This window comes from Flavobacterium sp. 90, assembly GCF_004339525.1.
Lineage (GTDB): Bacteria > Bacteroidota > Bacteroidia > Flavobacteriales > Flavobacteriaceae > Flavobacterium.
In genome coordinates, this window is sequence record NZ_SMGE01000001.1 from 1,441,791 (window position 1) to 1,499,461 (window position 57,671).

The 57,671-nt window shown below is 33.7% G+C and carries 47 protein-coding genes (2 of these 47 cut by a window edge); 22 read left to right on the plus strand and 25 right to left on the minus strand.

Annotation, left to right across the window (positions count from 1 at the left end):
• From aat to C8C83_RS05770, 3 genes are all read right to left on the minus strand, one after another.
• Positions 1-298 carry the start of a leucyl/phenylalanyl-tRNA--protein transferase gene (aat, locus tag C8C83_RS05760; protein WP_121326917.1) on the minus strand. The gene continues 341 nt to the left of window position 1, outside the view, so only the first 298 of its 639 coding nucleotides appear in the window; it begins with the start codon at positions 296-298; its stop codon lies off the left edge, out of view.
• Between the two features lie 213 nt (positions 299-511).
• The gene (locus tag C8C83_RS05765) at positions 512-883 is read right to left on the minus strand and encodes a DUF3127 domain-containing protein (RefSeq protein WP_026983757.1); all 372 of its coding nucleotides are present in this window, start codon (positions 881-883) and stop codon (positions 512-514) included.
• A 30-nt stretch (positions 884-913) separates the two neighbouring features.
• Positions 914-1,789, minus strand: coding sequence for a flavin reductase family protein (locus tag C8C83_RS05770; RefSeq protein ID WP_121326919.1), 876 nt, complete (start codon positions 1,787-1,789; stop codon positions 914-916).
• A 164-nt stretch (positions 1,790-1,953) separates the two neighbouring features.
• Between C8C83_RS05770 and C8C83_RS05775 the strand changes: the two genes are divergently transcribed.
• Positions 1,954-3,111, plus strand: a complete 1,158-nt coding sequence (locus tag C8C83_RS05775; RefSeq protein ID WP_121326921.1) for a HAMP domain-containing sensor histidine kinase — start codon at positions 1,954-1,956, stop codon at positions 3,109-3,111.
• Between the two features lie 51 nt (positions 3,112-3,162).
• Here the strand turns inward: C8C83_RS05775 and C8C83_RS05780 are convergent, their stop codons facing one another.
• Positions 3,163-3,549: an HIT family protein gene (locus C8C83_RS05780; protein ID WP_121326923.1), complete on the minus strand. Its 387-nt coding sequence runs from the start codon at positions 3,547-3,549 to the stop codon at positions 3,163-3,165.
• A gap of 77 nt (positions 3,550-3,626) precedes the next feature.
• On the minus strand, positions 3,627-4,103 hold the full coding sequence (gene greA, locus C8C83_RS05785) for a transcription elongation factor GreA (protein WP_121326925.1): 477 nt from the start codon (positions 4,101-4,103) through the stop codon (positions 3,627-3,629).
• A gap of 155 nt (positions 4,104-4,258) precedes the next feature.
• On the opposite strand from greA, the gene C8C83_RS05790 reads away from it, so the two are divergent.
• Positions 4,259-4,672 carry a hypothetical protein gene (locus C8C83_RS05790; RefSeq protein ID WP_121326927.1) on the plus strand — a complete coding sequence of 138 codons (414 nt, stop codon included), beginning with the start codon at positions 4,259-4,261 and terminating at the stop codon, positions 4,670-4,672.
• Between the two features lie 56 nt (positions 4,673-4,728).
• Here the strand turns inward: C8C83_RS05790 and C8C83_RS05795 are convergent, their stop codons facing one another.
• The 5 genes from C8C83_RS05795 to C8C83_RS05815 form a co-directional block, all read right to left on the minus strand.
• A complete protein-coding gene (locus C8C83_RS05795; protein WP_121326929.1) occupies positions 4,729-6,918 on the minus strand; it encodes a TonB-dependent receptor in 2,190 nt (729 codons plus the stop codon).
• Between the two features lie 277 nt (positions 6,919-7,195).
• Complete coding sequence (gene arfB / locus C8C83_RS05800; RefSeq protein WP_121326930.1) at positions 7,196-7,600, minus strand: alternative ribosome rescue aminoacyl-tRNA hydrolase ArfB; 405 nt, start codon at positions 7,598-7,600, stop codon at positions 7,196-7,198.
• A complete protein-coding gene (locus tag C8C83_RS05805; protein WP_132011685.1) occupies positions 7,600-9,714 on the minus strand; it encodes a DUF4301 family protein in 2,115 nt (704 codons plus the stop codon). Before C8C83_RS05805 ends, arfB begins: the two co-directional genes overlap by 1 nt.
• Positions 9,675-10,298: a nicotinamide riboside transporter PnuC gene (gene pnuC, locus C8C83_RS05810; RefSeq protein WP_121329962.1), complete on the minus strand. Its 624-nt coding sequence runs from the start codon at positions 10,296-10,298 to the stop codon at positions 9,675-9,677. The genes C8C83_RS05805 and pnuC overlap by 40 nt, the downstream gene beginning before the upstream one ends.
• Positions 10,299-10,329: 31 nt before the next feature.
• Positions 10,330-11,061, minus strand: coding sequence for a geranylgeranylglyceryl/heptaprenylglyceryl phosphate synthase (locus tag C8C83_RS05815; RefSeq protein ID WP_121326933.1), 732 nt, complete (start codon positions 11,059-11,061; stop codon positions 10,330-10,332).
• 93 nt (positions 11,062-11,154) lie between these two features.
• On the opposite strand from C8C83_RS05815, the gene C8C83_RS05820 reads away from it, so the two are divergent.
• From C8C83_RS05820 to C8C83_RS05830, 3 genes are all read left to right on the plus strand, one after another.
• Complete coding sequence (locus C8C83_RS05820) at positions 11,155-11,751, plus strand: Crp/Fnr family transcriptional regulator (protein WP_121326936.1); 597 nt, start codon at positions 11,155-11,157, stop codon at positions 11,749-11,751.
• Between the two features lie 80 nt (positions 11,752-11,831).
• Positions 11,832-12,119 (plus strand): hypothetical protein, encoded by a 288-nt coding sequence (locus tag C8C83_RS05825; RefSeq protein WP_121326938.1) that lies wholly within the window; start codon positions 11,832-11,834, stop codon positions 12,117-12,119.
• On the plus strand, positions 12,116-12,523 hold the full coding sequence (locus tag C8C83_RS05830; RefSeq protein WP_121326940.1) for a group III truncated hemoglobin: 408 nt from the start codon (positions 12,116-12,118) through the stop codon (positions 12,521-12,523). The genes C8C83_RS05825 and C8C83_RS05830 overlap by 4 nt, the downstream gene beginning before the upstream one ends.
• 240 nt (positions 12,524-12,763) lie before the next feature.
• On the opposite strand, the gene C8C83_RS05835 is transcribed toward C8C83_RS05830, so the two are convergent.
• Positions 12,764-13,426 carry a 4'-phosphopantetheinyl transferase superfamily protein gene (locus tag C8C83_RS05835; protein WP_121326942.1) on the minus strand — a complete coding sequence of 221 codons (663 nt, stop codon included), beginning with the start codon at positions 13,424-13,426 and terminating at the stop codon, positions 12,764-12,766.
• A gap of 320 nt (positions 13,427-13,746) precedes the next feature.
• Here C8C83_RS05835 and ahcY point away from each other — a divergent pair, with 320 nt between their 5' ends.
• From ahcY to C8C83_RS05880, 9 genes are all read left to right on the plus strand, one after another.
• Positions 13,747-15,063 carry an adenosylhomocysteinase gene (gene ahcY / locus C8C83_RS05840; protein ID WP_041516432.1) on the plus strand — a complete coding sequence of 439 codons (1,317 nt, stop codon included), beginning with the start codon at positions 13,747-13,749 and terminating at the stop codon, positions 15,061-15,063.
• Between the two features lie 331 nt (positions 15,064-15,394).
• Positions 15,395-15,868 carry a hypothetical protein gene (locus tag C8C83_RS05845; protein WP_132011686.1) on the plus strand — a complete coding sequence of 158 codons (474 nt, stop codon included), beginning with the start codon at positions 15,395-15,397 and terminating at the stop codon, positions 15,866-15,868.
• Between the two features lie 176 nt (positions 15,869-16,044).
• Positions 16,045-18,363: a patatin-like phospholipase family protein gene (locus C8C83_RS05850; protein ID WP_121326947.1), complete on the plus strand. Its 2,319-nt coding sequence runs from the start codon at positions 16,045-16,047 to the stop codon at positions 18,361-18,363.
• Positions 18,364-18,677: 314 nt separating this feature from the next.
• A complete protein-coding gene (locus C8C83_RS05855; protein WP_121326950.1) occupies positions 18,678-19,010 on the plus strand; it encodes an SMR family transporter in 333 nt (110 codons plus the stop codon).
• Between the two features lie 3 nt (positions 19,011-19,013).
• On the plus strand, positions 19,014-19,484 hold the full coding sequence (locus C8C83_RS05860) for a GNAT family N-acetyltransferase (protein ID WP_121326953.1): 471 nt from the start codon (positions 19,014-19,016) through the stop codon (positions 19,482-19,484).
• Positions 19,485-19,697: 213 nt separating this feature from the next.
• Positions 19,698-20,540 carry a methylated-DNA--[protein]-cysteine S-methyltransferase gene (locus C8C83_RS05865; protein ID WP_121329963.1) on the plus strand — a complete coding sequence of 281 codons (843 nt, stop codon included), beginning with the start codon at positions 19,698-19,700 and terminating at the stop codon, positions 20,538-20,540.
• A gap of 207 nt (positions 20,541-20,747) precedes the next feature.
• On the plus strand, positions 20,748-21,461 hold the full coding sequence (locus C8C83_RS05870) for a 2OG-Fe(II) oxygenase (RefSeq protein ID WP_121326955.1): 714 nt from the start codon (positions 20,748-20,750) through the stop codon (positions 21,459-21,461).
• A 185-nt stretch (positions 21,462-21,646) separates the two neighbouring features.
• Positions 21,647-21,892: an Ada metal-binding domain-containing protein gene (locus C8C83_RS05875; protein ID WP_121326958.1), complete on the plus strand. Its 246-nt coding sequence runs from the start codon at positions 21,647-21,649 to the stop codon at positions 21,890-21,892.
• On the plus strand, positions 21,879-22,487 hold the full coding sequence (locus C8C83_RS05880) for an alpha-ketoglutarate-dependent dioxygenase AlkB (RefSeq protein WP_121326960.1): 609 nt from the start codon (positions 21,879-21,881) through the stop codon (positions 22,485-22,487). The genes C8C83_RS05875 and C8C83_RS05880 overlap by 14 nt, the downstream gene beginning before the upstream one ends.
• A 31-nt stretch (positions 22,488-22,518) precedes the next feature.
• Here the strand turns inward: C8C83_RS05880 and C8C83_RS05885 are convergent, their stop codons facing one another.
• Positions 22,519-22,839 carry an MmcQ/YjbR family DNA-binding protein gene (locus C8C83_RS05885; RefSeq protein WP_121326962.1) on the minus strand — a complete coding sequence of 107 codons (321 nt, stop codon included), beginning with the start codon at positions 22,837-22,839 and terminating at the stop codon, positions 22,519-22,521.
• A 73-nt stretch (positions 22,840-22,912) separates the two neighbouring features.
• Entirely contained in the window at positions 22,913-23,758 is an 846-nt protein-coding gene (locus C8C83_RS05890; RefSeq protein WP_347812778.1) for an NUDIX domain-containing protein, read from the minus strand.
• 302 nt (positions 23,759-24,060) lie between these two features.
• Here C8C83_RS05890 and C8C83_RS05895 point away from each other — a divergent pair, with 302 nt between their 5' ends.
• Positions 24,061-24,279: a hypothetical protein gene (locus tag C8C83_RS05895; RefSeq protein WP_233209723.1), complete on the plus strand. Its 219-nt coding sequence runs from the start codon at positions 24,061-24,063 to the stop codon at positions 24,277-24,279.
• Between the two features lie 280 nt (positions 24,280-24,559).
• Positions 24,560-26,581 (plus strand): DUF3857 domain-containing protein, encoded by a 2,022-nt coding sequence (locus C8C83_RS05900; RefSeq protein WP_121326965.1) that lies wholly within the window; start codon positions 24,560-24,562, stop codon positions 26,579-26,581.
• Between the two features lie 235 nt (positions 26,582-26,816).
• Here the strand turns inward: C8C83_RS05900 and C8C83_RS05905 are convergent, their stop codons facing one another.
• From C8C83_RS05905 to C8C83_RS05950, 10 genes are all read right to left on the minus strand, one after another.
• Complete coding sequence (locus C8C83_RS05905) at positions 26,817-29,042, minus strand: glycoside hydrolase family 3 N-terminal domain-containing protein (RefSeq protein WP_121326968.1); 2,226 nt, start codon at positions 29,040-29,042, stop codon at positions 26,817-26,819.
• A 16-nt stretch (positions 29,043-29,058) separates the two neighbouring features.
• Positions 29,059-30,483 carry a glycoside hydrolase family 30 beta sandwich domain-containing protein gene (locus tag C8C83_RS05910; protein WP_121326971.1) on the minus strand — a complete coding sequence of 475 codons (1,425 nt, stop codon included), beginning with the start codon at positions 30,481-30,483 and terminating at the stop codon, positions 29,059-29,061.
• 2 nt (positions 30,484-30,485) lie between these two features.
• A complete protein-coding gene (locus C8C83_RS05915; protein WP_121326974.1) occupies positions 30,486-31,325 on the minus strand; it encodes an endonuclease/exonuclease/phosphatase family protein in 840 nt (279 codons plus the stop codon).
• Positions 31,326-31,684: 359 nt separating this feature from the next.
• Positions 31,685-33,442, minus strand: coding sequence for a cellulase family glycosylhydrolase (locus tag C8C83_RS05920; RefSeq protein WP_121326977.1), 1,758 nt, complete (start codon positions 33,440-33,442; stop codon positions 31,685-31,687).
• Positions 33,443-33,480: 38 nt separating this feature from the next.
• Positions 33,481-34,947, minus strand: a complete 1,467-nt coding sequence (locus tag C8C83_RS05925) for a glycoside hydrolase family 30 beta sandwich domain-containing protein (protein ID WP_121326980.1) — start codon at positions 34,945-34,947, stop codon at positions 33,481-33,483.
• 28 nt (positions 34,948-34,975) lie between these two features.
• Positions 34,976-36,433, minus strand: a complete 1,458-nt coding sequence (locus tag C8C83_RS05930) for a glycoside hydrolase family 30 protein (RefSeq protein WP_121326983.1) — start codon at positions 36,431-36,433, stop codon at positions 34,976-34,978.
• A gap of 87 nt (positions 36,434-36,520) precedes the next feature.
• Entirely contained in the window at positions 36,521-37,975 is a 1,455-nt protein-coding gene (locus tag C8C83_RS05935; protein WP_121326986.1) for a glycoside hydrolase family 30 protein, read from the minus strand.
• A 153-nt stretch (positions 37,976-38,128) separates the two neighbouring features.
• A complete protein-coding gene (locus C8C83_RS05940; protein ID WP_132011687.1) occupies positions 38,129-39,010 on the minus strand; it encodes a hypothetical protein in 882 nt (293 codons plus the stop codon).
• A 26-nt stretch (positions 39,011-39,036) separates the two neighbouring features.
• Positions 39,037-40,548: a RagB/SusD family nutrient uptake outer membrane protein gene (locus C8C83_RS05945; RefSeq protein WP_121326992.1), complete on the minus strand. Its 1,512-nt coding sequence runs from the start codon at positions 40,546-40,548 to the stop codon at positions 39,037-39,039.
• A gap of 13 nt (positions 40,549-40,561) precedes the next feature.
• Positions 40,562-43,672, minus strand: a complete 3,111-nt coding sequence (locus C8C83_RS05950) for a TonB-dependent receptor (protein WP_121326995.1) — start codon at positions 43,670-43,672, stop codon at positions 40,562-40,564.
• Between the two features lie 345 nt (positions 43,673-44,017).
• Between C8C83_RS05950 and C8C83_RS05955 the strand changes: the two genes are divergently transcribed.
• Positions 44,018-46,888 (plus strand): triple tyrosine motif-containing protein, encoded by a 2,871-nt coding sequence (locus C8C83_RS05955; RefSeq protein ID WP_121326998.1) that lies wholly within the window; start codon positions 44,018-44,020, stop codon positions 46,886-46,888.
• Between the two features lie 41 nt (positions 46,889-46,929).
• Here the strand turns inward: C8C83_RS05955 and murF are convergent, their stop codons facing one another.
• Both murF and gldJ read right to left on the minus strand, forming a co-directional pair.
• Positions 46,930-48,213, minus strand: coding sequence for a UDP-N-acetylmuramoyl-tripeptide--D-alanyl-D-alanine ligase (gene murF, locus C8C83_RS05960; RefSeq protein ID WP_121327001.1), 1,284 nt, complete (start codon positions 48,211-48,213; stop codon positions 46,930-46,932).
• 116 nt (positions 48,214-48,329) lie between these two features.
• Positions 48,330-50,015: a gliding motility lipoprotein GldJ gene (gene gldJ, locus C8C83_RS05965; protein ID WP_121327004.1), complete on the minus strand. Its 1,686-nt coding sequence runs from the start codon at positions 50,013-50,015 to the stop codon at positions 48,330-48,332.
• Positions 50,016-50,327: 312 nt separating this feature from the next.
• On the opposite strand from gldJ, the gene porU reads away from it, so the two are divergent.
• From porU to C8C83_RS05990, 5 genes are all read left to right on the plus strand, one after another.
• Positions 50,328-54,065, plus strand: a complete 3,738-nt coding sequence (gene porU / locus C8C83_RS05970) for a type IX secretion system sortase PorU (RefSeq protein ID WP_347812779.1) — start codon at positions 50,328-50,330, stop codon at positions 54,063-54,065.
• A 39-nt stretch (positions 54,066-54,104) separates the two neighbouring features.
• A complete protein-coding gene (gene porV, locus C8C83_RS05975; protein WP_121327007.1) occupies positions 54,105-55,313 on the plus strand; it encodes a type IX secretion system outer membrane channel protein PorV in 1,209 nt (402 codons plus the stop codon).
• Positions 55,314-55,392: 79 nt separating this feature from the next.
• Positions 55,393-55,875 (plus strand): cytidine deaminase, encoded by a 483-nt coding sequence (cdd, locus tag C8C83_RS05980; RefSeq protein WP_121327010.1) that lies wholly within the window; start codon positions 55,393-55,395, stop codon positions 55,873-55,875.
• Positions 55,876-56,033: 158 nt separating this feature from the next.
• Positions 56,034-57,032, plus strand: a complete 999-nt coding sequence (gene pdhA / locus C8C83_RS05985) for a pyruvate dehydrogenase (acetyl-transferring) E1 component subunit alpha (protein ID WP_099710657.1) — start codon at positions 56,034-56,036, stop codon at positions 57,030-57,032.
• A 4-nt stretch (positions 57,033-57,036) separates the two neighbouring features.
• A protein-coding gene (locus C8C83_RS05990) for a pyruvate dehydrogenase complex dihydrolipoamide acetyltransferase (RefSeq protein ID WP_121327013.1) crosses the window boundary here: on the plus strand, positions 57,037-57,671 show its beginning. 1,015 nt of this gene lie beyond the right edge of the window; 635 of the gene's 1,650 nt are visible here — the first part of the coding sequence; it begins with the start codon at positions 57,037-57,039; its stop codon lies beyond the right edge, outside the window.

The following is a 57,671-nucleotide window of genomic DNA, read 5'->3' on the forward strand; positions in this document are numbered from 1 at the left end:
TTTTTTGGCAATTCAACATCACGTCTTTAAAACTTGCATTAAGAGTAACTTTAAACTGATTTCTATTCAATACATTTCTCATGCTTTTGGAAATAATTAATTCATCCAAAAACAAAACCATTCTGGGATCCGGTGACCACCAAAGAATTGGTTCGCCTTCATTAAACCAAGGAAAAATTCCGCTTTTGTAAGCCAACTCTAATCGTTCCGGATTTAAATCGCCACCAACTGCCAGAATTCCTTCTTCGTCAGCTTCTGAAACCGGAGGAAAAAATAGTTCTTCAAATATATAATGCATCTTTTAAATAAAATTCCAATTTTTAAATTCCAAATTCCAAGCGTCTCGTTAAAACCTTTGTCAAAGTTCAAAACTTTGACAAAGGTCTACATATAGTAAGTGTCTTCAATATTGTCATTTCAAACAAAAACTGAGAATAAAAAACAAAATTCCAAACCCCAATTACATATTTATGAATTGGAATTTGGAATTTATAACTTTAAAATTTACTTCTTAGAAAGGTAAATCGTCTGGTTCGTCTTCGTTTAAATTAGTTGCCGGAGCAAAAGCTTCTGCAGCAGGCATTGGAGCTGTTTGTGCAGGACCTTCTGGTGCTAATCTTTCGATTCTCCAACCTTGAATACTATTGAAATATCTGGTTTCTCCTTGTGGATTAACCCATTCTCTTCCTCTTAAATTGATAGAAACTTTTACTGCCTCTCCTTGTTTGTAGCTACTTAATAAATCGCATTTATCTTGTGTAAATTCGATCAAAATATGCTGTGGATACTGCTCATCTGTGGTAACAACCAACTCTCTTTTTTTGAATGCAGCACTAACTTGTTGCTCTGGGTTAACCACTTTTACTTTTCCTGTAACTTCCATCTTCTTCTATATTAATTATTGTTTCTTTCCTTATTTCTTAGCCAAAAGCACTTTCCATGCAGATGAAATATCATCTTTATTCAGGTATTTTTTAGCTTCTAAATGTACTTTTTCCTGATCGTCTGAGCTTAGAACTCCTTTGACAGAAAAATTTTCTTTCACAAATATACTAACTTCTTCCGTTGTAGGCAAGGCTTCTATATTCCCTAATTTTCCAAGATCATTTCCATCAAACACTTTGCTTTCCTTAATATAATTAGGAATCACGTCTACGCCTACTCCTAAAGTTGTAAGCGGTTTTGGCACTTCAAAAAGTCCTTGATTTGACCTTGAATACCAATTACTTCCCAATCTTGAAACCAAATCTATTTTATGCTGATCTATTGCTCCGTTTTCGTCTAAAATAGCTTCGTTAATATGCATTTTAACGACTTCGCAAAGAATCAAATTTCCTGCTCCGCCTTCTGTTCCTAACGGAATAATCTGCGTAATCTTGCATTCAAACTGCACCGGAGACTCTTTTACCCGATATGGTTTTACTAAATCTGACGGAATTTGTGTTAATCCTGCTTTTATAAATTCGTTTACACCTTCAGCATATTCGGTACTTGCCAATGATGTTTGTTGTACCAAATCATAATTCACGACATTAATTACTACTTCACCAGTTGCTTCAGCATTAATCAAAGTATGTTTTACGGTATTATCACGTACACGACGTGCCGGAGAAAAAACCAAAATTGGCGGATTAGCACTGAACACATTAAAGAAACTAAAAGGCGACAAATTCGGGATTCCTTTTGTACTAATTGTACTTGCAAATGCAATTGGTCTTGGACCGACAGCGCTTTGTAAATACCCATGCAATTTTGCCGTTGTAACTTCTTTTGGATCGATGCTAATCATAGTATTTCTCTTTTTAACCGAATCTCGTTTCGGAAGCTACAAAAGTAGAAAAATCGTTTCTGCCAAAGAAATACTTTTGGACTTAAAAGCAAAAAAAATCTTTAAAGAATCATAAAATATTAAATGTGTTTATTTCGTTATATTTATACCTCAAAAAATAATTTATGCTTTTTTCTGAAAGAAGAAATACAACCCGATGGATCATTGTTTCTATTTCCTTTTTAATCATCTCTTTGATTCTTTGGAATACTTATACTTTTTTCCAAATTTTCAAAAATGAGGAACGTCTTAAAATGAATCTTTGGGCAAATGCTCAAAAAACATTGGTTAATGCAGATGAAAATACGGACTTGGATCTTCCATTGGATATTTTGAACAACAATACCACTGTTCCGGTTATGTTGACGATGTATGATAAAGTTATCAGTTCTGTAAATGTTCCAGAAGAAATTCTGGCTGATGATAATAAATCAATGGCTTATTTAAAAAATTTAAAAAGCGAAAACGAACCTATTTTTATTGATTTTGCTCCCGGAAGACGTCAGGAAGTATATTATGGAAATTCGGCATTGCTAAATAAACTAAAATATTATCCAGTTGCTTTATTACTAATTATATTTTTGTTTGGTGCTTTGATTTATAACTTCTACCGAAGTACTAAAATGGCCACTCAAAACAAACTTTGGGCAGGAATGGCTAAGGAAACGGCACACCAAATCGGGACACCTTTATCTTCTTTAATTGGTTGGGTTGAAATCTTAAAAACAGAGGAAATTGACCAATCGATCACATTAGAAATAGAAAAAGATATTGACCGATTACAAACAATTACAGATCGTTTTTCTAAAATTGGATCTGTTCCTGTTTTAGAAGAGCATGATATTATTGCAGAAACCCTTCGTACTTATAAATACTTGCAATCTCGTTTTTCTAAGCAGGTTGCATTTTCTTATCACGCTCCCGAAGAACCTATTTTTACTATGCTTAACCCAACTTTATATAGCTGGACTATCGAAAACTTAGTAAAAAATGCTATTGATGCTATGAAAGGCAAAGGAACGCTGGATCTTCAGATTGAACAAGACACACATCATGTAAAAATAAACGTAAAAGATTCCGGAACGGGAATTTCTAAAAATCAGTTCAAGACTATTTTCGAACCTGGTTTCACCACCAAAAAACGCGGTTGGGGATTGGGACTTTCACTTACCAAAAGAATAGTCGAAGAATATCATTGTGGAAAAATAAAGGTCTTACATTCTGAAATTGGAAGAGGAACTACATTTCAGATTTCATTAAATAAAAAAAGTGCCGTAAAATAATTTACGGCACTTTTTTTGTCAGGTTGAGCGAAGTCGAAACCCTTATATACTTTACAAATTTGCTGCAATACTTTTAGCCAAAGCTTCAAATTCTTCTTTAGAAAGCTTTACTTTATTATGAAAACGCATTTCATCCATTTCGTTTAACGGAATCAAGTGAACGTGTGCGTGTGGCACTTCTAAACCAACAACTGCCATTCCAACTCTTTTGCATGGAACTGTTTTCTCTAAAGCTATTGCAACTTTCTTAGAAAATTTCATTAGTCCTAAATACAATTCATCATCCATCTCAAAAATCTTATCGATTTCTTGTTTCGGGATACAAAGCGTATGTCCTTTAGCATTTGGATTTACATCTAAAAAAGCCAAATAATTATCGTCTTCAGTAATTTTATATGCAGGAATTTCTCCGTTTACTATTTTGGTAAATATGCTCATCGTGTAATCTTTAATTTGGTAATTTGTTTAATCGATTAACCGATTAAATAAATAAACGGTTAAACTTTTAAATAAGTTTAGTCTCTTGAAATTTCAAGGATTTCGAATTTCAAAACTCCGTTTGGCACTGTGATTTCTGCAACTTCACCAACTGATTTCCCAAGTAAACCTTTTCCAATAGGAGAAGTTACTGAGATTTTTCCAGTTTTCAGATCCGCTTCACTTTCAGCAACAAGAGTATATTTCATTTCCATTCCGTTACTTTGATTCTTAATTTTCACATTAGAAAGAACCAATGCTTTTGAAACATCTAGTTGCGATTCGTCAATTAATCTTGCATTAGAATATACTTCTTCCAGTTTATTAATTCTCATTTCCAGTAATCCTTGTGCTTCTTTTGCTGCATCATACTCGGCGTTTTCAGATAAATCACCTTTGTCTCTTGCTTCTGCTATATCTTGAGATGCCTTAGGACGCATTACACTTTTTAAATGCTCCAACTCATCTTTTAATTTTTTTAATCCTTCTGCGGTATAATAAGATACTTTACTCATAACTTCATCGTTTATATAAATACAAAAAATCCCATCGGGACGGGATTTTGTATTACAAATATACTATTATTTTTAATAGTACATAATTATATGTTAATCATATAAATTTCAAATCTAAATAATTTATTTTTGTTTCACCAATTCTTATTAAAATAATGAAAAAAATCTGTCTTATAATCGTCTTTGTTTCTGTACTCTTCTCTTGTAGTGATAATAACAAAAGCAATAAAAACCCTAATATCCCTAATTATTCTGTTAATCTGTCGATAGATATGAATCTCCCGTCTTACTCCAATCTTAAATTTCCGAGTAATGGTGTTATCATTCCTAACTACGGAGCAAAAGGAATTATTGTTTTTAATGCCGGAAGCGGTTATAATGCATTTGATGCTGCATGTCCAAATCAAGCCATAACTGCGTGTACCGCGATGACAATTGATGGCATTAATGCCGTTTGTTCTTGCGATAAATCTTCTTACAGTTTATTTACCGGACTTGGAGGCAAAGAATATCCTTTGAAACAATATCGTGTTGAAGTTTCCGGAACTGTAATTCACGTTTACAACTAAAAATAAAAAAGCCTGAAAGTTTTAAATTTTCAGGCTTTTTTATTTTCCGAAATCCTTTAGAATTTCAAAGTCAATCCTGCAAGGAAATTAATTCCTGCCTGAGGATAATAATACGGATAAACATCCCACATATAACCGTTTGAAACATATTTCTTATCCAGAATATTATTCACCAATCCTGTAATCATAATTGATTTAAAAACAGATTTAGGTTTAATTTCGTAAGAAACATTCAAATCGTTTACAAAGTAATCAGCCAATTTTGCTGCCGGTAATTCGATATTGTTCATATATTGTTCGCCAACATATTTTTGCAATAATGAAATATGCAAACTCTGAATCGGGCTATAAACAATTATATTTCCTGCAATAACATTTGGCGAATAAGCAATATTTGTTGTTCCGTAATATTGTCCTTCAACCGCTAAATCAACATTTTTATTACTGCTTAAAGTAAAGTTTGGTCTAAGAAGAAATTTCTCAGAAAGTTTAATTGTCGCATCTACTTCAAAACCTAAACGGTAACTTTTTTCAGTATTTGCACGAATTGGCGCTCCAACATCATCCAATCTACCGGTTAAAATCAATTGATCTTTATAGGCCATATAATAGAAATTAGAGTTCAATTGAAATTTCTCTGAATTAAATCTCCAACCTAATTCAAAATCATTTAATTTTTCCGGTTTTGCATTTCCGCCTTCATAATCTGTTCTGTTTGGTTCACGATTTGCTCTTGCATATGAAAAATAAAGCGTACTTTTTTGATTGATTTCATAGTTTAAACCTGCCTTTGGATTAAAGAAATTGAAGTTATCATCAACAACTCCTGTTTCTTTTGAATTCGCTTTATACTTTACATTTCGGTATTGTAGATCGCCATAGAAACTAAATTTTTCAGTAAACTGATAATTTGCTTTTGCGAAAATATTTCCATCTGTTTTTGTTGAAAAATCATCATAATAATGATCTCCTAATTCTGACGCTCCAGAGTTTCTTGCCCAAATTACTTTACCATAATGATCTCCTTCATATTTATTCCAGCCTCCGCCAATAATTACATCTAACTTTTCTTCTTTGTATTTTGCTGAAAAAGTTGTTCCGTAAAAATCATTGTCTAACCATTTCTGACGAATTAAATCAGTTCCGGGAACTAATTCCCCTAAGTCATTTTCGACCATTTTAGTTGGTTTAATTGGTCCGTAACCTTCAACTGGTTCATTATATTTGTAATTTTCATAATATCCTAGCCCTTTAGTATAATGAATCGCTAAGTTGCTACTCCATTTATCAGACCATGATTCGCTCCAATGCAATTGATAATGATTTTGATTATAATTATCTGTTTCGTTGTCGTAGAAACGAACATTTCCTGCCTCATTTATATACTTTCCTGCCGAATTATAAGTTCGGTCTGAATTTAATGTCTCAGCATCAATTCCGTTCCAGGATTGGTATGTCTTTTCAGTTCCTCCAAAAACTAAGGCTTTGATTAAAGTTGTTTTTCCAACATAAGTTCCCTGAAGAAAATACGATTTAAGATCTGAACTACCGCGATCTATATAACCATCAGATTTAATTGTAGACAAACGTCCAGCAAGTTCAAAATGATCGTTTAATAAACCTGTACTAAATTTTACAGTATTTTTATTGGAATTGAAACTTCCGTAAGAACTCGAAATTTCTCCGGTTGGTTTTGAAGCATAACTATCTGTAAGCATGTTCAAACTTGCACCAAAAGCTCCTGAACCATTTGTAGAAGTTCCTACACCACGCTGTAATTGTAAACTTTCAACAGACGAAGCAAAATCAGGCATATTAACCCAAAAAGTTCCCTGACTTTCAGCATCATTATAAGGAATTCCGTTGATGGTTACGTTTACTCTTGTAGCATCGCTTCCGCGGACTCTGATTCCGGTATAACCTATTCCGCCTCCTGCATCAGAAGTTGTAACAACAGATGGCAAATAATTCATTAAAACTGGAATATCCTGTCCTAAGTTTCTAAATTTAATTTCTTTTTTATCCATGTTACTAAATGTAACCGGAGTTTTTGTAGTAACACGAACTGCCGAAACTAATACATCGTCAAGCTTGTTGACTTTGGTAGAATCTTGTTCCTGTGCAATAGAGGAAAGAGAATAGAATAAAGAAAATAGAATAAAGAAAATAGGTTTGATTCTGGTTATGTTTTGAACCTTAGAACCTTTGTAACTTAGTACCTCAGTACCTTTAAAAATAGTTTTCATTCGTAAAGAATTACGAATAAAAGGGGGAATTATTCTTTGTTAAAATTAATAAATGTTTCACGACAAAATATAGTTCGCACGATAAACTTGTCGTTTTTTCCCTTAGCAACATTACTCGCTCAGGTTCTTTGGGTATGATCTCAGCTCGTTATTTAGAGCACCCCTTTGAGACAGTGCAAATGTAATGTTAAAAATTACAAAAATCAATGGCAATTGCAAAAATCAAATTTTAGAAATTTTAAATAAAAAAATTCCAACTGAAGCTTCAATTGGAATTTTAATCCAAATCTGGTTTCTTGCGGGATTGTTTTCTTTCAGAAATATTCTTTTTGTCTTTGATTCGTTTTTTAATGACTGATTTCGGAATCTTGGTTGCTTTACGAATTTTAGGAACAAATAATCCTTTTTTGATGATTTCTAAAAAACGTTTTACAACAATATCTTTGTTTTTAAGCTGACTTCTGTCTTCATCACAATTTAAAATCAGAATATTTTCTGTTGTTAAACGAGACGAAATATTAGTTAATAAAAGTGATTTCTCTTCCTCAGACAAAGCTTGTGAAGCATTCAAATCAAAAGTCAAAACTACTTTTGATGATACTTTGTTCACATTTTGTCCGCCTGCACCACTACTTCTGACAGCTTTAAAAGTTAGCTCTGAAATGATTTTCTCTATATCCATTATTGTGGCTGATGCGCTGGTTTTAATAAATCGTTTACTGTTTTTACCGGATTAAAAGTAATTAATGGAACTGCTACAAAAATAGTTAACCAATTTGCCATTGCGCCATTCCATAATCCAGGCAATTCATAGCTTTTGACTAATTTTCCGTCAACACTTTTTTCGACAATAAAACCTGCTTTTGGATCTACAAATTTTAGCAAATCAAACTTTTCATTCTTATAGTTTTTGATTCCGCAAACTAAATCAACCGGGTTAAAATGAGTCGCTGCGGCCAGAATTTCCAGCTGCTTTTTATTCGTTAAATCTACTTGTGAAGTTTCTACAATTTGCAATGAAATTGATCCTTTATCATTCATTACCCAGAATGGTCCTCCTCCAGGTTCCCCTTCATTTTTTACCATTCCGCAAACCCGAATTGGTCTGTCTAGCAAATCTTTAATTTTATTAACTTTATTCTCAAAAGTAAATTTATTAAAATCATTTCCTAATTCAATGTTTAACTTCTTCGATAAAAAAGCGACGATTTCTTCAAGATTATTTTCTTTGATTTCTTGCTTTTCTATTTTATCTAAATAATCAAAAACTTTTTGCTGTACTTTGATCAAAACTCCAGCTAAAGCTTTTTTATATAAAGCAATTTTACCAATATGATTTTGAATTACATTATCAATATTTTTTACAAAAATAACATCCGCATCAAGTTCATTTAAATTCTCAATTAATGCTCCATGTCCTCCAGGTCTAAAAATTAAATTGTTGTTTTTATCCCTAACAAATTCATTTTGATCATTTACCGTAATTGAATCGGTACTTTTATTTTGATAAGAATATGCAATGTTAATTTCAATTCCGGATTCTTTCTCTACTTTTTCCTTGAGAACCTCAACTTCATTTTCAAATAAATTCTGATGTACTTCCGAAACTGTAAAATGCAAATTCGAAACCTCATTTGATGAAGCATAATGCACACATTCATTCAAATGTTCTTCAATAGGATTTGCTATATGCGTTTTATATTGATGAAATGGCAATACTGCTTTTGGCTTATTTGCAAAATCAAAATAGTCAGAAGACAATAATGTTTTTATGAAATAGTAATTTTTATAATCCCTGTCTAATACTTCAAAATCAAGATAAATTTCTCGAAGCTTTTTATCCAATGCTTCAAAAAAAGGAAACTTATCCATTGCTACAATAAAAATAGACAAATCACTGTCTTTTTTTCTATTGATATAAGCATTTATAGTTTCTCTTGTAATATCAAAATCATTCAAAAAAGCACTTAAAAATTTAAACATTCTACTTGCTGCACCCGAGGCTGGAACAAATTTCTTTAGTTTTAAGCTTTCTTTTTTCAAATCAAAAAAAGCAGCTTTTTCTTTAAATTCATCTTCTGATAAACCTAAAATTCCGTTTTTAATTTTAGCCGGACTAATTAAGTTACTTTTTAGAATTCCGTTTTTAAAAATCTTCAATTGTTGTAAAATCTTCTCAAAAGGAATTTCATGATTGTAAATCTGAACAAAATCATCAGACGAAACACCATGTTGTTTTGCAAGTGATAAGTTATCGATAATCGCAATGGCTTTTGCTAAGCGACTTTCTTTATCACCGGAAAGTGTTATAAATGGCTTTTTGGCATCAATTAAGGATTGCTTGAAAACTGAAAAAACAGTTTCTCTACCATCCGCAGTATCTCTGATATCATCTTTTTCCCAAGGAACATCGATATCGGTAAGAAAAAACAAATCGTATTCATGTTCTAATGCAGCTTCGTTTAAAAGCGGATCACAGAAACCATAATACATTTCAGAAAAAACTTTGGTAACCATTAAGTTAGTATCAGAAAACAAATACTTTTTTGCAGATGAAAGTTTTTCATTTTCCAATGCAACTTGTCCGTATGCAATAGGTAACATATCATCGGCAACACAAATATGTTGATTCTCTTCCCATTTTTCCTGTAAATAGTCACGTGCAAATTCAGGAACCCATTCGGTTTCATAATATTCTGCAAGTTGTTTTGCTAATGTGGTTTTTCCTGTACTTTCAGGTCCAAATAAAGCAATTTTTATGATAGCTGTTTTTTGCTGTCTAAGATTTTTCTCCATTCTAAATAAGCTGAAATAGCCAAAATTGTAAAAATTAAATACTGCAGTGACAACATCCCTAAGCCACGATAAGCATAAAGAGGCACTACAATAATATCGCCAATGATCCAAAGTGTCCAGTTTTCGATCTTTTTCCTGGCCATGTACCACATTCCTGCAAAGAATATTCCTGACGAAATCATATCGACATAATTATCTTTTTTGATTTCGTAGTCAAAATACTTATAAATACCGAAAACCACGAAAACGGTTACAAAGAAAAGCAAAATTCCGATGATTTTTTCATTAAAATTCGTTCGCGTAATTGGTAAATTATCCTCGGTTGTTCCGCCTTTTGCCCACAAATACCAACCATAAATACTCATAATTGAGAAATATCCGTTGATAATCATATCTCCAATGTAACCCGCAATGTATAAAAGATATACTGAAATTACTGTAGCGATTAAACCTGTTGGATACACCCAGATGTTTTCTTTTTTAGCAAACCAAACGCTTAAAATTCCGCACACAAAAACCAAAAATTCTAAAGCAATGTGCCACAATGGAGCGTTTTTATAACTATCTAGAAAAAAATCAATCATTTTGGGTTTGTTTTGGTCGTTTCTGGTCGTTCTATTTTGATTCAAAAAAATGACTGTCGTTTTCAAAAGCAGTTCCAATAACCACTAAATCAGCACCAGCATTGTATGCATTTTGAATTCCGTGCAAATCTACAATTCCTCCTCCAACAATTACCGGAATTTCAATATTTTGCGTAATTAACTCTATCATTTTCAGCGGAACTGCATTCTTTGCTCCGCTTCCCGCTTCTAAATAGATTAATTTATTTCCTAACATTTCGCCAGCTTGTGCAGTTGCCAAAGCCAAATCGAAGTTTTCTCTATTTAATGGTTTCGTTTTACTTACACGAGCTACAGCAGTTTCATTTCCGCTTTCGATCAAAATGTAACCAGTAGAAATAACTTCAAGGTTTGTCTTTTTAAGAATTGGCGCTGCCTGAACCTGATATTCTATTAAATAATCGGGATTACGACCGGATAATAACGACAAGAACAAAATAGCATCGGCCTGAGGTGAAATCTGCGACGGATTTCCCGGAAATATAACAACGGGCAGATTTGTATTTTGTTTTAATTGTGCGATTAAATCTTCTAAAATTATTGACTCAACAATGCTTCCTCCAACAAAAATATGTGTTGCAGGAGATTGATTTATCTTCTGAATTAAATGATCTAGATTTTCCCAAACAATTTTATCGGGGTCCAAAAGTATGGCCAATAATTTTTGTCCATTTCTTTTAGCGTCTAAAATTTGCTGGTGTATATTGAGTAATTTCTGCTGCATAATCGGCGTAAAAGTAAAAGTTTTTTAATGTACTAGAACTATTTTGAATAATTATATTTGTGTTACATCTTTTGATAACCGAGAAATAAAATTATGATTGCAATTGATTTATTGGAAAAATATGGCGCTCTGAAGAAATCTTTCGCTAAAAACGAAACTATTTTCGAAGAAGGCAATCTGCCAACGCATTATTATCAAATTATTTCCGGTGAAGTAAAAATGAGTAATTATAATGATGATGCCCGCGAGTTTATTCAGGGAATCTTTTACAAAGAACAATCTTTTGGTGAACCACCTTTGTTCTTAAATCAAAAATATCCTGCAAATGCAATTGCGGTTGAAGATTCTGAAGTGCTACTTCTTCCTAAAAACAGCTTCATGAAATTATTGGAAGAAAACTCAGCAATCAGCCTTAAAATAATCGAAAATTTAGCACAGCGTTTGTATTATAAATCGGTTATGGCAGCGGAAATGTCTACACAAGAACCTGAACATCGTGTTCTGAAATTAATCGATCACGGAATTGCTTATTTTAATTTTAAGAAAGATGAAAACGGTTACCTAATCAATTTTACGAGACAACAAATTGGTGATTTAACCGGTTTGCGTGTCGAAACCGTGATTAGAACCATAAAAGCTTTAGAAAAAAAAGGCGTTTTGAAGATTATAAACAGGAAAGTATACCGATAAAAAAATTCTTGTTTTATGATTTTAGTCATAAAATGAAGCCTTAAAGTGCTTGTAAATTTGTAACTCTAAAAACAAATATTATGACACTTTATCAAACAACATTCGAAAATTTCAATAAAAATTATATTGGTTCTGCAACAATGGCTGTAATTGGTCAAAGCTGTTTAGGTGCAGCAGCAGCAATGTATATTCTTTCTCACGGAACTTCTATTGGTCAAATGATTCAACTGGGAATTATTGTTTTGGCTTGTATCTTAGCCAATACTTCTATTCTTGCACAAATGAAACACAAAGTGGTTTTTAACTTTATTCTTACCAGCGTTATATTAAGTATCTTGCTGATAATCGTGAACAACTTTTTAGTATGAGAAAACAAATAGAAAATAGAGCTGATATCGTGTTTTTGGTCCATCAATTCTATGATAAAATAAGAGCCGATGAAGAAATCGGCTTTTATTTTAATACTATGATTAAAGATTGGGATTCGCATCTGGAAAAACTAACTGATTTCTGGGAAACCAATTTGTTTGCGGTAAAAAAATACAAAGGAAATCCGCATGCGGTACATAATGAAGTTGATGCTCATTTTGAAGGCAAAATCACTTCGAATGAATTTGGAATCTGGCTTAATTACTGGTCACAAACTTTGGACGAGCATTTTGAAGGCGAAAATGTAGAAACACTAAAAAGACGTGCTCGAAAAATGGGAACTTTTTTGTTTGTGAGTATGTTTGAGTATCGTAAGAAGATGAGTGATGCTTCTTTAGAATAGTTTGTTTGTCATTTCGGTCAGAGGGAGAAATCACACTAGAAACTCGACAAAGATTGGCGACAATATAGAACGCGGATGAAGCGGATTCGCTTAGCGAAAACACAGATTAAAACGGATTTTTATATGCTCAATCTTGGAATTTGGTCCCGAAGCTTCTTGATAGTGTGGTTGCTTCGTGCCTCGCAATGACAAGATTATCGTTAATCACTGAAAACTGCCACCGAAAACTGAGACTAAAAACTACTTCTCAAAAGCATAAACCAAAGTAAAATCATGTCCTGATGTACTCGATTTTATTTCTTCGTAATGCACATTAAATTCTATTACCAAATCATTAAAATGAAGACTCGCCTGAGTTTGATTTTCCTCTAATGAAAAAGCGTCGATCCGAATGTTATCTTTAAAGCTGATTCCTTTTTCGTTTCTAATTTTAAAGATTGCTTCTTTTGCGCCCCAAATTACGGTAAGTTCTCTGATATAATCGGTTATATTTTGAGTTTTGATATCACGGGATAAATAACTGTTTTCGGTATCGACAAATTTATCGGCGATTCTAAGGATTTTTTCGCGCTGTAATTCCATGTCGATTCCCACGGTTTCGTCACTTATTATAATAGCTGCAAAATCATGCGAATGTGTGATTGAGATATAATTATGACAATCAAAATAAGGTTTTCCAAACTCGTCATAATGCAATTCATGATCTGTAAAACCCATTTCCTGTATCAACATACGAACACTCAAAAAAGCACGCTGGTGCATTTGAGACTTCATTCCGTTTAGGCGAAGCTGTGTTTTTTCTTTCAAAACTACATTGCTCAATAACTCCTCGAAAGATTCGGTTATTTGCCAAACTAAGATTTTGGTAGTTTCGTTGAATTGTATGGTTTGAAATAAAGGCATTTTTTTCTAATTATGAATTATGAGTTTTAAGTTATGAATTATTTTCCTGATTTGAAAACGAAACTTCTTATTTAACGTCTGGTCTTTTTAGCCCTGATGGGAGCGGCATCCTTTTTCTTGCTCCTTTAGCAAGGAAAAGATATAGCGGACAGCAGGAAATAGCTCCTAATTTTCAAAATCATCCTACAACAAGTAAATTATTTAGCTAAAGTTCAAAAGATTAAGAAATTAAACATTTCACAAATCTGAAAGAAAGTAGTCTAAATTAAAAACCTATTCCGTAAATTTGCAAAAATTTTACAATTACAAATATACTATAAATGAGTACTACAACTACGCCTTTTGTGGCTTTCAAAGTAAAAGACATTTCTCTAGCGGCTTGGGGAAGAAAAGAAATTGAATTAGCTGAAGCTGAAATGCCAGGTTTAATGGCGCTTCGTGCTGAATATAAAGACGAACAACCTCTTGCAGGTGCTCGTATCGCAGGATGTTTACACATGACGATTCAAACTGCTGTTTTGATCGAAACTTTAATCGCTCTTGGTGCAGAGGTTACTTGGTCTTCTTGTAACATTTTCTCTACTCAGGATCAGGCTGCTGCGGCTATTGCTGCTGCCGGGATTCAGGTTTATGCTTGGAAAGGTCTTGATGAGCAATCATTTGACTGGTGTATTGAGCAAACTTTATTCTTTGGTGAAGACAGAAAACCATTGAACATGATTCTTGATGATGGTGGAGATTTAACAAACATGGTTATTGACCGTTTCCCGGAATTGGTTCCTGGAATCAAAGGATTGTCTGAAGAAACTACAACTGGAGTTCACAGACTTTACGAAAGAGTAAAAGCCGGAACTTTACCAATGCCTGCAATCAACATTAATGACTCTGTTACTAAATCTAAATTTGATAACAAATACGGATGCAAAGAATCTGCTGTAGATGCTGTACGTCGTGCAACTGACTTAATGTTAGCTGGAAAAAGAGTTATCGTTTGTGGATACGGTGATGTTGGAAAAGGAACTGCTGCTTCTTTCAGAGGTGCAGGATCTATTGTAACTGTTACTGAAATCGACCCAATTTGTGCTTTACAAGCTGCAATGGACGGGTACGAAGTTAAAAAATTAAACACTGTAATTGCTAATGCTGATATCATCATTACAACTACTGGAAATAAAGATATCGTTCTTGGATCTCATTTCGAACAAATGAAAGACAAAACTGTTGTTTGTAACATCGGACACTTTGATAACGAAATTGATATGGCTTGGTTAAACAAAAACCACGGTGCATCAAAAATCGAAATCAAACCACAAGTTGACAAATATACTATCGCTGGAAAAGATATCATCATTCTTGCCGAAGGTCGTTTAGTAAACCTTGGTTGTGCTACAGGTCACCCAAGTTTTGTAATGAGTAACTCATTTACAAACCAAACTTTGGCTCAAATCGAATTATGGAAAAACAGCGCTGCTTACAACAATGACGTTTATATGTTACCAAAACATTTAGATGAAAAAGTTGCTGCTTTGCACTTAGCTAAATTAGGAGTTGAATTGGAAACTTTACGTGACGATCAAGCTGCTTACATTGGTGTTCCAGTTGAAGGTCCATTCAAACCAGAATACTACAGATACTAATAAATTTTAGATTTAAGATTGTAGATCTTAGATTTTTAATAATATACTTCAAACCCGATAGATTTAAACCTATCGGGTTTTGTTTTTTAATCTAAAATCTAAACTCAGAAATCTAAAATAATTATCTGGGCGTGACACTATTTAAAAAAAGCCCTTAATATACTTTGCGCACATGAGGCCTTTCCTTAAATACTGTCGGGCTATCCGTGCTACTTCGGTAGCTTCCTCCTATCCCTCACGCAAACCTACGTTCCGAGAAACCTAAAAATTAATCCCATCTTTTTTGACCTTTTTAAATTATAAGCATATTTTTGGAGACCAAAACCAAATTATGAAAAACCTGCTTATTGTATTGATAGTAATGATTATGCCAATTTTTGTGAATGCACAAAGTTTTAATCCCAATCCTTCACAACAAGTACTACATGGTTTAATGGGAGTAGATGAAAGAGCTCCGCAATTAGTTCAACTACCAACCATGAAACCAATTGTTACTTTAAATCACGTAGAAAAAGCAAAAGCCAAATTAGCCCGAGAAGAACAAAAACTAATCAAAATGGCAAGAAAGGCCTGGGACAAAGAAGATGATCTAAAAAAAGAACAAGATCAATTAAAAACTCTTGAAAATGCTTCACAAAATAGCAATGATCCTGATCATCAAAAAAAGATTGAAGCATTAAAAAAGCAAATCGCTAAATCTCAGGAAAAAGTAAATCAAGCAAAAATAGAAGTCGAATTAGAATCAAAAAAAGTTGAAGAACTCGAGAAAGCAATTGAAGACGCTAAATATACAAGACACGACTAAAACTAAATAATAGTACAAAAACCGACAAATTTTAAAAACTTGTCGGTTTGTTTTTTTAATCTACAATAAGAGAACAAAAAAACATTTCTCTCAAAAAATTGCACGGTTATAAATATCTACTTACTTTTAAGAATCAAAATAAGCTCCTATTTCTCAACTACATAAACATTGTACTCTTGAAAAAAACATCTTATTTATTCGTCCTCCTCTTTTTACTTAGTCTTCCGCAAATTATTTTTTCTCAGGAAAAGAAACCTAAAGTCGTATTAGTATTAAGTGGCGGTGGAGCAAAAGGAATTGCACATATTCCGCTATTGCAAAAACTCGATTCCTTGCACATTGTCCCCGATCTTATTGTTGGAAATAGTATGGGAAGCGTCATTGGAGGTTTGTACGCAATGGGATATTCCGGTGATAGTATCGAAAAATTAACCAAAAGTATTAATTGGGACAAATTACTTGGCGGAGGACAATCTTTAAAATCGGTTAGCGTAGAAGAAAAAAGAGAATTTCAGCGATATTTAGTTGGAATAGGAATTAAAGACAAAAAACTAAACAGCATTGGTTCTTTATTAAACGATCAAAATCTAAGAGAATATCTTTCTGAATTAACTTATCCTGTATATAACATTAGAGATTTTGACAGCCTTCCCATTCCGTTTAGAGCCATGGCTACCGATTTGTCCGAAGGAAAAGAGGTTATTTTAAGCAAAGGCAGTTTAGCTTATGCAATGAGAGCCAGTATGTCATTACCAGCAATTTTCAAACCTATGTCGTATGAAAAAACAATATTAGTTGATGGTGGTGTACTAAATAATTTCCCTACAGATGTTGCCAAAGAAATGGGCGCCGACATTATTATTGGAAGTGATGTTGGAGGCGGATTAGAACCAATAGACAAACTAAATAATGTTATCACTATATTGACGCAAACCAGTATGTTTCCGAGTAACATCAAGAATCCGGCAAACAGAAAACTCTGCGACATTTTAGTAGATCACTTGCCAAACCTGCGTTTTTCTACTGCTGATTTTGCAGATAGCAACGAAATCTACAAAGACGGTAAAATCGCAACTAACGAAAATCTTCCGGCTTTAATCGCATTATCCGAAAAATTAAAAGGGTATTCACAACGAATTCACGAATTACCACACATGCCCTCAGAAATTATTCTTGATACAATTATTTACAAAAAAATCAGTCCTGAAAACCTTCCTTTGGTATTAGGAAGAATAAATCTCAAAACACACGTAAAATATACCACCAAAGATTTAATCGCAGGCATTAACAGAGCAATGGGAACTAATCTTTTTGATGAGATTACATACAACTATTTCATCAAAGGCGACAACAAACTGGGAGTTACAATATTTGGACATGAACGTGCCAAAAATCAACTCAACACATCCGTACATTACGACACTTATAGAGGCGTTGGAATCATTTTTAATTACACTGCCAGAAATATTCTTGCTAAAGCATCTCGTCTTCTCTTTACAATCGATATTGCAGAGCAACCAAAAGCACGAATCAATTATCAGAAAAATTTTGGAAAAAACCGAGATTGGTGGTGGTCATCTGAACTTTATGGAGCCTTATTAAGAGAAGAGGTTTATTTAAACGGAAAAGCCTCAGATAATGTACTTTATAATTCGTTAGAATTTAACAATGAGATGAACCGAAATTTAAACTCACTAAAAAGTTATTTCGGTTATGGCGTAAACTATCACTACGCCACATTAAAACCAAAATACGACAGAGATTACAATCCTAACGCCCCAAACATCTCCAATTATCATTTAAACACTCTAGAAATAAACATACACTATTCTTACAATGATATGGATAAGGTTTTCTTTGCTGAAAACGGAACAATTATAAAAGCAAATCTAAGCCGATCATTGTTATCAGATGTGTACACTACTTTTAACGATCCAGATCGAACAACTATATCTGGTAAAACCAATGGTTATACAAAATTTGGTTTTACCTATGAAAAGAGAGCACTCCTAAAAAAGAAAATTACAGGAATTGTTGGGTTTGATTCTTATTTTATTTTTGCGGATAAACTTAAAGACAGTCAAATCTCCTTTACAGATTTAGGTTATACTTCAAAATATTTCTTAGGCGGAATTATACCAAGTTCCGGCAGTAATCGTTTTTCTTTTGCCGGACTACACGAAGACGAACTTAATGTTTCACAATATATGGGGCTAAGACTTGCCTCTCAAATAAACCTTATGGGAAAAATTTATCTAACTCCCCATTTTAATATTGCGACTGTGGGATTTGAAAATTTTGACCAGTACATTGACAAGGCATTTAATCCGAAAGGAAATTGGGATGATGGCTTTGACCCGAGCCTTGTAATTTCTGGAGGAGCTGCAATTTCCTATCAATCCATTTTGGGTCCTATTCATTTTGATACTTCGTGGATCAATAATATCGACAAAGTAAGATTGTTTTTTAGCGTTGGACTATCATTCAATCCTTAAAAAAATCTCAAAAATAAATCGCGTTTTAAAATTTGTTTTTATCTGCGTTTTTACGAAGTAAATCTGTTTTATCCGCGTCAAAATTAGATACTGATTTTTCTCATTCGCTAAAGCGAAAACGCTGATAAAAACGGATTTCTCTAATTACTTTCTTGATTAAACTGTTAAGTAATTTTGTAGATTCCCCCTTAACTTAACGACATTGACTTCTATCCCTCACGCGAATCAAGATTTCAATAACCTGAGAAATTTAATATTTAAAAATTCCGTTTTTCTCTTCAATACAAAGATTAACTTTGTAAAAAACGTGCAACATGAAAAACTTCTTCTTTTTAGGAATCGCTATTATATTCGAAATCATAGCAACTTCGGCATTAAAAAAATCAGAACAGTTTACACAACTTATTCCAAGCATCGTTACAATTGTGGGATATTTTGCAGCCTTTTACTTTTTGAGTTTTGCCATTAGAACCATCCCGGTTGGGATTGCTTATGCGATTTGGTCTGGAGTTGGGATTGTTTTAATTACAATTATCGGCGCTGTGTTCTTCAAACAAATTCCAGATTTACCTGCCATAATTGGATTAGCTTTAATTATGATTGGAGTTGTTGTAATAAATCTATTTTCTAAAACTACAGCGCATTAAAACATGGAAATGATTTTTAGAAAAGCAACAATTTCAGATTTACAAGAAATGCAGCAATTGTATATCGAAACGATACAATCGGTTTGCCAAAACGATTATAATCCCGCCCAAAGAGAAGCATGGATTTATGGCGTTAAAAATACCGATCGCTGGCTTGAAGTCATCAATGCACAATTTGTTTTACTTGCTATAATTGAAAACCAAATTGTAGGTTTCGGAACTCTAAAAGACGGAAGTTATATTGATTTCTTCTACATTCACAAAGATTTTCAACGACAAGGAATTGCCGATAAAATCTTAACCGAATTAGAATTAGAAGCCAAAAAAAACAATTCAAAAATCATAACATCAGACATTAGCATAACCGCGAAACCGTTTTTCGAAAAGAAAGGATTTGTTGCAAAAGCCGAACAAAAAAACATTAGATTAGGCGTTGAACTTATCAATTATAAAATGGAGAAACATTTGTTGTAATAATCGCTCGCAAAGACGCAGGGTCACAAAGTTCTATTTTTAAATTAGGTCAATCTTTGACAAGTTACTTTGCGACTTCGCGTCTTTTCGAGCAAAACATAGCGAACTTTGCGTAAACCTTAGCGTCCTTTGCGGTTAAGAAAAAACACAGCAAGTTTCGGATTTTATACCCGCAAAAACCAATCGATCTTTGCCTTATAAAATTGAATGAAAATGAACACACAGGAAAACATCAATTATAATCGCATTGCCGAAGCGATCGATTATATCAAAGCCAACTTTAAAGATCAGCCAAATCTTGATGAAGTTGCTGAGAAAGTACACTTAAGTCCGTTTCACTTTCAGCGACTTTTCAGCGATTGGGCAGGAACAAGTCCGAAGAAATTTTTGCAATATACAAGTCTTGAACACGCTAAAAAATTACTCAAAGAAAATCAGGCAACCATTTCTGAAACTGCATACGAAACAGGGCTTTCCGGTACAAGCCGCTTACATGATTTATTTGTAAACATTGAGGGAATGACTCCAGCCGAATATAAAAACGGTGGTAAAAACCTTGAAATTAATTTCAGCTTTGCCGAAAGTCCGTTTGGAAATATCATCGTTGCTTCAACTAATAAAGGGGTTTGTTTTATGGCTTTCGCCGAAGATGAAGAAATCGGATTTCTGGATTTAAAAAATAAATTTCCAAATGCAACATTCTCCCGAAAATTAGATTTAGCACAACAAAATGCTTTGTTTATTTTTCAAAACGATTGGAGTAAATTATCTGAAATTAAACTGCATTTAAAAGGAACCGATTTTCAATTGAAAGTTTGGGAAACCTTACTTAAAATCCCAATGGGACAACTTTCTACCTATGGAACTATTGCGCATCAAATCGAGAAACCAAATGCTTCAAGAGCTGTTGGAACCGCAATTGGCAGTAATCCCGTCGCCTTTTTAATTCCGTGTCATCGTGTGATTCAATCTTCAGGAGTTTTTGGCGGGTATATGTGGGGAAATACAAGAAAAACAGCGATTATTGGCTGGGAAGGCGTTCAGGTAAATCCATAATTCTAAAATTATTATCAATTGTACGATTGATAATAATATTTTCAACACAATGCATATCGTAGAGACGCACTGCAGTGCGTCTACGCAAAGTTTGTCGACAAAAATTCTTCGTGGAAACACGTAACGTTAGACGCACTGCTGTGCACCTCTACGAATAAAAAATGCGCAGATATTTTTATTCGCGCTTTAAATTCTATCTAAAATATCATGCAAAATATACAAGCAAAAATTGCTTCTCTTAATTGGGAAAGCATCACCGAATCTATGCACGAAAATGGATTTGCAATTATTCCAAACGTGCTCAATAACGATCAATGCGAAGATTTAAAATTCGATTATGATAATCCAACTTTATACCGAAAAACGGTTGTAATGGAACGTTACCGATTTGGTTTAGGCGAATACAAATATTTCAATTATCCATTGCCGGATTTAATTCAAAATATTCGAACTTCAATTTATCCTAAACTTGCCCCAATTGCAAATTCCTGGATGAAAGCCCTAAATATAAATACCATTTTTCCTGAAACCCATGAAAAATTATTAGAACAATGTCACGAAAATAATCAGCTAAAAGCAACGGTTTTGATTTTAAAATATGGAAAAAGTGGTTTCAACACTTTGCATCAGGATTTGTATGGCGATGTTTATTTTCCCATTCAAATTGTGCTTTTCCTGAATGAACCTGATATGGATTTTACAGGCGGCGAATTTGTTTTAACGCAGCAAACGCCACGAGCACAATCTAAAGCAATTGTTTTAAAACCTAAAAAAGGTGATATTCTAGTTTTCACAACCAATTTCAGACCTGTAAAAGGCACAAAAGGATATTATCGCGTAAATATGAAACATGGCGTTAGCGAAATTCATTCCGGTGAGCGACATACATTAGGAATTATTTTTCATGATGCGTTGTCTTAAGGTTCAAAGGTGCAGAGACGCAAAGGTTCAGAGGTTTCAAAACACCGTATATCCGTAGAGGCGCACAGCAGTGCGTCTGACATAATGTTTTTTTCGCCACGAATTCACGAATTATTTTTAAAATCTATGCGAATAGAATTGGTTTAATTCGTGAATTCGTGGCGAAAAAACAAACACACGACAATATGATTCAACACAACAAAATTTCAGATTTAGATCTTCGAAATAAAATTAAAAATGCGGAAATTTGCTTTGGTGGAAACCGAAAACTAAAAATCTACGGAACTTTAAAATGTTCTTCTGGAAAAAGGATGAAACGCGAAAATCGGGTTTTCTTTTTATCTGAAAATGAAGCCAGACAAAATGGTTTCAGACCTTGCGGACATTGCATGAAAACCGAATATCAAAACTGGAAAAATGGACTTATTTAATCCGCATACAGACGAAACAACAAATCTGCTTCCTAAAGACGGAACCGTAAATTATTATGGAAAACTATTTTCTCGAGAAGATTCTAATCGTTATCTGGATGTACTTTTAAATACCATCGAATGGAAAAATGACGAAGCTATTATCTTCGGAAAATTGATTCTTACCAAACGAAAAGTGGCTTGGTACGGAGATTCGGGTTTTGAATACACGTATTCGAATACTACCAAAAAAGCGCTTCCATGGACGAAGGAACTTCTGGAATTAAAAGCAATTATGGAAAAGGAAACAGGCGAAACTTTCAATTCTTGTTTATTGAATTTATATCATTCCGGCGATGAAGGAATGGCGTGGCACAGTGATGCCGAAAAGGATTTAAAGAAAAACGGTGCAATTGGCTCCGTAAGTTTTGGAGCCGAAAGAAAGTTTGCTTTCAAACACAAAGAAACGAAAGAAACGGTTTCTCTAATCTTAGAACATGGTAGTTTATTGGTTATGAAAGGCACAACACAAACACATTGGTTACATCGTTTACCACCAACAAAAACTACATTAAAACCGAGAGTAAATCTGACTTTTAGAACTATTGTAGAATAAATAACATGAGTAAACCTAACAGGTTTGTAGATTATTTCTTTTTTGAGGTAACATTTTGATACGAAAGCTTTAACGCATCTTCAAACATTTCTGGTCTTACTTTTGAAAGCTCTACAATTGTCCAGCCTTGTTTTCCCCATTTATTAGGTATTGGATAAAAAATCATTTCGCTTGACGCACAAAAAACAGATTGATCGATTTCGTTAAATTTCAAAACTGCCCGATTGTTCTTTTCATCAAAAGTCGCAAATATCTTCTTGTTGACACGAAATGAGGTCTTCTCGAAATGCGGTTCTTCGGTTGCATTTTCAAACGCTAAAGCTAATTTTCTAAATGTTTCAATTGAGATCATATTAAGTTTATTATTAAACCTAACAGGTTTTAAAAACCTGTTAGGTTTCTGTTGAGTATACTTAACTATAATTTTACCAACCTTGATTCAATCCGTTTTTAAGAACTTCTTCGTATTTGTCTTTATCAAACGAATATAAATTTGGTGCTTTATGGGCGACATTACTTTTCTTTTCATCGAGTTTAGTCAGGATTCCAATGTTGGTTATTTTTCTTAGAAAGTTTCTTCTGTCAAGTTTTCTATCCAGAATGGTTTCATACAATTTCTGAAGCTCCGGAATTGTAAATTTCTCCGGTAATAAATTATAACCAACCGGCATTAAATTGAGCTCAATTCGCAATGTATCCAATGCTTTATCCAAAATTTCTTTATGATCTAAAATAAGTTCCGGCACTTCTTTATGATCAATCCATTCTATAATTTGTTCATTATTAACCGATTTTGGGATTGTTTTTAAAAAATCGACCAAAGCATAATATCCAATTGTCACAAAACGTTGTGTAAGCCATTTTCCTTTTGCCTCTTCTATTTTTAAATATTCCAGAACTTCTTTTCCAAAGTGTTGATCGTTTCTTTTAGTTTTCCCAAAAGTGGCAAATTGTCTCAAAAAAACACCTTCAACTCCAGTTCTTTCGTTTAAAACAGTAATAGCCGCTGTATCAATATCCTGATCTATTGGTATAAATCCGCCGGGTAAAGACCACTTTTGACTGTGCTGAACTTTTATCAATAAAACTTTAAGCTGATTATCATGAAAACCAAAAATTACGCAATCTATTGAAAGTCCTGGTTGATAATTTTGATTATTTTCTATAATGTCTTTTAACATCTGCTTTTTATTAAATACAACTTTCCAGTTTTGATTGGTATTGCAATTTAATTCATTTTTATAAAATGGAGCTGTTTTTTCTAAATTCAAACTAAATATATAGTCTTGAATCGCCCATAAACACAAGTGTTAAAATCACAATTTTAACTTAAAAATAAAAAAACAAATTGAAAAAATAAGTACATTGCGTCATAATAACACATACAACATTTAACTTGTTGTTTTTGCAACAAAAAGGCATTCAAAAAAGTAATTACGAGAAGAAAATATGTAAATGGCGTTTTTGACTGTAATTATGTAACATAAGTTAAAATATCACGTCTCTTATATAGAGAAATAAAACTGTTTGAAATATGAGCATTCCAAACCTAGAAAAACTGAATAAGAAGTTTATGAAAAAACTATACTCTTCTTTTGGATTAGTATCAAAAAATGATCTTCTGGAAGCTTCTATAAAATATAGCGAAGAACAGGAGCGAATTTTCAATCAGATGATTGTTGAAACTGAAGCTAAGGATAAAAAAGCAAAACGTGAAGCTTTTGACAAAGCGTTATATGCATCTTATAAAGGAATTGGTGCGATGGATTTTATAAATACTGTTTTGAAATAACAAACTTCTTCCTTTTAATCCCATTTCTTTTTAGTCGATTACGATCGCATCTGGTTAATTATGGGACTTTTTAACGCTAGTTCTCTTTACAACTTTCTCAATTCTTTCGGAATTTTATTAAATTATCTAAGATTAAACTTCTATTAAATCAGATAATAAATTCTTTATTGTAAGAAAACCAAACTTATCTCAATAATCATTTTGCTACTATCAGATATTGGCAAAATTCTATATTTTTGTTTTATACGAAAGATTTTACCTACCTATTAAAAGCCTTACTATGGAACAAGCCATTCAATCAGAAAATTATAAAATTCAAAAGCCGGAACATTGGGCAAGTTACATTACTGACGATCAACTCATTGAATATATTAAAGAATCTGAATTCTCTCAAAAACAAGCAGATGAAGGACGCGATTACTGCTATTTTTTAGATAAAATATATTACACAAGTGACAATGAAAATAGCGAATATGCTTGCATGGCATATACGTTAAATGAACCTGCAAATTTAGAAAGAGCATCGGTAGTTGATGTTGTTCTGGAAGAAAATGAAACTTATGTTATACACAGAATCAGCGTTTTAAGAGACGGTGTTCTTGTAGATAAAATCCCTGATACTAAAATCAAAACGCTTGACAGCGAAAACCAAAGTAGCGGCGGCGTTCTGAGCAGCAATAAAAAAGTTAATATCACCATAAAAGATCTTCGCCTTTATGACATTTTGATTATGGAAGATTCCAGAATTAAAGTTTTTACGGAACGTGATTTTTTACGCAAAGAGTTTTCTAAATATGTTTGGGTAGGTCCGGATAGTTATTGGGCTTATGGAAAGTATAAATTTACTTTTAAAAATGATCGCAACAGAACAATTGCCTACAAGAAAACTTTTTTTAGGGATGAAGACGAAAATGTTTTGAAACCTGAAATTAACTATTTGAAAAAAGGTGAAAAATATGTAATCGAAGAAGAAGATTATATCAATTTTGTGGATTCAAACAGAGAGGTTGCTCCGTTTATTGATTTTGCTACAGAGGCAAATTGGGAAGAATTATCAAATTACATTTCTCCAATTTACGATACCATTTTTGAGAAATCTTCCTTAAAGGAATTTGCTCCGGATTTAGTCGAGAAACTTGACAAAATCGACAACAAAGACGAACAATTGCAATTTGCGATAGAATATGTGCAAAACCACATTAATTATATCTACAATGCAGATGAAATGAATGGGCATAAACCTCAGGAACCTTCAATAACTTACGAAAACAAACAAGGAGATTGCAAGGCAAAATCTGTTTTATTGAAGGTTATTCTAGATTATATTGGTGTTGATTCTTCTATGGCTTTGGTCAATTTTAATACTGACTTTTACATGAAGTATTATCTGCCTTCGTTACTGACTTTTAACCATGTTATTGTAAAAATAAATTACAATGGACAAAGTTATTTTACGGATGTAACGCTTCGCGATGAATTTGGTTTAATTGAGAATCGTGGCTTTATCTTTTTTATGCATTTTCTGGAAGTGAAACCAAAGCTGGAATTGCAAATTAATCCGCCACATCGTTTTCCTTATTATGCTGTTGATGAAAAATCAGAAGTTATTGTAGAAAATAATATTGGCAAACTAAAGTTAACTACAATCTACAAAGGAAATCGCGCGAATAATATGCGCAGATATTTCAAGAAAACGAACAAAAGAGAAATTATCGACAGCTGGAATAATTTCCTGTATCATACGCTAAACTACAATAACGACAGAAACGGAACTGACCTTAGACATATATTTAAGGATGCTGCAATCGAAATTGTAAGCGATGATAAAAAGCTAAACGAATTTAAAATTGAATACAAAACAACAATTGAAAATCCGTATTATACTGATGACAAAAAGAATCGTTTTTTAATGTATTTTGATCCTAATATTTCTAAAAACACTGCAAGAGATTTTATGCACAAAGACATCACTTTCTGGCATAATTTTGATAACGAAAGATACGAAATCAAACTTTTGACAGATCAAAAAATAGATATGACCGAAAAATATACTATTCAGGAAAGTACAATCAGTAATCCGTATTTTGATTATAGCAGCCGTAAAAAGATAACCAAAAACGGAGGAACGATTTGGATAGACTTTAAGCCTTTAATTAACGTAGAAATTCCTGAGAAGGATTTTGAAGATTTCAGAAATGCACATCACGAAGTGGCTGATAGCAATTCTGGAATTGGAATCGATATTATAGAAGATGGTATTTTGAATAAAATAAAATTCAATTTCAAAAAACACTTTAATTAAAAGTCTTCACATATGCCAATCAAAAGTGCTGTTAGATACTAAATATCGGTAGCCATATTGGTTTGAAATTCATTGCGTACCTAGGGCACGCTAAATTTATTTCCAATACTTGTTTTCTACCAATGTTTAGTGCCTAACGGCACATTTTTAACTACTGTTGGCATTTATATATAAAAAAAGCGGAGTTCGAAAACTCCGCTTTTTTAGTTAATTACAGTTTTTGGAGATTGTAATTTTATAGTAATTCGAAATTAGATCTTAACTTGATATCTGCTGACGAAGTTCCAATCATTAATTCAAAATCTCCTGGCTCAGCTCCCCATTCTAATTTATCATTATAGAAAGAAAGTTTCTCTTTGTCAATTGTAAATTCGATCGTTTTAGTTTCTCCTGCATTTAATTTTACTTTTTGGAAATCTCTTAATTCTAAAACTGGTCTTACAACTGATCCAAATTTATCTTTCAGATATAATTGCACAACTTCTTCTCCGGCAACTTTTCCAACGTTTGACAATTGGAAAGAAACTTTAATTCTTTCGTTACTTTTTATTTTAGTCGAAGATAATTTCAAATCAGAATAACCGAATTGTGTATAACTCAAACCATAACCAAAAGGGAATTTAGGTGAGTTTTTTAAATCAATATAAGCCGAAACATAGTTCGTTGCGTTTTCATCTTTTGCAGGTCTTCCGGTGCTGAAATGATTGTAATAAATTGGCACTTGTCCAACTTCTCTTGGAAACGTCATTGGCAATTTCCCAGACGGATTATAATCTCCAAATAAAACATTTGCAATAGCATTTCCAGCCTCAGTTCCTAACCACCAAGTATATACAATTGCAGGAACATTGTCTGCTGTCCAATTAAAAACAAGAGGTCTTCCGGCATTTATCAAAACTACAACCGGTTTTCCTGTTGCCTGAATTGCTTTTACTAACTCTTCCTGAACTCCCGGTAAACCAAGATTGCTGCGGCTTTTTGCTTCACCGCTTTGATCGCGTCTTTCGCCAATACTCAAAATAACAACATCTGCTTGTTGTGCCGTTGCTACAGCTTCTGCAAAACCATCTTTGTTATCTCCATCAACTTCGCAACCTTTCGCGTAAAGCAATTTGGTATTTTTACCAACTTTATTCTGCAAACCATCCCATTGCGAAACTACCCATTTATCATAATTAACTTCCGGTAATTCTACAGACCAAAATCCCATGTTGGCTTTGTATTCTTTTACCATTGGTCCAATAAATGCAATTGTTTTTACACTTTTAGAAATTGGCAATGTCTGGTTTTCATTCTTTAATAAAACAATACTTTTTTGTGCTACTTCAAGAGCAGCTTTTCTGTTTTCAGGATTGTTTAAAGCTTTTTCTTCTCTTTTTCCATCTGAATATCTATACGGATCATCAAATAATCCTAATTCATATTTCTTGCGAAGAATACGTTTTACAGCATCATCAATTAAATCAATAGAAACTTTACCTTCTTTAACCAATTCTGCTAAATTATATCTGTATGCATTACTTTCCATATCCATGTCACTTCCAGCTGTAATTGCAGAAAGTGCCGCAGATTTAAGATCTTTAGAATATCCGTGAGCAACCATTTCGCCAATAGAACCCCAATCAGAAACTACGAATCCCTGAAAGTTCCATTTTCCTTTTAAGATATCACGTTGCAAATGCGCATTTCCTGAAGCAGGAATTCCGTTTAAATCATTGAATGAATTCATGAAAGTCGCTGCACCAGCATCAAGAGCCGCTTTAAATGGAGGCAAATAAGTTTCGAACAACATACGCTCGCTCATATCTACGGAGTTATAATCTCTACCGCCAACTCCAGCGCCATAAGCTGCAAAGTGTTTTACGCATGCCATAACTGAGTTTAAATCTCCCAATTTATTCCCCTGAAAACCTTTTACTCTGGCATAAGCAATTTTAGAACCTAAATAAGTATCTTCTCCGGCGCCTTCCATAACGCGTCCCCAACGCGGGTCTCGGCTAATATCTACCATTGGCGCAAATGTCCAGTGAATTCCGCTTGCTGCAGCTTCTGTAGCAGCAACTCTGGCAGCTAATTCAATCGCAGCTAAATCCCAACTTGCGGCTTCTGCCAACGGAATTGGGAATGTTGTTTTGTATCCGTGAATAACATCCTGACCAAATAACAACGGAATTTTAAGACGTGATTGCATCGCCAATTCTTGATATTGTCTGGTATATTTTGTTCCGATGATGTTTAGCATCGAACCTATTAAACCTTGTTTTATTTCAGATTGTTTGTTGGGATTTATCGTGATTGGTCCCGTTGCCTGATTGTCTCCGGTATATTGATTAAGCTGACCTATTTTTTCTTCAATAGTCATCTTTTTCAATAAAGCATTTACTTTCTGATCGATTGTTTCTTGTTGTGCCGTCGCAAAAAGCGATACCATCAACAAGGTCAATGTTGTTATTTTTTTCATTCTAATTTAATTTAGATTACCAAACGTAAGTTGCTACTGCACCAGCGTTTAAAGTAGTTGAAATTTGTTTTTGATTGTATTTAATATTGAATGATTCTGCTGAAGTTCCGTCGTTTTCTACAATTAAAACGATTTTTCCTGATGGCGTTTTGAAAGCAACATTATATATATTACCTGCAATATTACTTCCGATTCTAACAGATCCTTCGGGAACAAATTTAGAAGCATGACCAATAATATAATACCCAACTTCTCTTTTTATATTTTGCGCCTGATCGATCATTAATGCACCTTTACAAGTAGAACATCCGCCTGGTGTAAATGGTTTGTAATACTCATCATTTGCTAATCCCCATGATAATGCATTTACGCTCCAGTTACGCATTGAACCAATTACAACATTTTTTACACTCCATTTTAAATCAGATTCAAAACTACTTCCTGATCCTGTATATTGTTCGGTAAAATACAAATCTTTCTTTGGATATGCATCATGAACTTTTGACAAAGCGCTAATATCTCCTTCGTATAAATGAAACGCTGAACCTGCTACAAATGGCAATGCTTTTGGATCATTTAATATTGTTAGGGGATATTCCGGTTTGTTACAATTGTGATCGTAAACTACAATTTTGGTTTTGATTTTTGCTTTCGCGAAAGCGGGACCCAAATTATTTTTAATAAATTCTGCCTGTTGTTCTGCAAGCATTAACAAACTTGGATTATTTCCCGGATGCAAAGGTTCGTTTTGAGGCGTTATAGCATCAATTACAATTCCCTGCGCTTTCATTGCCTCAATATATTTTACAAAATATTCTGCATAAACCTGATAATATTTAGGTTGTAAACTTCCTCCTTTTGAACTTCCGTTATCTTTCATCCAAACTGGTGGCGACCATGGAGAACCCATAATTTTTATCTTTGGATTTATGGCTAAAATCTCTTTTAAAAGTGGCACAACATCTTTTAAATCCGGACCAAGATTAAAGTGCTCCAGTTTTAAATCTGTTTGTCCCTCTGGCATATCATCATACGAAAAAACTGTTTCATTCAAATCAGAAGCGCCAATACTAATTCTTAAATAACTCAAACCAATTGCATCGTCTTTTCTGGAAAACAATTCCTGAAGCAATGCTTCTTTCTTTGCTTTATCCAGTTTTAAAATTGCCTGAGCGCTTCCTCCTGTTAATGAAAATCCGAAACCTTCGATGGTTTGAAATTTCTGAGAAGGATCTACTAAAATAGTTTGATTTGAATTCGTTTCTGAATTAAAAACCAAATCATTTTGCTTTTGCAATTTTGATGTCTCATCGGTTGTTGTTATCCAAGATTCTGCTTTACCAGAATTGGCAACTGAATTTTTTGAAGTTCCACATTTTATTTGAACTGCAATCAAAGGCAGTAAAAGTAAAATTTGAAGTTTTTTGTTGATGTTTTTCATTTCTAATCTATTTCTATTAAGACAGGTAAATGATCCGATGGATATTTTAAATCTTTAGAATCACTTAGTACTGCGTGTTTTTGAATTTTTAATCCGCTATTTTTTGAGATAAAAATGTAATCTATTAACAACGTTACAGGTTTATCATGTTCAAAATCATTAAAAGTTCCTGATGGCCCAAAAGGTTTTTCTATCGAAACATCTTTCGTATCGTCCATTACTTTTTTTATCTCGACAATTTGTTTTGTATCCGGTTCTGAGTTAAAATCTCCCATTAAAAAGGCAGGATATTTCTTTGTGTTTAGTTCTTTTATTTTCGAAAGAACCAATTCAACTCCTTTTACTCTCGCCACTTCGCCCATATGATCCAAATGAAGATTAAAAACCCAAAATGTTTTTTTCGTTTTTAAATCTTTAAAAAGCCCATAAGTACAAACTCTGTTGCAAGCTGCATCCCAACCTCTTGAGACTTTCTCTGGCGTTTCTGACAACCAAAACGTGTTTGATTGCAGCAATTGAAAACGTACTTTTTTATAGTAAATCGTACACGCTTCTCCTGTTCCTTTTTCTTCTCGACCAATTCCGAATCTGTCATAATTTGGCAAAGCCGAAGCTATCGCTGTAACTTGATTTGGAGTAGCTTCCTGAACTCCAAATATATCCGGACTATAAAACTGTATTTGAGACGTAAAATAATCTTTCCGATTTGGCCAAGCATTTTCTCCATCAGATGCAACATCTAACCGAATATTGTAGGTCATGATTTTTAAATTCTGACCATAAAATGAACCGCTTACCAAAAGCAGCATTACCACTAAAACAATTGTATTTATCTTTTTCATGTTAAAAAATTTTAATCTTGTAAAGCTAGTATTTCAAAGGCTTTACTGAAAAAAATCAATTTAAAACTTATGTTAATTAAATCATTCGTATGCAATCAATTTTAAATGATTGTTTTGTCCCTACGGGACAATTGTATGTCTGCGCTTATTTTATTTTCTACCAACCTTTTTCTACCGACCTTTAACTCCTAACGGAGTATATCTTGAAAATCATATTGCTGATGTATTATGTTTTTTTCACCAATATTAAAGTCAAAAAAGATATCTCGTAGAGATTAAATATTGGTAAATAAATTTACGCTAAGCTTGTAAATTTGTCCCGTAAGGGACTATACAATCGAACAATATTATTTGCTCAATTATTTTTTTGAGTTTCCTTTTTTGCCTTCTAAAAAATCCAAATAATTCAAATTGAAACCTCCTTTTTCAAAAACTACTTTGATTTTATTTGTTCCAGAATTCAAATCTACTCCGGATAAAACGACTGTTTTAAATTTGTCGTTTCCTCCTGTTGCTAGAAGTGAAATTGTTTCTGATTTTTTACCGTTTTCTGTTTCTAAATGAAGTTTTCCTTCTGCATTTTCGCTTGAATAACGAATCGCAACTTTGTATGTTTTTTGTTTTGCAACTTGGGTTGTAAACTGAAGCCATTCGCCATCTTCAATAAAAGAAACCTGATAACCATTTGATCCTGCGTCTTTGCATGGCAAAATATCAACACCATCATTTCTCATGGTATTTCCTTTATTCCATTCGTCAAAGTTTCCGGTTTCTACTCTGTAGTTTATAAAATCTTTATCGGAATATGCATATCCATTTGTTCCTAAATCATATTGTGTTGCAGCAATTTTTCCCGGAATCAAATGTTTTTTATACGGTTTTGTATCGTTGGTTTGTACTTGTCTGAACATTGCGTCAATTACATCCGGTTTAACGGTTACGTTTTCCATTTTGTAATTATCTGCTATTTTCATTAATGTTTTTTTAGCGAAAGCGGCATCTGGTTTTTGCCCTCCGTCTTTCCAGTATTTTAATAAAACATCATATTCAGGTATTTTAGTTACTGAAGTTACTCCGGCAATATTTTCGATTTTTTTCATTGGCCAAAAAGCCCATCCAATATTATTGCTTTCAACTAAAGTCAGTGCATCTTTAAACCAAACATTAGAATTTTCTCCACTTTCGCCTAACCAAATTGGCACATTATATTGTGTTCTGTAATCCAGCATTTTCTGAATCGATGCTGTAGTGTTATAATTCCAATATTTATGGAAACTTAATGCCATATTTTCATCCCATAAAGGAAAAATTCCGTTGTAATTATTTCCCCAACAATTTCCTTCGATAAAAATTAAGTGATTCGTATCGACTTCGCGAATGGCTTTTGTAACCTGAACCATTAAATCTCTTAAAGGTCCGTTTGAGTTTTCGTCACAACCATTTTTATTGGTTCCGGTAAAATTCCAATTTGGCTCATTGATAATATCATAAGCTCCAATCCATGGATTATCTCTGTAACGAGAAGCGAGTTTTTTCCATAAAGCAATCATTTTTTTCTGATTGGCTTCACTTTGCCACAATGATGGTTTTGTTGTATCATAATCTGAAATTGCTGCGTCATTTCCTTGTCCTCCAGGCGCTGCGTGCAAATCAAGAATAAGATAAATTTTATTTTCGGCACACCATTTCACTAAATTATCAGTCATGGTAAAACCTTCTTCTATCCAGGTGATTTCACCATTTTTCTCTTCTTCAATTGCTGGCGTATATAGATTGTAATGCATTGGAAGACGAATCGAATTGAATCCCCACGCTGCCAATGAATCGACATCACGTTTTGTAATTCCGTTTGCTTTATAGGCTGTATAAAATTCTTTTGTTCCCTGTTCTCCAACAACGTCCTGAATTTTTTGTTTGATTACATATTGCGGACTTGCAAAAGGCTGTGTTTGCAGCATATAACCTTCCTGCACCATCCATCCTCCTACTCCTAAACCTCTTAATAGTATATTTTTTCCGTTTCCATCAACAATTTTTTGTCCGTCTCTGTGCAAAAAACCTTGTCCGAAAGTGGTTATAGAAACTAGTAATTGTAATGTTATAATTAATTTTTTCATCTAAAAACGCTATTAATTTTTGATTCTAAATTGTGTAATTATTTCCAAGTATAAGTTCCTACTGATCCTGAAGCTAATGAAGTTGTAACCCATTTACCGTCGAATTTAATATTGAATGTTATGCTAGTTGATCCGTCATTTTCAACAACAAGAACTTTTGATCCTGATGGTGTAATAAAAGCCACATTTTGTAAATCTCCACCCGAATTACTTGCAATTCTAATAGAACCTGCCGGAACAAATTTTGATGCGTGTGCAATAATATAATAGCCAACATTACGCTGGAAATTTTCGCTTGACGTTACCGTCAAAGCTCCTTTACACATATTGCAACCAGCAGGAGTATGTGGTCCATAATTAGCGTTGTTTGCCAGATTCCATTCTAATGCATTTCTACTATAATTTCTCATAGAACCAATGATTATATTTCGCACATGCCATTTTAAATCTCCTTCAAAACTACCTTCTGAAGAAGTCCATTGTTCTGTGAAATACACATTTTTTGTTGGATAAGAATTGTACACATTTGTAAGCGCACTAATATCTCCAGAATATAAATGGAAAGCTGATCCGTCTACATAAGGAAATGCATCGGCGTCAGCCAAAATTGCTTTTGGATAGTTTGGATTATCACAATTATGATCGTAAGCAATAATTTTTGTTGAAATATTCGCTGCTTTAAAAGCCGGTCCTAAATTCGTTTTGATAAAGTTAGTCTGGTCTAAAGCCGACATATACATACTTGGCTCATTACCATCATGTAAAGGTTCATTTTGAGGAGTTATGGCGTCAATTGTAATTCCTTCGGCTTTCATTTGCTGAATGTACTTTACAAAATATTTAGCATAAACATCATAATATTGTGTTTGTAGTTTTCCGCCAATAAAGCTGTCTTTGTCTTTCATCCAAAGTGGCGCTGACCAAGGTGTTGCCAAAATTAAAATCTTAGGATTAATTGCTACAATTTCTTTCAAAAGTGCAATTACTCCGGTTTTGTCTTTATCTAAACTGAATTTTGCAAGAGCTAAATCTGTTTCTCCTGCCGCAAGATCGTCATAAGTAAAAGGCGCTGCATTCAAATCTGAAGCTCCAATACTTATTCTTAAATAACTTATTCCTATAGAACCGTCTCCTGTTCCGAATAATTCCTTCAAAAGTGCGCTTTTCTTCGCCGCAGTTAATTGATTGATAACTTCTGCACTTCCGCCTGTTAAAGTATATCCAAAACCATCTACGGTTTGGTATTTTTGACTTGCATTTACTTCAATATTTGCATATGAATTAGAAGTTGTATTAAATCCTAAACTCCCCGATTGTTTTGCCAATAAAGCGCTTTGATCTGATTTTGTCAACCAGAAATCGACATCGTTAGTCACTACTACTGGCGGAATTACCGGCGGAGGTCCTTGTTCTACAGCATCATTTGATGAAGAGCAATTAACCTGAGCAAGAATCACAGCTCCTAAAAATAATGTTTTTATAGTGTTTTTTAAAATAGGTTTCATTTTTATAGTTTTTTAGTTAGTGCGGCTGCTAGTTTATGATAGTTTGCATAGCATGCGCCGGAATTGTGATCGTGGTTTTTGTATCGTGGTTTATTAGCGTGTAAACAATTTCTTTTTCTGACTGGTTCATAACAAGGGTAATTATTTTGTTATCAGAATTTTTAAAAGAGGTACTTAGTAATGTTTTATCAGTAATGGTTTCGATTATTCTCTTAGCATTAGGTCGGATAAATTTTGAGAAATGACCAATATAATAGTACATTGGCGTGTATATTAATTCATCTTTTGTGGTGTCTGCGTGAATTGGCGCAAAGCAGAAATTACCAACGTGGTTTGGTCCTCCGTTTTGATCCAGAAGAATATTCCAATCTGTCCAACCTACAGTTCCGTTATTGAAATCGTTGATCATATTGATTCCGTATCGTTCTGCATTTCCCCAAAACTGAAATTTTGTAGCGTCAAATTTTTCGATACAACCTTCTGTGAAAAGTAAATTTTTATTTGGAAATTCAGCATGAACTTTCCCAACTGATTCAAATTTCGGAGTTCCGCCATTCCAGGTTTCATACCAGTGAAATCCAATTCCCCAGGCATATTTTGAAACTTCAGGATCTGAGAAAACTAGTTTAGCTCTTGTTTCTAACATATCTCCGCGATTGTGATCCCAAATGATAATATTTTTAGATCCAAGTCCTTCTTTTTCTAAAGTTGGCCCAAGAAAGTTTTTCAGGAAATCTCTTTCGGCTTCCGGAGTATAAATGCAGGATTCCCATCTTTGTTTTGCCATTGGCTCATTTTGAATGGTTAATCCCCAAATTGGAATGCCTTCTTTTTCATATGCTTTTATAAACTTAGCATAATAATTTGCCCATGATTGTGCAAATTCCGGCAAGAGAACGCCGCCGTGCAAAATATCGTTATTGTCTTTCATGAAAGCTGGGGGACTCCAAGGACTGGCAAATAAGGTTAATTTCCCGCCGGCTGTTTCAATTGCTTTTTTTATTAATGGGATTCGATATTTTCGATCGTGATCAATATTGAAGGTTTTTAAATCTTTGTCTCCTTCTGCAACATAAGTGTAACTATCGCTGCTAAAGTCGCAGCTATGTATATTGGTTCTGGCTAATGAATAACCAATTCCTTTGTTTTTGTCGTAATAAGCGGTCAGAAATTCTTGTTGCTTTTTAGGAGATAATTTGGCAAAAACTTCTGCGCTTGCATCTGTTATGGCACCACCAATTCCTAAGAAAGTCTGATCTGTTTTTTCAGGATCTAAAATGATAGAAACTGTTGAATTTGTGGCTTTCGAAATTAAATTATTCGAAAGTGATAATCTTAAATTTGTGTTTTCGGCAGTGGTATAAACTTCAATTTTTTTGTTTGATTTCGATGCCGAAACTGATGAATTATTCACCACTTTTGATGAAGAACAGCTTAATTGCAGAACTAGTATTGGTGCTATTAAAATTCTATTTGTGATTTTCATTGTACTTCAAAAAACTTTTAAAATTAAAATTAAATTGAGGGTCAAATTGGATGATTCAATTCGACCCTCCTACCTAATTGCAAAATATTAATAGACTAATGTCTGAATAGCATGTGCAGGAATTTTTACTACTGTTTTTTCAGCAGCTATAATCAAATTGTAGGTAAGTTCTTTATCAGATTGGTTCATGACAATTGTTGCCATTGTTCCGTCTGTATTCAAAAATGAAGTACTTAATAAAGCGCTTCTGCTTACTGCTGTACTTACTCTTACAGCATTCAAATGAATGAATTTTGAAAAATGTCCGATATAATAATACGATGGCGTGTATATTAATTCGCCTGTAGTTGTGTCAGCGTGAATTGGTGAAAAACAGAAGTTTCCAACATGATTTGGTCCTCCGTTTTGATCTAAAAGAATGTTCCAATCTGTCCATGCAGCTGTTCCATTATTAAAATCATTAATCATAGAAATACCATATCTTTCTCCGTTACCCCAAAATTGATACTTTGTGGCATCAAATTTTTCGATACATCCTTCTGTAAACATTAATCCTTTATCAGGATAAGCCTCGTGCACTTTGCCTACGTTATCAAACATTGATGCACCGCCAGACCATGTTTCGTACCAGTGAAAACCCATTCCCCAAACATACTTTGAAGCTTCCGGATCAGAATAAATTACATTGGCTCTGTAGTTCATTAAATCACGATTATGATCCCATACAATGATTTTTACATCGCCTAATTTTTCTTTCTTAAGTGTTGGCCCAAGGAAATTTTTAATAAAATCTCTTTCTGCTTCAGCGGTATAAACGCAAGATTCCCAGGTTTGAATTGCCATTGGTTCATTTTGAGTAGAAGTACCCCAAATTGGAATTCCTTCTTTCTCATATGCTTTTATAAATTTGGCATAAAAATTTGCCCATGTTTGATAATATTCCGGTAATAACGTTCCGCCTTTCAGGACGTTTTTATTACTTTTCATAAAAGCATTTGGCGACCACGGAGCAACATAAGTGGTTAATTTTCCTCCTGCTGTTTTTATAGCTTGCTTTATTAATGGAATACGAAATTGTCTATCGTGATCAATCGAAAACGTTTTTAAATCTTTGTCTCCTTCTTCGATATAAGAATAGCTTCCACTGCTAAAATCAGAACTTTGTATCGTGGTTCTTAGCAATGAATAGCCTATACCTTTTTGTTTATCATAATAGGCATTCAAAAATTCTGTTTGTTTTTCTTTTGAAAGTTTAGCAAAAATTTCAGCACTTGCATCAGTAATAGCGCCTCCAATTCCCATGAAAGTTTGGAACTTTTTTGATGGTTCCACAAAAACAGATGATTCTGTTTCAAGTGGTTGTTTTGATGCTGAAAAAGTTAAATTGTCTGTAGCTGTCAATCTCAAATCTGAATTTGCAGCTGTAGTATAAACTGTTATTTTTTTTCCATTGGTTGTAAATTCTTTTTTTGTCTTTGGCTGTTGTGCAAAAGCCGCCAGCGAAAACAGAAAGCATAGAATTTTAGAACTATTTTTTTTCATTCTTTCCTTATTATTTTAAATTCTAATTGAAGTTTTTTAAAGAAACTCTTTATCTGTAAAAACACATTCCAGTAGTTTAAGGATTTAAAAATAGCCCATACTCATAGTGATTATGGGCTATTTACAACCAAACTTAAACTTAACTTTATCTTCTTATTTTGCTCTCATTTCAACCCTTCCGATTGTAATTCCGTCTTTAGTAAACTTGTTACCATTACCACCACTTCTGATAAGTAAATAGATTTTACCCGTTGTATTGAATTTAACTACGTTAGAAACATCTCCTGATTTTTCATTTTTAACACATCCAACAATAGATAATCTACCTAAGAATGGATTTTTAGCACAACCATCCCAAGTACTTAATCCCATTACTTTGTTGTCTTTGTACTCAACACCATCTACAGGAACTGTTGTACCAGCATATACTTCAAACCATGTTTCATCAGATCCGCTTGCAGATGTAACTAACATATCAATTGTATATTCTTTGTCTTTTACAACATCAATTGCTTGGTAAATACCTTCTTGTGCACCACCGCCTGCGTGAATTGTAGCGCTTCCTGTTGCAAATGACCAGAAAGCAGCTCCTGTAGGACTTAACTTTGCAGATGTCCATTGAGCAGCGTCTGCTGGAGTACTAAAGAATCCTCCTCTTACTAAATTAGGTTTAGCAGGATCTGAAGTTGCAACAACAATATCATGAGCTGTAGTTTCTGTTTTTCCTCCGGCTGCAACTGCAATATGCTTCACTGTATAAGTACCGGCATCCGGTAATACAATTTTTTCAGTCATTTTACCCAAGTAAGGTCCGTATCCAATATCCCAGTAAGATTCGATAATACCAGGTATTTTAGAGGTTAAAATATACGTATTTACTTCTCCTGTTACTGGAGTAATAGTGAATGCTGAATCAACACTGGAAGCAATTAAAACATTAGGATTAACGTCATCACTACAGCTATTTAGTGTTCCTCCTAATGCTAAAAATAACATTAGGTATACACTTGTTCTTAAATTTATATTTAAATTCATTGTTCTTTATTTTTGGTTAGTTAGGTTTACTGATAATTAGGATTTTGTTTCAATTTAGTACCATTAAGTTCTGTGTATGGTATAGGGAAAATCTCGTCTGTACCTGCATCAAAACCTCTATCAGATAATGCTGCTGCAGCATCTCCCCATCTTACTAAGTCAAAAAATCTATGACCTTCACCAGCTAATTCTAATCTTCTTTCTTTTTTAATAGCTGCCAATGTAACTGGTACAGAAGCCAATCCAACTCTAGCTCTAACTGCATCAAGTAATGCTTGTGCTCTTGCTCCTGAACCTAATGCTTCTGCTTCCATTAGGTAAGTATCTGCAAGTCTGATGATATAAGAATTTTGTTTGTAGTTCAATTCCTGATTACCTCCACCAGTACGAACATCTGATTGTCTTGGAAGATATTTGTTTAAGAAAAGACCTGTATCCTGATAAGCTGGAATATAATCTGCTTTACCAGCTGCTTTTAAAGCTTTAATATTAAGAATTGTAGCATCTAATCTTGGATCTCCTTGCATTGCATCAAACAATTTTTGAGTTGCCACGTTGAAAGCCCATCCTGAAGGAAGATCTGGTGCATCAGAACCTTTTGGTCTTGAATATCCTCTTGGCCCGATCATTTGGTTTAAAGAGTTCCCTTCGTCTTTACCTTGTCCCCAGAAAGTCCAGTCAGTATTTCCTGCACTACTGTGAGATACTTCTAATAATGATTCTGCATTAAATTTATTTGAAGTCACCCATAAGTCACTAAATGCAGGAAGTAATTTATTTCCGTATTGATTTGTTTGACCTGGTGTTCCATTTACCTGAGCCAAAACAGTAGCTGCTTCAGAATTTTTACCTTCAAACAAGTATACTTTTCCTAATATTGCTTGTGCTGCTCCTTTGTTAAGTCTTCCAGATTCTGTTTTTGCATCAACAGTATTTGGTAAACTAGGAATAGCTTCTAATAAATCTTTTTCTATTTGTGCATAAATTACCTCTGGTTTAACTTGCTCCGGATCATAAATTGTCTGAGTATTTAATGGTACCAAAACCAATGGAATGTTTTTAAACAATCTCACCAAGTTAAAATAATAAAGTGCACGTAATGCTTTAGCTTCACCAGCAAATCTAGCTCTTACAGTATTATCCATAGAAGCTGCAGGAAGTTTTTCTAACAAGATATTTGCTCTCGAAACACCTTGATAGTGATCATTCCAGTAACTACCCGGAATACTGATTGAACTAAGTGAGTGCGTAGAGAAATTCTGAATTCCGTTTCCATCAGTTGCGCTTCCTCCTCCTGCATAAAAATCATCTGATCCTGCATTTAGCATTGCTACTAAGTTTTCGAAACCTCCGGTATTTTTTCTCAACGGATCATAAACTCCAATTAAAGCAGAATAACATTGTTGCTCATTAGAAAAGTAAGTACTTGTATCAAATTTTCCTTTTGGGTCAATGGTAACAAAATCTTCAGAACAAGATCCGCCTAGAGCTGCTAATGCAACAGCGCAGTATATGTATTTAAGTTTTATAGTTTTCATAATTTTTTAATTTTTAAAATTGAACGTTAGCTCCTAACAAAATAGATCTTGCTTGTGGATAAACTCCTTTATCTACACCATAAACCTGACCTCCAATTTCCGGATCATATCCTGTGTATTTTGTAAAAGTGATTAAATTCTCTCCTGTTAAGTAGAAACGAATTTTATCTGAACCAATTTTAGATGATAAGTTAGTTGGAAGTGTGTATCCAACCTGAACAATTTTTAAACGTAAGTAATTTCCATTTTCAAGATAAAAATCAGACATATTACTAAAGTTTTTGTTTGGATCGTTATTAGTCAATCTAGGATAATCATTTGATGTTCCTTCTCCAACCCAACGCTCTAAAGCTTTTGTTTGATAATTTGCATTCAGGATATCAAGTCTTCTAAGACCTTGGAAAATTTTACTTCCTGCAGATCCTTGAGTAAATGCCATGAAATCAAAGTTTTTGTAGTCTAAGTTAATAGTAAGACCAAAAGTATATTTAGGAATATTTGTTCCTAAGAATTGTTTATCATCATCTGTAATTTTACCATCACCATTTGAATCTGTCCAACGGAAATCTCCAGGTTTAGCATTTGGCTGAATTAAACCTCCTGCAGCATTTTTGTATGCAGCAACTTCAGCTTCATTTTGAAAAATACCAGCTGTTTTAAAACCATAGAATTCATTGAATGAGTGACCAACTTGTGTTCTTGTTACAGGTCCCATTGATTGGAAACTAGCATCTCCAACAATGTAGTTTGTGGATGAACCAACATAAGTAATCTCATTTTTCAAGTAAGCAACATTCGCATTAACACCTAAGTTAAAATCTCCAAGTCTTTTCTTGTATCCTAATTCAACCTCAAAACCACTGTTATCCATATCTGCGATATTTGCAGATGGTGCGTCAACAACTCCTACATATCCAGGAATTACAACGTTTCTTAAGATTCCCTTTGTTGTTTTTTTGTAGTAATCTAAAACAAGAGAGAAATCATTGAAAATTTTTGCATCAAGACCAATTGTAGTTTGTGAAGTTTCTTCCCATCCTAAATCTGGGTTAGGTAAAGTTGAGTTTCCGTAACCAGTTGTAATTGCTCCAGTATTTCCAACAGAATAGTTATATCCACCAACAACTAAAGCTCTGTATTTGAAATCATCGATGTTATCGTTACCAACAACTCCGTAACCTCCACGTAATTTTAATGTGTTAACTACATTATTTTCTTTCCAGAATCCTTCTTTTGAAATTACCCATCCTAAAGAGAATGAAGGGAAAACTCCGAATTTTTTATTTTCACCAAAACGAGTTGATCCATCACGACGAATAATTCCTGTGAAAAGATATTTCTCTAAATAATCATAATTTGCACGTAAGAATAATGAAGCCAATTTATGTTCTGTAAAATCACTTGCTCTGTTTACTCTGTCAGTTTGAGGAATATCAAAGTTGAAAGAAGCATCTTTGTAGCTTGTAATTGGCAAACCATACATAGTAACTCCAATAGAACCACCAATGTTTTCAACATAAGCACCTTGACCTGCTAAAACATTAATACTGTGATCTCCGAATTTATTAGAATAAGTCAAAATGTTTTCAAGAGTCCAGGCAAATGATTTATTATTGTTTTGGCTGTAGTTATTTCTATCTTCTTTCATGTTTGGATTTAAGAAGAAAACCGGAGTAAAGCCTTGGTCTCCCCAATAAGCTAATTTACCACCAAGTGTAGTTCTGAATTTTAAATGAGGAGTAATGTTAGCCTCTAAATAAGCGTTTCCAACAAAATCATCAGACCAGCTATATCCTCCTAATCTAGTTTGAGTATAAGCTAAAGGATTTGTCATCTCTTGTTGTACTAAAGATGAAATTCCGTAAGGATTTCCGTTTGGATCTCTTACAACATTTGGATTTGTATAGAAACCTGTACCAATAACTGCAGGATCTGTAACCACTAATGGAGTAATTGGATCTAAGTTAATTGCAGAACTTAAAGGTCCTCCAAATTCACTGTTTGTGTTTCCAATACCTTTAGTTTTTTGGTGCGTATATCCAAAAGTTTGTCCGAAAGTAAAATAATCAGAAATTTTGTGTGTTGAGTTTAAACGGAAATTTTTCTTTGTATAGTTCGAAATTTCTGTTGCAACAATACCTTCCTGATCTTGGATTCCGAAAGAAGCATAAAAAGTAGATTTCTCACCTCCACCACTAATACTTAATTCGTGAGTATATCTAAAAGCTGAATCATTAAAGATTGCATCTTGCCAATTTGTACCTTGTCCTAAAGCTGATGGATTAGCATATTTAACACCACCACCATCTGCAAAAGATTTCTCATTCATGATTGCTCCGTACTGTGTAGCATTAAGCAAGTCTAATTTTTTAGCCGGACCAGAAACACCCGCAAAACCGTTGTAGTTTACAGAGATTTTTCCTGATTTTCCTTTTTTAGTTGTAACCAAGATAACCCCAGTTGCAGCACGAGTACCATAGATTGCAGCAGAAGCAGCATCTTTAAGAACCTCGATAGATTCGATATCACTTTGATTGATGAAACCAATAGCATTTGCGTCTACAGCAATACCATCAACAACCCATAAAGGATCATTTCCACCTTCTCTAAAAGTAGTCACACCTCGAATACGTACCTTAGAAGCTGAACCTGGTTGTCCAGAAGTAGCAGCTACAGATACACCCGCAACTCTACCTTGTAATGATTGTTCAACTCTTCCGTTTGGTACTTTTTCAAGATCAGCAGCTTTTACACTAGAGATAGCTCCTGTAACAACTGATTTCTTTTGAGTACCGTATCCAACAACTACAACCTCATTTAATGATTGTGATTCTGGTTTTAATTGAATTGTAATTTTTGTTCTCCCATTTACAGCTTCACTAATTGGCGCATATCCAATAAAAGTAACTGTTAAAACACCATTAGAAGGTGACTGAATTTGGAATTTTCCATCAAAATCTGATGCCGTTGACTTAGTTGTTCCTTTTAATACAATAGTAGCACCAGGAACTGGCATTCCACTTTCATCAGTTATTACCCCGTTAACCGTGACATCCTGAGCCACAGCGATAACCGAGAATAACAAAGACGAAATACAAAAAATAAGTAATTTTGTTAATTTCATTTTTCTAAAAATTTTGGTTAATTAATTAGTAATTTGATGCAATAATAATCTTAATTTTTTACTATCAACAATTAAATTTCATTACAAAAACACATCAAACTAAATTTTTATACTTTACAAAAACACATCATTTTTTTTATAATTATCTAATTTACAATAATTTAAAAAATAAAAATTAAATGTTATCAAAATGTTAATTGCAAAAATAAACACTACACTAGTATAAGATTGCTTATTTTTATTAAAAAAACAGCTTCCTACAACGAAATAGTAGGGTAATAAAGAAGCTAATCAATTACAAAACAAATACTTACACGCAAAAATTATAAATAAATAAAAAAATTCATGAAATTGATAAAATCATATTTTTATATTACTTTATTTACATTATTCACAATTACCTTTTTTGGGCAAGTAAAAAACATTGGATTACCTGACGTAAGAAATTACAAACGAAACGAATATAAAGGCGGTACTCAAAACTGGAATATTGGTCAGGATAAAAACGGAAACTTATATTTTGCCAATAATAATGGTCTTTTACAATTTGATGGTTCGTCCTGGCGAAAATATCCATTGCCAAATCTAACTTCTGTGAGATGTTTAAAGATTGATGATTCAGGAAAAATCTTCGTAGGCGGATATAATGAATTTGGATATTTTCAACCTGATAATAAAGGCCGACTTAAGTACACATCATTAGCAAAGCATGTAGACAAGAGAAAAATCAAAATAATTGATTTTATCTGGAAAATACATTCTTTTAATAATCAGACTATCTTCCAGTCTTTTGCCCGAATTTATATCTTCAAAAATGGAAAACTTTCAATATTACAAGCTCCTAAACGTTTTCAGTTTTCATTTGTAGTAAATAACAAGCTTTATCTGCAAGATGTCGAAAAAGGAATTTTAGAATATAAAAACGGAAAACTATACACATTACCCAACACAACCACTCTAAACAACACAGAGATATGGGGAATGTATTCGATCGCAAAAAACAAAACCTTAATTATCACCTTAGAAAAAGGTTTGTTTATTTACGAAAACAACAAAGTAACACCTTGGAATACTGAAGCCAATAATTTTGTTAAGAGAAACAATTCCTTAGGAGGCGTAACCATAAATAACAGTTCTATTGTACTAAACTCGGTTTTAGATGGTATAATAATATGTGATTACAATGGAAAAATAATACAGCATATCAACAGAAAAAAAGGATTACAGAATAATACTGTTCTGACCTCTTTTATCGACAATAAAAACAATCTTTGGCTGGGTCTTGATAATGGTATCGCTTTTGTCAACGAGAGTTCACCGTTTACTTACTTTGGCTTTAGTTATGATATTAGTACCGTATATGCATCGGTAATTCATGACGGAAATTTGTATGTTGCCACAAACCAAGGTGTTTTTTATCATGCCTGGAATAATAGTTTTAAAGAAGATGTTTTTAAACTTGTCGAAGGAACTACTGCCCAGTCATGGAATGTTCAGGTTGTAGAAAATCAACTTATTTGTTCCAACAACAGAGGAGCTTTGGTAATAAAAGGCGGAAGAGTAACAAATATAATAGATTCGAAAGGTTATTTTGGATTCAAAAAAATACCAAATCATCCCGGTTATTTTATAGGATCAAATTATGACGGATTTGCCATTTTTCAACAAACACCAAACGGATTAGTTTACAAAAACCAAATTGCAGGATTCGACAAATCATCAAACAGTTTTGAACTTGATGAATCGTATTTATGGCTTAAAAAAGACGAATCTATATATAGAATGTCTCTTAGCAACGATCTGGCAAGATTTGCTACCATCAAAAAAATTGATCACCTAACGCCTCAATTTAAGAATATTGGAAGCCTTCAGAAAATAGACGATCGTATTTATTTTCAAACCAACAATCATTTTTATAAGTACTCAAAAGAACAGGATTTATTCTTTGAAGATAAAAACTTAACCAAATTATTCAAAAACATACCAATTATAAATGCTTTAAGCGAAGATTCACAATCAAATCTCTGGTATGCATTCAACGAATCTTTAGGTGTTTTAATGAAACAAAACAATAAGTACAAGAATATTGTAGCTCCGTTTTCAAACCTAACCGGAAACTTAGTAAGCAATTACTTGTCTGTAAATACAATTGATTCCAAAAATATATTTATTGGATTAACAGATGGTCTTGCTCATTATGATTCTCAATTCCTGAATAACTTCGTAACAAAACCAAAAGCTTTCATTCGTAGTTTTTCGTTTCCCGGAGACACTATTATTTTAGGAAACAATCAAAATAAGACCGAAAACATTCGCATTCCATATTCGTCAAATCACGTACGATTTACATTTTCGTCTCCTACCTATGAGAATCTTGAAAACGTGGAATTCTCGTATCAATTAGAGCCTTTTGATGACAAATGGAGCAATTGGTCTACCATTTCGCTTAAAGAATACACCAATCTTCGCGAAGGCGAGTACACAATGAACGTAAAAGTTCGAAATAGTTACGGTGTACAATCGTCGCCGGCAAAAATTTCTTTTACTATTTCTCCGCCTTGGTACAGACATTTCTTGGCTTTTATGCTTTATTTTATATTAATCGTTGTGGGAATCTATTTAATTTCTACACGAATAAAAATGAAGATCAGAAAGAATAAATACTATGAAACTATTGAGCAACGAAGGCTTTATCTGGAGAAAGAGTCAAAAATCAGACAAGAACAATATGATCTTGAGAAAGAAATTGAAAAACTGAAAAATGACAAGCTTCAAATAAAAATCTTAGCAAAGGATAAAGAACTCGTAAATAATTCTTTGCAGGTTGTAAAGAAAAATAAAATCTTAAACGGAATTATCCATAAACTAAAAGAAATTGATGTTGAAGCGCTTGATGATTCTACGAAGTTTCAAGTCAGTAAATTGAACAAAAGCATAGTCAAAGAGGTTAACACCGACAAAAGCTGGAAAGATTTGGAGAAACACATTAAAAACGTGCATTTCGAATTCTTAAAACGATTAAAAGAAAAATATCCGACGATTTCGCCTCGAGAACTCGATTTATCAACCTATTTACTAATGAATATGTCGACGAAAGAAATAGCCGAAATTATGAATATTTCGACCGGAGGAGTTGAATTAGCCAGATACAGATTAAGAAAAAAACTGGGCTTAAATAAAAAAGAAAATCTGATAGGATTTTTAATGAGTATCTAATAAATAAAAAATCCATCAGCCGCGGCTGATGGATTTTTTATTTAAATATATTCTAATGTTCGTTCGAGTGCCATACCACGCGAACCTTTTATCAAAATTGTATGTTCATCAAAATGAATCGTTTTTAGATATTCGGCGAAAGCATCAAAAGTTTCGAAGAAATGAATATTATCATTAGAAATTTTATTCTCATAAAAGTATTTTCCAATCAAATAACAAACAGAGTTATTTTGATTTGCCAACGAATCAACAATGATTTTATGTTCTTCGTGGCTTTCATCACCAAGTTCAAACATATCTCCCAAAATCATTACTTTATTCTGATTTTCTAATTGCAGGAAATTTGTAATTGCAACAGCCATACTACTTGGATTAGCATTATAAGCATCCAATATAATTTGATTTGATCCTTTTTTCAGCAATTGAGATCTGTTATTCTCCGGAATATAGTTTTCTATAGCTTGTTTTACATCACTTTCATCAACTTTAAAATACTTTCCTATCGCAACTGCAGCATTGATATTATTTGCATTATAAAGCCCAATTAAATGAGATTGTACATCAAAGTTCTCATAATTAATAATAACGAAAGGGTTTGCTTCAACACTTTTGATATTAAGGTTTGATTCTTCTTTATTTAAACCAAAAGTAAATGTCTCGATTCCTCTAGATTTTTCAATTTGAATTGGATCTTCCAGATTAACAAAAGCAAGTTTATTGTTTTTTAGAAGATATTGATACATTTCGCTTTTACCTTGTATTACACCTTCAACTCCGCCAAAACCTTCTAAATGTGCTTTTCCAAAATTGGTAATATAACCATAATCAGGTTGAGCAAGTTCGCACAAAAACTCAATCTCTTTTTTATGATTGGCGCCCATTTCAACAATTCCAATTTCTGTTTCTTTCGAAAAAGATAATAATGTCAACGGAACGCCAATATGGTTGTTTAAATTTCCAACAGTAGCTTTTGTTTTAAACTTTTTCGAAAGAACTACATTAATAAGTTCTTTGGTTGTGGTTTTACCATTACTTCCTGTAAGTGCAACAATTGGTAATTTTAGATAAGAACGATGAAATTTTGCCAATTCCTGCAATGTTTCTAAACTGTTCTCAACCAGAATAGTTCTTTCATCTATAGCATAAGCTGCATTGTCAATAATAACAAACAATGCTCCCAATTCAAGTGCTTTTGATGCAAAGGTATTAGCATCAAAATTCTCTCCTTTTATAGCAAAAAACATAGAATCTTTTTCAATTTTTCTAGTATCAATTGAAACCGATTTACATTGTAAAAACAAGTTATGAATGTCCTGAATATTCATTTATATTTTATTTTATTGATCGTAAAAGTAGAAAAAAAACAATAAAAAAATTCCAAATTCCATACTGAAATAATCAGCTTTTGGAATTTGGAATTTTTTATTGAAATTTCTAAAACCTAGTTTCTAGGTGATTTTCTTTTTTCAGATTTTGCACCTACTCTTGACATTGCACATCTAAATCCGATGTAATCAGTTGCCATATCCTGAGGGAAATATCTTCTTTGAGCCGGATCTAACCAATAAGCTCTATCTCTCCAAGAACCACCTTTGTAAACTCTTACATTATCATCGATTAATGTAGTACGTTTACTTGAGTTGTCATATTTTCTAACCATTTGACCTAAACTATCAGTAGTGATATTATGTTTAGGAGAGTTGTACATTGTCTGATCAGCTTTTGGTCCTGACTCAGAATCTCCAAAGTCAAAATATCTTGAAGATTGTTTGTCACCATCTCTGTAATTGATGTTGTCACTTGTACTGAAGTTTGTTCTTAAGTAAGTTTCATTTTCATCAACTGGAACCTGAGCAATTTCTCCTGGTAAATTAGTAGCAACTTTTTTACCGTTACTTAATGTTTTGTATTGAATATTATCTTTAGTGATAATTTCAATTTTACCATCTTTACCAATTTTGTTTTTAGCGTATTGATTTCCTCTAAAGTAGTTAAAATCATTTGCTTCATTATCGATAATAGGTCTGTAAACATCGGCAACCCATTCGGCTACGTTTCCAGCCATATCGTATAAACCAAAATCATTGGCAGCATAGCTTTTTACAGCGTTTGTAATATCTGCTCCATCATCTGACCAACCAGCAATTCCACCGTAATCACCATTTCCTTGTTTAAAGTTAGCCAATTGATCTCCTTTATTTTTACGTTTAGATGAACGTGTATAATCTCCAGACCAAGGATATTTCTTTTGTCCTTTATATATATTGTATTCTCTTTGTCCAACATCTGCTGCAGCTGCATACTCCCATTCTGCTTCAGTAGGAAGTCTGTACTCTGGCAAAATAACTCCGGAAGAACGTTGTGCATATACATTTTTAGCTTCAGGAACTACACCATCTTTTCCAGCTTTTGGTTTTCTACCACCTGGATTTTTCTTTAATACAATTTCTTCACTACCACCACGTGCAGTACTAGGAGACATTAAATAAGCCTCAGTATTAAATGCATTATCTCCGGTAACATCATTTGTTTTAGCACCTTTTTGAAGATATCCGTTTTTCTCAAGAACAGCCTCATTAACACGGTCAGTTCTCCATTTAGCAAATTCAACAGCTTGAATCCAGTTCACACCAACTACAGGATAGTTAGCATAAGAAGGATGTCTTAAGTAGTTGTTAGTCATCGTTTCGTTATACCCTAAACGATTTCTCCACACCAATGTATCTGGCGATGCTCCTTCGTAAATGTTTTTGTAATTTTCTTCTGTTGGAGGGAAAACTTTCTTTAACCACTCCAGGTATTCTAAGTACATACCATTCGTAACTTCAGTTTCATCCATATAGAATGACTGAACGTGTTGTTGAGTAGGTGTGTTATTCCAATCGTGCATAACATCATCCTGTACTTTACCCATTGTAAACGTACCTCCTTCAACAAAAACTAAACCAGGACCAGCCTGTTGTTTTTTTCCTGCATTTCTAGCAGCCGTTCCATTCTGACTATCTACATCCCAACCTGTTGCTCTGGAAGCGTGACTGGAACTCGATTTTTTGCTACAACTAGCCGTGCCTAACATCAATACCATTGACATCATTAATTGCAGGGCTACAATTTTGTTTACTTTCATACTCATTCTTAGGTGATAAATTTAGGTGCTGCAATATAATAATTAACATTTAATTAGCAACATCTGTTCTAATAATTTTATTTAGCTGTTTTTTACCAGAAAATAACCTATAGTTACGAACGCAAAAATATACTTTTTATTATTTACTATAACATGAAATACTATATTTTTACTTACTAAAATAATTTTAAATTAATCCCGTTTTTTCAGCTTATGAAACAAGCCTTAATCTTATACTTCTTTTTGATTCCATTTATCTCATTTTCCCAGATAAATGGCAGCTTCACACTAGATTGGCAAAATAAAAAAGAGATGAGTTTTGGAGATTCAAAAGTAATTATCCCTTTCTTTTCGGGAAGCGGTTTTCGCTACGACACTACAAAAAAAAGCATAACACTTCTACTAAACCTGAATGAAACGGGAACTTCAAGCGCTAATTCTATACAAATAACGAATGTAATTTACGAATCAATGTCTATTACTGACTTAGGAGATCTGGCAAAAGAAAACATTCCCGTAAAACCAAATGAAACCTTAAAAACAACAACTTCAAGAGACCGTAAGCAAACTTTTCTTTTCCTTTTTCCTATTATAAAGGAAGGAAACAGCTATAAACGAATAAAATCATTCTCTTATTCTTCGAGCAATTCAACATCAAAAAGAAGCAATACAACTTCTTTTCAAAAAACTGCCGCAATCTATAATTCGGTTTTAGCCAGTGGAGACTGGTATCGTTTTTACATTGAAAAATCGGGCGTTTACAGAATCTCAAAGTCCTTTTTGCAAAGTTTAGGATTTGACGCAAGCAAAGTAGATCCAAGAAGGATCAAAATTTATGGAAACGGCGGAAGAATGCTTCCACTTGCCAATAATATTTATTATCCGGAAGATTTGATCGAAAACGCTATTCAGATTAACGGAGAAAGTGACGGCGTTTTCAATAATGAAGATTATATTCTTTTTTATGCAGAAGGAGTTAATAACTGGAACTCTGAAAGCCGAACCAATCTTAATCTATACGACTCAAAATCCTATTATTATATCACAACTACCGGAGGTGACGGAAAGAGAATTCCAACCATAAATCAGCCAACAGCAGGCACTACACTTGAACTAAACACGTTTGATGACTATCAATACCATGAAATCGACCAAATAAACATTGTACATCTAGGAAGACAATGGCTTGGAGAATCATTCGATATCAATCAAGAGCAAGAGTTTGAGTTTAATTTTTCAAATATTGAAACTTCCGTTCCTGTAAAAATACAACTTAATGCAGTTTCGGCTGCCTACACTCCTACTTCATTTGCTGTTTCTGCAAACGGACAAAATATTGGCACACTTAATTTCAAAGCATTATCAGCAAGCTCTGAAACAAAATACGATACTTTATCCTCCCCTTTTAAAAACACATTTACAGGAACTGATAATATAAAAATTAAACTTAGCTACAATAATAATGGTGTTCCGGGATCTAAAGGATATCTTGATTACATTAATTTAATTGCCAAAAGAAAACTAACAGGAATTGGAAAACAATTCAAATTTCAATATGATTTAGCGGGTTCAGTTCCCGGAGTTGCAAATTATACGATTACAAATGCTCAGGGTATTTCTCAAATTTGGGATATTACAGACCTATATAATGTATCGAAAATCGAAAACCCAAATCAAACTACTTTTAGCTTTAAAGCAAATTTGGGAGAGATTAGAAATTATATTGCAGTCGATGCTGCAGATTATTTTTCTCCTTTAAAGGAAAGTCAGTCAAAAATTGCCAATCAAAACCTAAAAGGAACAATACTCAGAAATACACAGAATAGTTTTCAGGATATCGATTATGTAATTGTTACTCCAAAATCTCTGACTTCTCAAGCTGAAAAACTAGCTAGTTTCCATCGAACATATTCTAATTTAAATGTAAAAGTAATTGCATTAGAAAACATCTATCAGGAATTTTCTTCGGGCAAACAAGATATTTCAGCGATTAGAAATTGTATTAGATATATTTATGACAACGCTTCTTCTCCAGACAAAAAAATAAAATATTTAAATCTATTTGGAGACGCTTCTTTTGATTATAAAAACAGAATACCCAACAATAATAATATTGTACCTATATACCAATCGCCGGTGAGCAACACTACCGGAGAAGCTTCTTTTGCTTCAGATGATTTTTTTGGTCTCATGGATTCTGATGAAGGAATTGTTCAGGAACCTTTTGGCGGAATTGATATTGCCGTTGGCCGAATGTTAGTTTCAGACAATGCTCAGGCGCAGGAAATGGTCAATAAAGTTCTGGAATATCATGATACTAAATCATACGGAAACTGGAGAAATAACTTTGTTTTAATCGCCGACGATTCTGATCAAAGCTCAGACGCTACAATACAATCTCATCAAAATAATCTTGCCGATCTTATTGCTGTCGAAAAACCATTCTTTAATATTGAAAAAATACTTCTTGATTCTTATACACAAGAAGCTTCTGCCGGAGGTTCGAGATATCCAAAAGCGAGAACTGATTTCTTTAATGCTTTCGAAAAAGGCGCTTTAGTTTTTAATTATTTAGGACATGGTGGAGAAGACGGCTTGGCAAGCGAACGAATCTGGGAAAAAACAGATGGTCAAAACTTAAACAATCAATACAAATATCCATTATTCATAACTATTACCTGTGAGTTTTCACGATTTGACGATCCAACAAGACCAACAGCAGGTGAATATACTTTCTGGAATCCAAAAGGAGGCGCAATCTCAATGTTAACAACTATTCGCGCTATCGGACAATTTAACGGAGAAATATTCAATGACAGATTAAGCAAAAACCTGCTTTCTTACGGATCAAATCAATACACAACAATCTCCGAAGCATTAAGAATTTCGAAAAATGAAAATCCAAGTTCTTCCAGTAATGTGGTTTTTTATATTGGAGATCCGGCTTTAATGTTGGCAATTGCAAAACCAAAAATAAATTTAACAAAAGTAAATGATGTTGTGATTTCTCAAGCCATTCCAGACTTTAAATCTTTGGCAAAAATTAAAATTACAGGAGAAGTTACAGATGAAAATAATGCTATTTTAAGCAATTATAATGGCGAATTATCGACAGCAATTTTCGACAAATTAATCACAACTTCCACCTTAAACAATGATGGATATAGCCCTGCAATGTCATTCAAAACCCTAGGAGAAACTATCTTTAGAGGAAATGCTTCTGTAACCAATGGTCAGTTCGAATTTAGCTTTGTTGTACCAAGAGATATTCGAATTCCGGTTGACAATGGAAGAATTAGTTTTTATTCGAAGAAAACCGGAGCATTAGAAAATCAATCCGGCTACAATAATATCATTAAAATAGGGGGAATAAATGAAAATGCACCTCAGGACAATATAAGTCCAAAAGTTAAGTTATATATGAACGATGAAACTTTTGTATCGGGTGGAATAACGAACGAATCGCCTTTTTTACTGGCTTTTCTTGAGGATGAAAACGGAATAAATACAGCAAGCGGAATCGGGCATGATATAGTAGCAATTCTAGATGGCGACGTAAGTAATCCTTATATTTTGAACGATTATTATCAGACAAAATTAGACGATTACACCAATGGAAATTTACGTTTTCCACTAAGAAATTTAACTCCAGGATTACACACTATAAGCTTTACCGCATGGGATGTTTATAATAATCCGGTAACAAGTGAAATACAATTTACAGTAGTTGGTGATGATTCATTAACCCTGACACACGTTCTTAATTATCCAAATCCTTTTTCGACTTACACTCAATTTTGGTTCTCTCACAACAGACCTTACGAACCGCTGGAAGTACAGGTTCAGGTGATGACTATTACCGGAAAAGTAGTGTGGACAAAAAACCAAATCGTTACAACAGAAGGCTTCTTATCAAGAGAAATAACATGGGATGGAAAAGATGATTTTGGCGACCGAATAGGAAAAGGGGTTTATATTTATAAACTTACAGTTAAATCCAATTTAACAAATAAAAAAGCAGAAAAATACGAAAAGCTTGTCATTCTATAATAATATATATATTTGCAATAAAACTACATTTAGTCCCCAATGAAAAAAATATCACTTTTATTAATTTGTTTTTTAGTTATTACATACGCAAAAGCACAGGAACTTGTTCGACCAATTACAACAGGAGTCCCATTTTTATTAGTAGCAGCAGATGCCAGAGCGGCGGGTTTAGCAGATCAGGGAGTAGCAACTTCGTCTGACGTTTTCTCACAACAATGGAATCCTGCAAAATATGCTTTTGCAGTAGACAAACAAGGATTCTCTATTAGTTACACTCCTTATTTAACAGATCTTGCCAATGATATCTCTCTTGGTCAGGTAACTTATTACAATAAAATCAATGAGCGAAGTGCCTTTGCAGGAAGTTTTCGTTATTTTGGTTTTGGAGACATTGAACTAAGAACAACCGGAGATCCAAGTGAACCAACAAGAACTGTATCACCAAATGAATTTGCTTTGGACGGATCGTACTCCCTAAAATTGAGCGAAACATTCTCGATGGCGATTGGAGCACGCTTTATCAATTCAAATCTAAAGATTGCATCTGAAGAAGTTGACGCATCATCTGCCAGCACTTTTGCTGTAGATGTTGCCGGATTCTATCAATCTGAAGAAATTGCTTATTCTGACTTTAACGGAAGATGGAGAGCTGGTTTTAACATGCAAAATTTAGGTCCAAAAATAAGTTATGATCACGATAATATAAGCACAAACTTTATACCGGCTAACTTAAGAGTTGGTGGTGGATTTGATTTTATCTTTGATGATTATAATAAATTTGCCCTTAGCGTAGAATTTACTAAACTTCTTGTTCCAACTCCTCCGGGACCAGGAACTCCTGTAGACGCAAACGGAGATGGAGATTTTACAGATCCGGGAGATATTTCTCAGGAACAAGCAAATGCAACAAACTACAAAAACTACAACAATATTGGTTGGGTTTCCGGAATATTTAAATCATTTGGAGATGCTCCGGGAGGTTTTAGCGAAGAATTAAAAGAAATCACTTATAGTGTTGCCGGAGAATACATGTATCAGGATGCATTTGCAATGCGTTTAGGATATTACCATGAAAGCCCTGAAAAAGGAGCAAAAAGATTCTTTTCTCTAGGAGCAGGTTTCAAATATAATGTCGTAAAAGTTGACGTTTCTTACCTATTCTCAGCATCAAAAGTTAAAAATCCGTTAGAAAACACACTTCGTTTTTCTTTAACGTTTAACTTTGGCGACAAATATGAAGTTTACTAAACCCAAAAAATAAAAAAAATAATAACAATCCAAATTTCTATTTATTTAGAAGTTTGGATTTTTTTTCCCATAAAAAGAAATGAAAGAAATAAGCATTACATCATCATTCCTAGTTTTTGACAGCTTAAACGATTTATCACAAGACATTCAGGATTTAATGAATCAAGCCGTTGAAATCCGCAAAAAAGCATATGCGCCCTATTCTCAATTTAGAGTTGGAGCAGCTTTATTACTCGATAACGGAAAAATAGTACTGGGTTCGAATCAGGAAAATGCAGCTTATCCATCAGGATTATGTGCAGAACGTGTGGCAATTTTTCACGCAGGAAGTATTTATCCTGAAGCTAAAATTTTAAAACTGGCAATTACAGCAGCATCGGATACAAACCAAACCAAGGCGCCAATTCCTCCTTGTGGCTCTTGTCGTCAATCAATTGCAGAATATGAAATCAAACAAGAAACCCCTATAGAAATTTATTTTATGGGCGAAATTGGTGAAGTTTATAAATCAGCATCCCTGAAAAATTTGCTTCCATTTATGTTTGATAAAAAGTTCTTGTAAAAAAAAGCCAAAAAGTGCCGTTTAAATTTTACTTCTTAATAGGAATGTCTTATTTTTGCATCCCGACCTTTCGGGCGCAAATTTGTGGGAGGAAACTATTTTGCGTTATAGGCAACAATTGATAACACAAACAAACTTTAGCAAAAGAAAGAATTCAGATGAAAGAAGTTACAAAAGAAGTATATTTAAAGTGGTACGAAGACATGCTACTTTGGAGAAAGTTTGAAGACAAACTTGCAGCATTATACATTCAACAAAAAGTTAGAGGTTTTTTACACCTATATAATGGTCAGGAAGCTGTATTAGCGGGTGCTTTGCACGCTATGGACCTGACTAAAGACAAAATGATTACTGCTTACAGAAACCACGTACAGCCAATTGGTATGGGAGTTGATCCTAGACGTGTAATGGCTGAACTTTTAGGAAAAGCAACAGGAACTTCTAAAGGTATGGGAGGTTCTATGCACATTTTCTCTAAAGAACACCGTTTTTACGGAGGTCACGGAATCGTTGGTGGACAAATTCCGGTAGGAGCTGGTTTAGCTTTTGCTGACAAATATTTCAACACTGGCGGAGTTACTATGACTTACTTTGGTGATGGAGCTGCAAGACAAGGTTCATTACACGAAGCTTTCAACATGGCAATGTTATGGAAATTACCAGTTGTATTTATCGTTGAAAACAACGGTTATGCAATGGGAACTTCTGTAGAAAGAACTGCAAACCACACTGATATCTGGAAACTTGGTTTAGGATACGAAATGCCTTGCGGACCAGTTGACGGAATGAATCCTGTAAAAGTTGCCGAAGCAATGACAGAAGCTATCGAAAGAGCTCGTCGTGGTGATGGTCCAACTTTCCTTGAAATGAAAACTTACCGTTACAGAGGACACTCAATGTCTGATGCACAATTATACCGTTCTAAAGAAGAGGTTGAAGAGTACAAAAAAATTGACCCTATTACTCAGGTTTTAGATGTAATTATGGATCAAAAGTATGCTACAGAAGAAGAAATTGAAGCAATTGACCAAAGAGTTAAAGACTTGGTTGAAGAATGTGTGAAATTCGCTGAAGAATCTCCATATCCTGAATTACAACAATTATACGATGTAGTATACGCACAAGAAGACTATCCATTTACACCTCATAAACTATAACATCATGGCGATTAAAGTAACAATGCCTCGTTTGAGCGATACTATGACGGAAGGAACGGTAGCGACTTGGTTAAAAAAAGTAGGCGACAAAATTAGCGAAGGAGATATCTTAGCTGAAATTGAAACAGATAAAGCAACAATGGAATTCGAGTCTTTCAACGAAGGAACTCTTTTACATATCGGAATACAAGCTGGAGAAACTGCTCCGGTTGATTCATTATTAGCAATCATTGGTAACGAAGGAGAAGATATTTCTGCTCTTTTAGCTGGTGGTGCTGCCCCTGCTGCTGAAGCTCCAAAAGCTGAAGCTGCTCCTGCTGCTGCAGAAACAAAAACAGAAACTGCTGCTCCTGCAAAAGCTGCAACTGAATTACCAAAAGGTGTTATAGTTGTAACTATGCCTCGTTTGAGTGATACAATGACTGAAGGAACTGTAGCAAGCTGGTTGAAAAAAGTTGGTGACGCTGTTGCTGAAGGTGACATCTTAGCCGAAATTGAAACAGACAAAGCTACTATGGAATTTGAGTCTTTCAATGCTGGAACGTTGTTATACATTGGAATTCAAGAAGGAAATACTGCTCCTGTTGATAGCTTATTAGCAATCATTGGACCTGCAGGAACTGACATTTCTGGAATTGC

What these genes read in the sequence shown, in the direction of transcription:
- C8C83_RS05765 (WP_026983757.1), bottom strand. Translation starts at nt 883, where the DNA reads ATGGAAGTTACAGGAAAAGTAAAAGTGGTTAACCCAGAGCAACAAGTT.
- C8C83_RS05770 (WP_121326919.1), bottom strand. Translation starts at nt 1,789, where the DNA reads ATGATTAGCATCGATCCAAAAGAAGTTACAACGGCAAAATTGCATGGG.
- C8C83_RS05775 (WP_121326921.1), top strand. Translation starts at nt 1,954, where the DNA reads ATGCTTTTTTCTGAAAGAAGAAATACAACCCGATGGATCATTGTTTCT.
- C8C83_RS05780 (WP_121326923.1), bottom strand. Translation starts at nt 3,549, where the DNA reads ATGAGCATATTTACCAAAATAGTAAACGGAGAAATTCCTGCATATAAA.
- greA (WP_121326925.1), bottom strand. Translation starts at nt 4,103, where the DNA reads ATGAGTAAAGTATCTTATTATACCGCAGAAGGATTAAAAAAATTAAAA.
- C8C83_RS05790 (WP_121326927.1), top strand. Translation starts at nt 4,259, where the DNA reads ATGAAAAAAATCTGTCTTATAATCGTCTTTGTTTCTGTACTCTTCTCT.
- C8C83_RS05795 (WP_121326929.1), bottom strand. Translation starts at nt 6,918, where the DNA reads ATGAAAACTATTTTTAAAGGTACTGAGGTACTAAGTTACAAAGGTTCT.
- arfB (WP_121326930.1), bottom strand. Translation starts at nt 7,600, where the DNA reads ATGGATATAGAGAAAATCATTTCAGAGCTAACTTTTAAAGCTGTCAGA.
- C8C83_RS05805 (WP_132011685.1), bottom strand. Translation starts at nt 9,714, where the DNA reads ATGGAGAAAAATCTTAGACAGCAAAAAACAGCTATCATAAAAATTGCT.
- pnuC (WP_121329962.1), bottom strand. Translation starts at nt 10,298, where the DNA reads ATGATTGATTTTTTTCTAGATAGTTATAAAAACGCTCCATTGTGGCAC.
- C8C83_RS05815 (WP_121326933.1), bottom strand. Translation starts at nt 11,061, where the DNA reads ATGCAGCAGAAATTACTCAATATACACCAGCAAATTTTAGACGCTAAA.
- C8C83_RS05820 (WP_121326936.1), top strand. Translation starts at nt 11,155, where the DNA reads ATGATTGCAATTGATTTATTGGAAAAATATGGCGCTCTGAAGAAATCT.
- C8C83_RS05825 (WP_121326938.1), top strand. Translation starts at nt 11,832, where the DNA reads ATGACACTTTATCAAACAACATTCGAAAATTTCAATAAAAATTATATT.
- C8C83_RS05830 (WP_121326940.1), top strand. Translation starts at nt 12,116, where the DNA reads ATGAGAAAACAAATAGAAAATAGAGCTGATATCGTGTTTTTGGTCCAT.
- C8C83_RS05835 (WP_121326942.1), bottom strand. Translation starts at nt 13,426, where the DNA reads ATGCCTTTATTTCAAACCATACAATTCAACGAAACTACCAAAATCTTA.
- ahcY (WP_041516432.1), top strand. Translation starts at nt 13,747, where the DNA reads ATGAGTACTACAACTACGCCTTTTGTGGCTTTCAAAGTAAAAGACATT.
- C8C83_RS05845 (WP_132011686.1), top strand. Translation starts at nt 15,395, where the DNA reads ATGAAAAACCTGCTTATTGTATTGATAGTAATGATTATGCCAATTTTT.
- C8C83_RS05855 (WP_121326950.1), top strand. Translation starts at nt 18,678, where the DNA reads ATGAAAAACTTCTTCTTTTTAGGAATCGCTATTATATTCGAAATCATA.
- C8C83_RS05860 (WP_121326953.1), top strand. Translation starts at nt 19,014, where the DNA reads ATGGAAATGATTTTTAGAAAAGCAACAATTTCAGATTTACAAGAAATG.
- C8C83_RS05865 (WP_121329963.1), top strand. Translation starts at nt 19,698, where the DNA reads ATGAACACACAGGAAAACATCAATTATAATCGCATTGCCGAAGCGATC.
- C8C83_RS05870 (WP_121326955.1), top strand. Translation starts at nt 20,748, where the DNA reads ATGCAAAATATACAAGCAAAAATTGCTTCTCTTAATTGGGAAAGCATC.
- C8C83_RS05875 (WP_121326958.1), top strand. Translation starts at nt 21,647, where the DNA reads ATGATTCAACACAACAAAATTTCAGATTTAGATCTTCGAAATAAAATT.
- C8C83_RS05880 (WP_121326960.1), top strand. Translation starts at nt 21,879, where the DNA reads ATGGACTTATTTAATCCGCATACAGACGAAACAACAAATCTGCTTCCT.
- C8C83_RS05885 (WP_121326962.1), bottom strand. Translation starts at nt 22,839, where the DNA reads ATGATCTCAATTGAAACATTTAGAAAATTAGCTTTAGCGTTTGAAAAT.
- C8C83_RS05895 (WP_233209723.1), top strand. Translation starts at nt 24,061, where the DNA reads ATGAAAAAACTATACTCTTCTTTTGGATTAGTATCAAAAAATGATCTT.
- C8C83_RS05900 (WP_121326965.1), top strand. Translation starts at nt 24,560, where the DNA reads ATGGAACAAGCCATTCAATCAGAAAATTATAAAATTCAAAAGCCGGAA.
- C8C83_RS05905 (WP_121326968.1), bottom strand. Translation starts at nt 29,042, where the DNA reads ATGAAAAAAATAACAACATTGACCTTGTTGATGGTATCGCTTTTTGCG.
- C8C83_RS05910 (WP_121326971.1), bottom strand. Translation starts at nt 30,483, where the DNA reads ATGAAAAACATCAACAAAAAACTTCAAATTTTACTTTTACTGCCTTTG.
- C8C83_RS05915 (WP_121326974.1), bottom strand. Translation starts at nt 31,325, where the DNA reads ATGAAAAAGATAAATACAATTGTTTTAGTGGTAATGCTGCTTTTGGTA.
- C8C83_RS05920 (WP_121326977.1), bottom strand. Translation starts at nt 33,442, where the DNA reads ATGAAAAAATTAATTATAACATTACAATTACTAGTTTCTATAACCACT.
- C8C83_RS05925 (WP_121326980.1), bottom strand. Translation starts at nt 34,947, where the DNA reads ATGAAACCTATTTTAAAAAACACTATAAAAACATTATTTTTAGGAGCT.
- C8C83_RS05930 (WP_121326983.1), bottom strand. Translation starts at nt 36,433, where the DNA reads ATGAAAATCACAAATAGAATTTTAATAGCACCAATACTAGTTCTGCAA.
- C8C83_RS05935 (WP_121326986.1), bottom strand. Translation starts at nt 37,975, where the DNA reads ATGAAAAAAAATAGTTCTAAAATTCTATGCTTTCTGTTTTCGCTGGCG.
- C8C83_RS05940 (WP_132011687.1), bottom strand. Translation starts at nt 39,010, where the DNA reads ATGAATTTAAATATAAATTTAAGAACAAGTGTATACCTAATGTTATTT.
- C8C83_RS05945 (WP_121326992.1), bottom strand. Translation starts at nt 40,548, where the DNA reads ATGAAAACTATAAAACTTAAATACATATACTGCGCTGTTGCATTAGCA.
- C8C83_RS05950 (WP_121326995.1), bottom strand. Translation starts at nt 43,672, where the DNA reads ATGAAATTAACAAAATTACTTATTTTTTGTATTTCGTCTTTGTTATTC.
- C8C83_RS05955 (WP_121326998.1), top strand. Translation starts at nt 44,018, where the DNA reads ATGAAATTGATAAAATCATATTTTTATATTACTTTATTTACATTATTC.
- murF (WP_121327001.1), bottom strand. Translation starts at nt 48,213, where the DNA reads ATGAATATTCAGGACATTCATAACTTGTTTTTACAATGTAAATCGGTT.
- gldJ (WP_121327004.1), bottom strand. Translation starts at nt 50,015, where the DNA reads ATGAAAGTAAACAAAATTGTAGCCCTGCAATTAATGATGTCAATGGTA.
- porU (WP_347812779.1), top strand. Translation starts at nt 50,328, where the DNA reads ATGAGTTTTGGAGATTCAAAAGTAATTATCCCTTTCTTTTCGGGAAGC.
- porV (WP_121327007.1), top strand. Translation starts at nt 54,105, where the DNA reads ATGAAAAAAATATCACTTTTATTAATTTGTTTTTTAGTTATTACATAC.
- cdd (WP_121327010.1), top strand. Translation starts at nt 55,393, where the DNA reads ATGAAAGAAATAAGCATTACATCATCATTCCTAGTTTTTGACAGCTTA.
- pdhA (WP_099710657.1), top strand. Translation starts at nt 56,034, where the DNA reads ATGAAAGAAGTTACAAAAGAAGTATATTTAAAGTGGTACGAAGACATG.